The 57,091-nt window shown below is 70.2% G+C and carries 51 protein-coding genes (1 of these 51 cut by a window edge); 41 read left to right on the forward strand and 10 right to left on the reverse strand.

Annotated elements, in window-relative coordinates:
* The first annotated feature begins 284 nt into the window (after positions 1-284).
* Positions 285-6,215, forward strand: a complete 5,931-nt coding sequence (locus tag AC5L3X_RS31830) for an RHS repeat domain-containing protein (protein WP_494861943.1) — start codon at positions 285-287, stop codon at positions 6,213-6,215.
* Between the two features lie 460 nt (positions 6,216-6,675).
* Here the strand turns inward: AC5L3X_RS31830 and AC5L3X_RS31835 are convergent, their stop codons facing one another.
* Positions 6,676-8,133 (reverse strand): MFS transporter, encoded by a 1,458-nt coding sequence (locus AC5L3X_RS31835; RefSeq protein WP_494861945.1) that lies wholly within the window; start codon positions 8,131-8,133, stop codon positions 6,676-6,678.
* A gap of 102 nt (positions 8,134-8,235) precedes the next feature.
* Between AC5L3X_RS31835 and AC5L3X_RS31840 the strand changes: the two genes are divergently transcribed.
* Positions 8,236-9,099: a helix-turn-helix transcriptional regulator gene (locus tag AC5L3X_RS31840; RefSeq protein WP_494861946.1), complete on the forward strand. Its 864-nt coding sequence runs from the start codon at positions 8,236-8,238 to the stop codon at positions 9,097-9,099.
* On the opposite strand, the gene AC5L3X_RS31845 is transcribed toward AC5L3X_RS31840, so the two are convergent.
* Positions 9,100-10,248 carry an MFS transporter gene (locus tag AC5L3X_RS31845; protein WP_494862081.1) on the reverse strand — a complete coding sequence of 383 codons (1,149 nt, stop codon included), beginning with the start codon at positions 10,246-10,248 and terminating at the stop codon, positions 9,100-9,102. It lies immediately after the preceding gene.
* A 677-nt stretch (positions 10,249-10,925) separates the two neighbouring features.
* On the opposite strand from AC5L3X_RS31845, the gene helR reads away from it, so the two are divergent.
* Entirely contained in the window at positions 10,926-13,073 is a 2,148-nt protein-coding gene (gene helR, locus AC5L3X_RS31850) for an RNA polymerase recycling motor ATPase HelR (RefSeq protein WP_494861947.1), read from the forward strand.
* A 79-nt stretch (positions 13,074-13,152) separates the two neighbouring features.
* On the opposite strand, the gene AC5L3X_RS31855 is transcribed toward helR, so the two are convergent.
* Positions 13,153-13,809, reverse strand: a complete 657-nt coding sequence (locus tag AC5L3X_RS31855) for a hypothetical protein (RefSeq protein ID WP_494861948.1) — start codon at positions 13,807-13,809, stop codon at positions 13,153-13,155.
* Positions 13,810-13,942: 133 nt separating this feature from the next.
* Positions 13,943-14,845 (reverse strand): hypothetical protein, encoded by a 903-nt coding sequence (locus tag AC5L3X_RS31860; RefSeq protein ID WP_494861949.1) that lies wholly within the window; start codon positions 14,843-14,845, stop codon positions 13,943-13,945.
* Positions 14,846-14,981: 136 nt separating this feature from the next.
* On the opposite strand from AC5L3X_RS31860, the gene AC5L3X_RS31865 reads away from it, so the two are divergent.
* The 15 genes from AC5L3X_RS31865 (at position 14,982) to AC5L3X_RS31935 (ending at position 31,830) form a co-directional block, all read left to right on the forward strand.
* A complete protein-coding gene (locus tag AC5L3X_RS31865; RefSeq protein WP_225263970.1) occupies positions 14,982-15,485 on the forward strand; it encodes a hypothetical protein in 504 nt (167 codons plus the stop codon).
* On the forward strand, positions 15,485-16,891 hold the full coding sequence (locus AC5L3X_RS31870; protein WP_494861950.1) for a hypothetical protein: 1,407 nt from the start codon (positions 15,485-15,487) through the stop codon (positions 16,889-16,891). Before AC5L3X_RS31865 ends, AC5L3X_RS31870 begins: the two co-directional genes overlap by 1 nt.
* Positions 16,888-18,186 (forward strand): vWA domain-containing protein, encoded by a 1,299-nt coding sequence (locus AC5L3X_RS31875; protein WP_494861951.1) that lies wholly within the window; start codon positions 16,888-16,890, stop codon positions 18,184-18,186. The genes AC5L3X_RS31870 and AC5L3X_RS31875 overlap by 4 nt, the downstream gene beginning before the upstream one ends.
* A 13-nt stretch (positions 18,187-18,199) precedes the next feature.
* Positions 18,200-19,312: an ATP-binding protein gene (locus AC5L3X_RS31880; RefSeq protein ID WP_494861952.1), complete on the forward strand. Its 1,113-nt coding sequence runs from the start codon at positions 18,200-18,202 to the stop codon at positions 19,310-19,312.
* On the forward strand, positions 19,309-22,110 hold the full coding sequence (locus AC5L3X_RS31885; RefSeq protein ID WP_494861953.1) for a DUF5682 family protein: 2,802 nt from the start codon (positions 19,309-19,311) through the stop codon (positions 22,108-22,110). The genes AC5L3X_RS31880 and AC5L3X_RS31885 overlap by 4 nt, the downstream gene beginning before the upstream one ends.
* 273 nt (positions 22,111-22,383) lie before the next feature.
* Positions 22,384-23,115: a PIG-L deacetylase family protein gene (locus AC5L3X_RS31890; RefSeq protein ID WP_494861955.1), complete on the forward strand. Its 732-nt coding sequence runs from the start codon at positions 22,384-22,386 to the stop codon at positions 23,113-23,115.
* A 12-nt stretch (positions 23,116-23,127) separates the two neighbouring features.
* On the forward strand, positions 23,128-23,829 hold the full coding sequence (locus AC5L3X_RS31895) for a 4-carboxy-4-hydroxy-2-oxoadipate aldolase/oxaloacetate decarboxylase (RefSeq protein WP_494861957.1): 702 nt from the start codon (positions 23,128-23,130) through the stop codon (positions 23,827-23,829).
* Between the two features lie 112 nt (positions 23,830-23,941).
* Complete coding sequence (locus AC5L3X_RS31900) at positions 23,942-25,123, forward strand: 4-oxalomesaconate tautomerase (protein WP_494861958.1); 1,182 nt, start codon at positions 23,942-23,944, stop codon at positions 25,121-25,123.
* Positions 25,124-25,282: 159 nt separating this feature from the next.
* A complete protein-coding gene (locus AC5L3X_RS31905; RefSeq protein ID WP_494861960.1) occupies positions 25,283-26,236 on the forward strand; it encodes a VOC family protein in 954 nt (317 codons plus the stop codon).
* Between the two features lie 140 nt (positions 26,237-26,376).
* Positions 26,377-27,048 carry a GntR family transcriptional regulator gene (locus AC5L3X_RS31910; protein WP_494861962.1) on the forward strand — a complete coding sequence of 224 codons (672 nt, stop codon included), beginning with the start codon at positions 26,377-26,379 and terminating at the stop codon, positions 27,046-27,048.
* A 425-nt stretch (positions 27,049-27,473) separates the two neighbouring features.
* Positions 27,474-28,442: an ABC transporter substrate-binding protein gene (locus tag AC5L3X_RS31915; RefSeq protein WP_494861963.1), complete on the forward strand. Its 969-nt coding sequence runs from the start codon at positions 27,474-27,476 to the stop codon at positions 28,440-28,442.
* On the forward strand, positions 28,439-29,269 hold the full coding sequence (locus AC5L3X_RS31920; RefSeq protein WP_494861965.1) for an ABC transporter permease: 831 nt from the start codon (positions 28,439-28,441) through the stop codon (positions 29,267-29,269). Before AC5L3X_RS31915 ends, AC5L3X_RS31920 begins: the two co-directional genes overlap by 4 nt.
* 5 nt (positions 29,270-29,274) lie before the next feature.
* On the forward strand, positions 29,275-30,048 hold the full coding sequence (locus AC5L3X_RS31925; RefSeq protein WP_494862083.1) for an ABC transporter permease: 774 nt from the start codon (positions 29,275-29,277) through the stop codon (positions 30,046-30,048).
* Between the two features lie 52 nt (positions 30,049-30,100).
* A complete protein-coding gene (locus tag AC5L3X_RS31930; RefSeq protein ID WP_225264001.1) occupies positions 30,101-30,883 on the forward strand; it encodes an ABC transporter ATP-binding protein in 783 nt (260 codons plus the stop codon).
* 275 nt (positions 30,884-31,158) lie between these two features.
* The gene (locus AC5L3X_RS31935) at positions 31,159-31,830 is read left to right on the forward strand and encodes a DUF2306 domain-containing protein (protein WP_494861967.1); all 672 of its coding nucleotides are present in this window, start codon (positions 31,159-31,161) and stop codon (positions 31,828-31,830) included.
* Positions 31,831-31,859: 29 nt separating this feature from the next.
* Here the strand turns inward: AC5L3X_RS31935 and AC5L3X_RS31940 are convergent, their stop codons facing one another.
* Positions 31,860-32,522, reverse strand: coding sequence for a response regulator transcription factor (locus AC5L3X_RS31940; RefSeq protein ID WP_494861969.1), 663 nt, complete (start codon positions 32,520-32,522; stop codon positions 31,860-31,862).
* Entirely contained in the window at positions 32,519-33,709 is a 1,191-nt protein-coding gene (locus AC5L3X_RS31945; RefSeq protein WP_494861970.1) for a sensor histidine kinase, read from the reverse strand. The genes AC5L3X_RS31940 and AC5L3X_RS31945 overlap by 4 nt, the downstream gene beginning before the upstream one ends.
* Positions 33,710-33,796: 87 nt before the next feature.
* Here AC5L3X_RS31945 and AC5L3X_RS31950 point away from each other — a divergent pair, with 87 nt between their 5' ends.
* The 4 genes from AC5L3X_RS31950 to AC5L3X_RS31965 all read left to right on the forward strand — a co-directional run bounded on the left by AC5L3X_RS31950 (position 33,797) and on the right by AC5L3X_RS31965 (position 38,148).
* Positions 33,797-34,714, forward strand: a complete 918-nt coding sequence (locus AC5L3X_RS31950; RefSeq protein ID WP_494861971.1) for an ABC transporter ATP-binding protein — start codon at positions 33,797-33,799, stop codon at positions 34,712-34,714.
* Positions 34,711-36,279 (forward strand): DUF1349 domain-containing protein, encoded by a 1,569-nt coding sequence (locus AC5L3X_RS31955; protein ID WP_494861972.1) that lies wholly within the window; start codon positions 34,711-34,713, stop codon positions 36,277-36,279. The genes AC5L3X_RS31950 and AC5L3X_RS31955 overlap by 4 nt, the downstream gene beginning before the upstream one ends.
* Positions 36,280-36,353: 74 nt before the next feature.
* Positions 36,354-37,118 carry an ABC transporter permease gene (locus tag AC5L3X_RS31960; RefSeq protein ID WP_494861974.1) on the forward strand — a complete coding sequence of 255 codons (765 nt, stop codon included), beginning with the start codon at positions 36,354-36,356 and terminating at the stop codon, positions 37,116-37,118.
* A 115-nt stretch (positions 37,119-37,233) separates the two neighbouring features.
* Positions 37,234-38,148, forward strand: coding sequence for an SPFH domain-containing protein (locus tag AC5L3X_RS31965; RefSeq protein ID WP_494861976.1), 915 nt, complete (start codon positions 37,234-37,236; stop codon positions 38,146-38,148).
* 121 nt (positions 38,149-38,269) lie between these two features.
* Here the strand turns inward: AC5L3X_RS31965 and AC5L3X_RS31970 are convergent, their stop codons facing one another.
* Positions 38,270-38,773 (reverse strand): Lrp/AsnC family transcriptional regulator, encoded by a 504-nt coding sequence (locus AC5L3X_RS31970; RefSeq protein WP_189128104.1) that lies wholly within the window; start codon positions 38,771-38,773, stop codon positions 38,270-38,272.
* Between the two features lie 325 nt (positions 38,774-39,098).
* Between AC5L3X_RS31970 and AC5L3X_RS31975 the strand changes: the two genes are divergently transcribed.
* From AC5L3X_RS31975 to AC5L3X_RS32010, 8 genes are all read left to right on the forward strand, one after another.
* Entirely contained in the window at positions 39,099-39,506 is a 408-nt protein-coding gene (locus tag AC5L3X_RS31975) for a nuclear transport factor 2 family protein (RefSeq protein WP_189128103.1), read from the forward strand.
* 21 nt (positions 39,507-39,527) lie between these two features.
* A complete protein-coding gene (locus AC5L3X_RS31980; RefSeq protein WP_494861978.1) occupies positions 39,528-41,081 on the forward strand; it encodes an AMP-binding protein in 1,554 nt (517 codons plus the stop codon).
* Positions 41,074-41,532 (forward strand): hotdog family protein, encoded by a 459-nt coding sequence (locus tag AC5L3X_RS31985; RefSeq protein WP_189128101.1) that lies wholly within the window; start codon positions 41,074-41,076, stop codon positions 41,530-41,532. Before AC5L3X_RS31980 ends, AC5L3X_RS31985 begins: the two co-directional genes overlap by 8 nt.
* Positions 41,532-41,960, forward strand: a complete 429-nt coding sequence (locus AC5L3X_RS31990) for a MaoC family dehydratase (RefSeq protein ID WP_494861980.1) — start codon at positions 41,532-41,534, stop codon at positions 41,958-41,960. The genes AC5L3X_RS31985 and AC5L3X_RS31990 overlap by 1 nt, the downstream gene beginning before the upstream one ends.
* The gene (locus tag AC5L3X_RS31995) at positions 41,957-42,394 is read left to right on the forward strand and encodes an acyl-CoA thioesterase (RefSeq protein ID WP_494861981.1); all 438 of its coding nucleotides are present in this window, start codon (positions 41,957-41,959) and stop codon (positions 42,392-42,394) included. The genes AC5L3X_RS31990 and AC5L3X_RS31995 overlap by 4 nt, the downstream gene beginning before the upstream one ends.
* 23 nt (positions 42,395-42,417) lie before the next feature.
* On the forward strand, positions 42,418-43,014 hold the full coding sequence (locus AC5L3X_RS32000; RefSeq protein WP_494861983.1) for a nuclear transport factor 2 family protein: 597 nt from the start codon (positions 42,418-42,420) through the stop codon (positions 43,012-43,014).
* 88 nt (positions 43,015-43,102) lie between these two features.
* Positions 43,103-43,567, forward strand: a complete 465-nt coding sequence (locus AC5L3X_RS32005; RefSeq protein ID WP_494861984.1) for an AMP-binding protein — start codon at positions 43,103-43,105, stop codon at positions 43,565-43,567.
* Between the two features lie 81 nt (positions 43,568-43,648).
* Positions 43,649-44,413: an enoyl-CoA hydratase/isomerase family protein gene (locus AC5L3X_RS32010; RefSeq protein WP_494861985.1), complete on the forward strand. Its 765-nt coding sequence runs from the start codon at positions 43,649-43,651 to the stop codon at positions 44,411-44,413.
* Between the two features lie 4 nt (positions 44,414-44,417).
* Here the strand turns inward: AC5L3X_RS32010 and AC5L3X_RS32015 are convergent, their stop codons facing one another.
* Positions 44,418-45,179: an SDR family NAD(P)-dependent oxidoreductase gene (locus tag AC5L3X_RS32015; RefSeq protein WP_494861986.1), complete on the reverse strand. Its 762-nt coding sequence runs from the start codon at positions 45,177-45,179 to the stop codon at positions 44,418-44,420.
* 122 nt (positions 45,180-45,301) lie between these two features.
* Here AC5L3X_RS32015 and AC5L3X_RS32020 point away from each other — a divergent pair, with 122 nt between their 5' ends.
* The 9 genes from AC5L3X_RS32020 (at position 45,302) to AC5L3X_RS32060 (ending at position 53,876) form a co-directional block, all read left to right on the forward strand.
* A complete protein-coding gene (locus tag AC5L3X_RS32020) occupies positions 45,302-46,462 on the forward strand; it encodes an acyl-CoA dehydrogenase family protein (RefSeq protein WP_494861987.1) in 1,161 nt (386 codons plus the stop codon).
* The gene (locus tag AC5L3X_RS32025) at positions 46,462-47,259 is read left to right on the forward strand and encodes an amidohydrolase family protein (RefSeq protein WP_189128095.1); all 798 of its coding nucleotides are present in this window, start codon (positions 46,462-46,464) and stop codon (positions 47,257-47,259) included. The genes AC5L3X_RS32020 and AC5L3X_RS32025 overlap by 1 nt, the downstream gene beginning before the upstream one ends.
* Positions 47,260-47,261: 2 nt before the next feature.
* Entirely contained in the window at positions 47,262-48,452 is a 1,191-nt protein-coding gene (locus AC5L3X_RS32030) for an NAD(P)/FAD-dependent oxidoreductase (protein ID WP_494861989.1), read from the forward strand.
* Between the two features lie 93 nt (positions 48,453-48,545).
* Positions 48,546-49,724, forward strand: a complete 1,179-nt coding sequence (locus tag AC5L3X_RS32035; RefSeq protein WP_494861990.1) for an ABC transporter substrate-binding protein — start codon at positions 48,546-48,548, stop codon at positions 49,722-49,724.
* Positions 49,725-49,959: 235 nt separating this feature from the next.
* The gene (locus AC5L3X_RS32040; RefSeq protein WP_494861991.1) at positions 49,960-50,850 is read left to right on the forward strand and encodes a branched-chain amino acid ABC transporter permease; all 891 of its coding nucleotides are present in this window, start codon (positions 49,960-49,962) and stop codon (positions 50,848-50,850) included.
* Entirely contained in the window at positions 50,847-51,761 is a 915-nt protein-coding gene (locus AC5L3X_RS32045) for a branched-chain amino acid ABC transporter permease (protein WP_494861993.1), read from the forward strand. Before AC5L3X_RS32040 ends, AC5L3X_RS32045 begins: the two co-directional genes overlap by 4 nt.
* Entirely contained in the window at positions 51,758-52,537 is a 780-nt protein-coding gene (locus tag AC5L3X_RS32050) for an ABC transporter ATP-binding protein (protein WP_494861994.1), read from the forward strand. The genes AC5L3X_RS32045 and AC5L3X_RS32050 overlap by 4 nt, the downstream gene beginning before the upstream one ends.
* Positions 52,530-53,252, forward strand: coding sequence for an ABC transporter ATP-binding protein (locus tag AC5L3X_RS32055; protein WP_494861996.1), 723 nt, complete (start codon positions 52,530-52,532; stop codon positions 53,250-53,252). The genes AC5L3X_RS32050 and AC5L3X_RS32055 overlap by 8 nt, the downstream gene beginning before the upstream one ends.
* 99 nt (positions 53,253-53,351) lie before the next feature.
* The gene (locus AC5L3X_RS32060) at positions 53,352-53,876 is read left to right on the forward strand and encodes a pyridoxamine 5'-phosphate oxidase family protein (RefSeq protein ID WP_494861998.1); all 525 of its coding nucleotides are present in this window, start codon (positions 53,352-53,354) and stop codon (positions 53,874-53,876) included.
* Between the two features lie 69 nt (positions 53,877-53,945).
* Here AC5L3X_RS32060 and AC5L3X_RS32065 read toward each other — a convergent pair whose 3' ends face one another.
* Complete coding sequence (locus AC5L3X_RS32065; RefSeq protein WP_494862000.1) at positions 53,946-54,794, reverse strand: enoyl-CoA hydratase/isomerase family protein; 849 nt, start codon at positions 54,792-54,794, stop codon at positions 53,946-53,948.
* A 167-nt stretch (positions 54,795-54,961) separates the two neighbouring features.
* Here AC5L3X_RS32065 and AC5L3X_RS32070 point away from each other — a divergent pair, with 167 nt between their 5' ends.
* Positions 54,962-55,702 (forward strand): FadR/GntR family transcriptional regulator, encoded by a 741-nt coding sequence (locus tag AC5L3X_RS32070; RefSeq protein WP_494862002.1) that lies wholly within the window; start codon positions 54,962-54,964, stop codon positions 55,700-55,702.
* A 112-nt stretch (positions 55,703-55,814) separates the two neighbouring features.
* On the opposite strand, the gene AC5L3X_RS32075 is transcribed toward AC5L3X_RS32070, so the two are convergent.
* Positions 55,815-56,123, reverse strand: a complete 309-nt coding sequence (locus tag AC5L3X_RS32075) for a ferredoxin (protein ID WP_494862004.1) — start codon at positions 56,121-56,123, stop codon at positions 55,815-55,817.
* Positions 56,124-56,230: 107 nt separating this feature from the next.
* Between AC5L3X_RS32075 and AC5L3X_RS32080 the strand changes: the two genes are divergently transcribed.
* A protein-coding gene (locus AC5L3X_RS32080; protein ID WP_494862006.1) for a cytochrome P450 crosses the window boundary here: on the forward strand, positions 56,231-57,091 show its 5' portion. Its footprint extends 285 nt past the window's final position; 861 of the gene's 1,146 nt are visible here — the first part of the coding sequence; its start codon is at positions 56,231-56,233; its stop codon lies beyond the right edge, outside the window.

Consider the following 57,091-nt stretch of genomic DNA (forward strand, 5'->3'; position numbering starts at 1 on the left):
CCATTGAGGCGATTGCCTCCTAATAGTCCACCGGATTACAGGTGGCCTTCTCAAACACCATCTCCCTGGGCGCGGCCCTACGTAGCCGCCCCCTCCTGAGGGCGGCGTTCAGCTCTTGGTCGGTTTACCAGCGGCGGCGTTTGACCGGGTCGGCCCGAGCGGCCCGTCGATTGCGCCGGCTGCCTGGACTGCCTGATCGCCCGAAGATCGACCACCTATGACGGACTTATGACGGTGAGCGTTCAGACTGTGCCTGTTTTGACTTCTCACCCCCCGGAGTCATCGTGTTCAGCAGAATCCTCATCGTTCTCACCCTGTTATGGAGCGGCCTGACCTTCACCGCGGTCGAGGCCGCGGCCGCCCGAGCAGAGCCGGAGATGGACTGGCGCACGGCGCTCGAGAAATCGGATGCCCCGCCAACCTCGCCACCGGTCAAAAGGATCCGGTCGGCGCCCGAGGTGGACAGCACCTCGACACCCAAGCCGAAACGCACCCGGATACCCGCAGCCACCTCGGCCGAGGTGAGACTGGACGCGAAACCCCAGCGCGTCGGACCGCTGGAGGTGAGCGGGGCCGCCGGTACGACCGCGCGGGTGGAGGTGCTGGAAGAGCGGGCGAGCCTGCCGGGACTGGGGTTCCGGATCTCGGCGGCCACCAAGGTCTCCGTCGACTTCGGAGGCTTCGCCGAGCGCTACGGCGCGGGATACGCCGACCGGCTCAAGCTCGTCCGGTTCCCGGAGTGCGCCCTGACCGCCGACTGCGCCCGCCAGGGCGCGCCCTCGCTCAAGGACGGCATCGACCGCCAGGTCGTGCCGTCGGTGAAGAACGGCACCAAGTTGAGTGCGGAGGTTCCCGCCGGATTGTTCGTGGTCACGGCCGGCCCCGAAGGCGAGGAGGGCTCGTTCAAGGCGACGCCGCTGACGCTCTCGGGCGACTGGCAGGTCGTCACGGGATCGGGGAACTTCACCTACACCTACGACGTGCCGCTGCAGAAGGCTCCCGCGGGCCCGCCCCCGTCGCTGAGCCTCAGCTACTCCTCCGGCACGGTCGACGGCATGGTGTCGGGCAGGAACACCCAGAGCGGCCCGATCGGGCTGGGCTGGGGAGACTTCGCCGACTCCTTCATCGAGCGTCGCTACAACTCCTGCCGCGCGGACGGCCAGGGCTCCGATGACCTGTGCTGGAAGTCCGACAACGCCACCATCTCGCTCAACGGGCGGTCCGGAGAGCTGGTGCCGCTGCCCGGGACGCCGACGAAGCAATGGCGGCTCAAGGACGATCCGCGATGGCGGATCGAGCAGCTGACCGGTGCGAAGAACGGCGACAACGACGGCGAGCACTGGAAGGTGACGACCCCCGACGGAGTGCAGTACTTCTTCGGCCGCGGCGTCAACCCCGACGTCGTCGGGGTGGAGACCCACTCGGTGTGGACGGTGCCGGTGTTCGGCGACGACGCGGGCGAGCCGTGCAACGCAGAGGCTCCGTTGCCGTGGTGCGTGCAGGCGTGGCGGTGGAACCTGGACCTGGTCATCGACCCGCATGACAACGTGCAGCAGTACGAGTACGTGAAGGAGACCAACCACTATGCCGCGCTGAACGGCTGGCCCGGCTTCGAGCGCACGGAGTACGTGCGCGGCGGCGCCCTGCACCTCCTCAAGTACGGCAAGCGGCGCGCTCCGAACGAGACCGAGCCGTCGGCGCGGGTCACGTTCGATCTCGACTACCGATGCGGCGACCTGGCCGCGGCCTGTCAGGAGCCGACCCCGGCCACGGCCGCGAACTATCCCGACACCCCGGTCGACCTGATGTGCTTCACCGGCGTGTGCACCGAGCACGCCCCGACGTTCTTCACCGCGTTGCGGTACGTATCGCTGACCACGCAGGTCGAGGTGGGCGGCGACGAGTTCGTCGACGTGGACCGGATCACGCTCTCGCACGCCTTCCCGGACCCTGACCCGAACCGGACCGGGGACCAGAAGCTGTATCTGACCGCGATCCAGCGCAAGGGCATGTCCGACGAAGAGCGGATCACCATGCCGCCGGTGACCTTCTGGCCGGTGCTGCTGAACAACCGGGTCGACACGGCGGGCGGATTGTCGGCGATGCCGCACTACCGGGTCGGCGTGGTGACCAACGAGACCGGTGGCCAGGTCATCGTCACGTACGGTCAGCCGCACCCCTGCCCGAGCCCGATTCCCAATCCGCCGAACTGGCATCTGAACACCCGCAACTGCTTCCCGCACTGGCATGCCCCAGATGGCGGGGTCGCCGGGTTCGCGGTGTTCCGCAAGTACGTGGTGTCCCAGGTGGAACAGCGGGACACCGTCGGCGGCAGCCCCGCGATGATCACCTCCTACAAGTACGGTGACCAGGTCCGCGCGGGCTTGCCCAACGGGGCATGGCATCACGACCGGGACGAGTTCGTCTCCAACGCCAACCAGACCTGGTCAGAATGGCGCGGCTACGCCGACATACAGGTCACTCAGGGGGCCAGCCGTACCCAATATCGGCTCTTCCGCGGCATGAACGGCGACAGACTGGCCGGGGACCCGTTCCCGGGACCGGGCTCGCGGGTGGTCAAGACCTCCAGCCTGGACGGCACCGTCACCAACGTCAACGACGAGAACTGGCTGGCCGGGGGAGTGCTCGACCAGCAGGTGCTGCGCAGCGACGGCAGCGTCGAGCACGGCACCGTGACCGGCTACCACGCGCGGCGCACCGTCGATGCCGCCGGGCCCGATCCGCTGGACGACGCCTGGTTCGTCATGCCGGACGACCGGGTGGAGCGGCGGCGCAACCCCGCCGATGGCAGCCTCGTGCGCAGCCGGTCCCAGACCGTCTACAACGCGCTGCTGGGCACGGCGGACAAGGTGATCGAACACGGCTGGCTGGCCTCGACCGGCGATGAACGGTGCACGGCGACCGTGCCCACGGTGAATCCCGACCAGTGGCTGCTGGATCTGCCCGCGTCGGTAACCCGGTACGGCAACGCCACGTGCGACGGGGCCGAGCTGGCCCGGGAGGAGTACGCCTACGACGGTGGAGCGTTCGGCGGGGCGCCGACGCGCGGCGATCGGACCGGTTCCCGAGTCAAGATCACGGCGGCGCCGACCTGGGCGACGACCACCACGACCTACGACAAGCTGGGACGGCCGCTGAAGGTGACCGATCCCAACGGACACGCCACCACGACCGCCCACACGCCGGCGATCAGGTATCCAGCGACCACGACGGTCACCAACCATCTGGGGCACAAGACGACGACGACCTGGTTCCGCCCCCGGCAGGTGCCCGAGGCGACCATCGATGCGCGGGGCAAGAAGACCAGCTTCGCTTATGACGCGCTGGGCCGTACGCGCACCGTGCACCGGCCGACGGAGCAGGGTGGATCCGCGTCGCACGAGTTCGTCTACGAACTCGACCCCGACAAGGCCAAGCCAGGCGTGGTCCGGACCCGCAGGCTCCAGGACACCACCAGGTACGTGGACTCCTGGGTGCTGCACGACAGCTGGCTGCGACCGCGCCAGGCCCACGTGTTGTCCCCGGAATCCGGCAAGGTGATCGTCACCGACACCAGATACGAAGGAAGTGGGCTGGTCGCCGCCACCTCCCAGCCGCAGGCTTTGGCCGGCATGGCCGGAGCCGGCCTGTTCCCCGTCCCGGCAGGCGGTTGGGCGAACGACGAGTCCACCGCCTATGACGAACTCCGCCGCCCCGTCTGGCAGATCTCCTGGACCGCAGGCGCCGCTCGGCGGTCGGTCGTCACCGACTACACCCACGACTCGGTGACGACAACCCCGCATCCCTCGGCAGGGGGAGTCGTCCGTAAGGTCAGCGACGCCCACGGGCGTGTGATCAGGATGGAGGAACGCGACGGCAACGCCTGGCGCCTCACCCGCTACGGCTACGACAAGGCCGACCGGCTCGCCACCATCACCGATCCGGCCGGCAACACCATCACCAACACCTACGACCTCGCCGGGCGAAAGATCGCCATGAACGATCCTGACATGGGCGCCTGGACCTACGGATTCGACGCGGCCGGGAACCAGACCCGGGCGACCGACGCCGCCGGCGCGCAGGTGCACACCGTCTACGACGCGCTGGACCGCCCCAAGGAACGCCGCAAGGATTCCCCGGCAGGTGCCCTGCTCGCCTCATGGGCGTATGACGCGACGGGGGAGACGGGCCTGCTGAACAAGACCACCCGCCTGGAGGGCGCCGGCTCCTACGTGGTCGACGTCACCGGCTACGACGGCCGGGCCCGGCCCACCGGCCAGACCTGGATCTTCCCCGACGCCAGCTACACCGTCGGCTACGGCTATGACGCCGCCGACCACCCGACCCGGATCACCTACCCGGCCATCGGAGGGCTGCCCGCCGAGACCGTGAACACCACCTACAACGACGTCGGTCTCGCGGCCACCATGGTCGGCGGCGCCGAGTACGTCTGGGCCGCCCTGTACGACGACCGGGCCCGCTCGGTGTGGAACCTGTCGGGATCCCGGACCGTGCCCTTCAGCCGGGTGACCGAATACGACGCCGACCAGCGCGTCAAGGCGATCAAGGCGGGCGGCGGCGACACCACACTGCAAGACCTGCAGTTCACCTACGACGACACCTTCGGCAACATCGTCGACCGGCACACGACTCTGAACGGGCAGTCCTGGCGCGAGTGCTTCGACCACGACGACCGCCAACGCCTCACCCGCGCCTTCACCACAACTGGCACCTGTACGGCGGGCACACCCGGCACGGGTGCCAACGCCTACGACCACACCTACACCCTCAGCGTCGACGGCAACCTCACCCGGCGAGTCGAGAGCGGCACGCAGATCAACTACACCTATCCGGCGGCAGGCGGTACGCGTCCACACGCGCCCACCGCGGTCGGCGGCAACACCTACACGTGGAACGCCAACGGCGATCTGGCGAGCCGTACCATCTCAGGCCAGACTGAGACACTCACCTGGAGCCCCGAACGGCTTCTCCTCGCGGCCGGAACCTCCAGCTTCGTCTACGACGCCGACGGCAAACGCCTGCAGCGCAAGACCACCGCGGGCACGACCCGCTATATCGACGGCCACGAGATCACCGGATCGACGGCGGTCCGCACCTATAGCTTCAACGACACACCTATCGCGATCCGCACGACCACCGGCGTGGAATACCTGGCCACCGACAACCAGGGATCGGTTCAGCTCACCGTTCCCACCGCCTCCGTGACACCCAGTCACGCCAGGTCCTATCAGCCGTACGGCAAGCCGCGCGGCACCGACAGGCCCAGCACCGACCGCGGCTGGATCGGTCAGATCGAGGACAGCGCCACCGGGTTGAACTACCTCAACGCCCGCTACTACGACCCATCGATGGGGCGGTTCGTCTCCCCTGACCCACTCTTCGACGTCGCCCGGCCACAGACGATCAACCCCTACGCCTACGGGCTCAACAACCCCACGGCCTTCTCCGACCCCAGCGGCCTGATTCCCGACGCGTGCGCCTTGGGGGAGATCAAGTGCACGTTCAACGGCAAGGGCTGGATCAACGTCCAGCCCGTGCAATCGACCCCCGAGCCGCCCTCGCTATCCCAGGACATCTGCGCTCCGGGCAGTTCCGGGAACACCGATCCCGCATGCGGGCCCAGGGAGCGCGGCACCATCGCCGGCGGTGAAGACCTCACCGTTGACGACCTCGCCGAGCGGGTGATCGACGGCTCCGACACCGCGCTCGACGCCGTCGATCTCGGCCTCGAGTTGTGCACCGATTCCCTCGGCTGCGCCCGGATCACCGGGTTCGTCGAGGCGACCGGCGACATCGGGTTCGCCACCGGCGCCATCGGTGTCGTCATCGACTGCGAGTCACAAGGCTGGACCAGCCAGGCGTGCGTCAAGGGGGCGGTCCTGGAGGGCGGCCAGTTGATTCCGGGGGTGGGGGTCGTCTTCCTCACGCTGGACGTGCTGGACCAGTTCGGACTCGTGGATCCCGTCATCGACTTCCTGCAGGAGATGTTCACCAGCGACGGACGGAGCCCCGTGCGGACGTGTGACTCTGGGTCCAGGCCGGAATACGGGTGCACGCACCTGCCCAGTGGCGGGCAGGGCGAGTACACCGGATCGGCCGGCGTTCCGCCGCCATGCACGGGCTGCGCAGCTCCACAGGCAGGCCCATGCCCGCTGAGGGGGTGCGACCACAACAGTTACAACCTGAATGACTGATCACTGGCTAGGGGGGCGTTCCGACCGGAACGCCCCCCTTTGTCGTGGCGCGTTGATCCCTCAGGTGATCGTTCTCCACGTCGGTATGGGCGCGGGGATCGGACCGGAGGTCGCCACCGCAGCCCCGGGCGTGAGGTACGCGCAGGTCGCCTGAACGGCACGACCACCAATCCCAGCCCCGCTCCTGTCAGCAGCAGGGGACCGGCGATGCCGACCGCATAGCCGGTCGTCGCCGTGATCGGGACGAGCCACGCGACGCCGGTCGCGAGCAACGCCATGCCGATGGGCTAACGGCTTCCAGTGGAGCGCCCACATCGACGAGGGCTTCGCGTGGCCGATCACGTTCGCCGGCCGGGGCCTGCGCGTTGGTTGAGGGGCATCGCGATCAGAGCGACGCTCAAGCGTCGGTGACGCAGGACGCCTTGAGGGCCGCCGCCCCTTCTTGGCCGAACAAGGCCCGTCATCCTTGGGAACCTTCAGGACGACGGGCATCGTGTCCTCCGCGCTTCGGCGCGGTGGGGAGGCGCAGGAAGGTCGCCACCAGGAGAGCTGTGACGATCGCGAGGGCGGCGTTGACGCCGATCGCGAACCGCAGCCCGGGAAGAAGGGACGAGGCGACCTGGCTCATGGCGAGAGCGGACATGACCGGCGTGCCGAGGGTGATACCGACCTGCTGGCTCATGGTGACCAGTCCGGTCGCGAGCCCCTGCTGCTCGCTCGGGACGCCGGCGGTGGCGGTGACGGTGTAACCGACGATCGCGACGAGGTTCGCGACCCCGCCGACAAAGGTGACGACGAGCAGTGCGATGAGCCATCCGCGGTCGTCTCCGACGAAGGCGAGCGGGATCGTCGCGGCTGCCTGAACGACGAAGCCGACGATGATCGCGGTCTTCGACCCGGTTCTGCCGATGACCCTCGGGGCGAGGAGCCCGCCGGCAACGGTTCCCGCGCCGAGGACGGCGAGGATGAGGCCCGCGCCCACGGCGCTGTGACCGAGGATCTCCTGGAGGTAGAGGGTCAGCAGGAACACGAGCGAGGTTTCGGTCGCGAAGGCGAGGAGTCCTGCGATGTTGCCCCACGCGACGTTGCTGCGCCGCAGCAGCGCGGGGGCGACGAGCGGTTCGGACACTCGGGACTCGACGGCCCAGAAGATCGCGAAGAGCACGACGGCGGCGGTGATCGGTCCCCATGAGGCGGGGCTGCGCCAGCCCGCCTCGCCGGCGGTGGCGATGCCGTAGACGAGGGCGACGAGGCCGGACGTGACGGTGATCGCGCCGGGAAGGTCGAGGCGGGGACGCCTCTCGGCCGGCTTCTCGGCCAGGACGAACGGGGCGGTGAGGAGCACCGCGATGGCGACGACGACGTTGATGAAGAACGCCCATCGCCAGCTCACCCCACCGGTGAGGACGCCACCGAGCACCGCGCCGATGGTGAAACCGGCGGCCATGAGAGCACCGTTGAGACCGAGGGCACGCGAGCGTGCCGGACCTTCACCGAACATCGTGGTCAGCAACGACAGGGCGGCGGGGGTGACCATCGCGGTGGCGATGCCCTGGCCGACGCGAGCCGCGAGCAGGACGACGGGCTCTTGGGCCAGGCCACCGGCAAGGGAGGAAACGCCGAGCAGCACGATGCCGAGGAGGAAGAGTCGCTTGCGGCCGAACAGGTCCGCGACGCGACCGAAGAGCAGGGTGAACCCGGCGGCGCAGAGCGCGAACGACGTGACGATCCATTGCAGATCACCGGTGGCGAAACCGAGGTCGCGGCCGATGTGCGGCAGCGCGACGTTGAGGATGGAGAAGTCCACCGCGAGCGTGAAGTTCGCCGTGAGCAGCACGGCCAGCACGACCCGCTGGCGCGAGGACGACCGCTCGGGGAGAGCGGACGATGGTGAGGGAGACGTTTCGATGTCCAGCATGTGACCCACACTCGGCGGCCCCGCCGTGCGCAGCCAGAACCCCCGGTTGCCTACCACTGAGGAGGATAGGCTCCGGCCGTCACGGTCGGCGAGAATGGCGGCATGGCAGTACAGCCCGCGCTCCAGGACCGGCCGGTGACCGAGCTCGGCGAGTTCCTCCGCTCACGCCGCGACCGGCTCACCCCCGAAGACGCCGGTGTGCGCAGCTACGGCCGCCGCCGGGTGCCCGGTCTGCGGCGCGAAGAGCTCGCGCAGCTCGCCGGGGTGTCGGTGACCTATCTGACCCGCCTGGAGCAGGGGCAGTCGCAGAACGCCTCCGACGCGGTCATCGACGCTCTGGCCCGGGCCCTGCGTTTGGACGCGGATGAGCGGGCGCACCTGTTCGCGCTCGCTCATCCGGCTCCGGTCAAACGCCCTCGCCCGCCGAAGCCGGAGAGTGCCAGGCCCGGCGCCGAGCAGCTTCTGCACGCGATGGGTGATGTGCCCGCTGTGCTGCTGGGCCGGTTCAACGACGTCCTCGCCTGGAACCGGACCGGGCACCTCCTGCTGGCCGGACACCTCGACTTCACCGCCCCCGCGAGGCCGGCGGATCGGCCGAACCAGCTCCGCATGCTGTTCCTCGATCCACACACCCGCGACCTCTACCTCGATTGGGCGGCCGAGGCGGCGCTCGCGGTGGCCTCACTGCGCTACATCGCGGCTCAGTTCGCCGGCGACCGGCGCCTGGCCGAACTTGTCGGAGAGCTCAGCCTGAACAGCCCGGAGTTCGCCTCGTTGTGGGCCGGTCACGCCGTGAAGCTGTGCACGAGCGGTTCGAAACGGTTCCGCCATCCCGAGATCGGCGCCCTCACGCTTGACTACGAGGTGCTGCATCTGCCCGAAGGCAACGGTCAGCGCATCCTGACCCACGCCGCCAAACCTGGCAGCACCTCGTACGCGGCCCTGCGGTTGCTGACGTCCCTGTGATCAGCCGCGCACTTCCCCTGGCCGGTGCGGCCGGGTACGGGTAAGCACGATGAGGGTCAGGCCGATCCCGGTGAGGACCGCGCCGGTGACGCCGGGGCTGCGCAGGCCGTAGCCCAGGTCGATGGCGGCTCCGGCGAGACCGACACCCATGGTGTTGCCGAGGTTGAACGCGGCGATGTTCGCCGCCGACGCGAGCGTCGCCGCGCCTTGGGCGTGCCGGAGGACGCGCGCCTGGAGTCCGGGGACGGTGGCGAACCCGACCGCGCCGAGCAGCATCAGCAGGATCGCGCTGGGAAGCGGCATCGACGCGACGGCCCTCAGCGCCAGGATCACGATGGGCAGCGCGATCGCGAGAACGAGAACAGCGGTGTCGGCGTTCTTGTCGGCTGCGCGGCCGCCGAGGATGTTCCCCGCGAACAGGCCGATGCCGAACAGGACGAGCAGCCACGGGATGGCGGACGCCGGGTAGCCGGTGACCTCGCGCAGGAGCGGCTCGATATAGGTGAAGACGCCGAACATACCGCCGAAGACGAGCGCGGTCGTGAGCAGGGACGCGAGCACCTGCGGCCGCGCGAGAGCGCGGAACTGCCGGCCGAGGGGTAGTTGATCCGGCTCCGGCTCTGTCCGGGGTACGAGCGCCACCAGGCCGAGCAGCGCGATGACGCCGATCACGCTGATGATCCAGAACGCCGTCCGCCACCCCACCTGCTGCCCCACGAACGCGCCCGCCGGCACACCGAGCACATTGGCGACGGTGAGACCGGCGAACAACGCCGCGACGGCCGATGCCTGCTTCGAAGGCGAGACCAGCGACCCGGCGAGCACGGCCCCGATTCCGAAGAACCCACCATGAGCGAGGGCGGCGATGATCCGCCCGGCGAACATCACCGTGAAGTCAGGAGACCACGCGGACAGGACGTTGCCGATGATGAAGAACGCCAGCAGCAGTACGAGCGCGTACTTGGGCGGCCGTCTCATCAGTAACGGGGTGACGATGAGCGCGCCGGGAACCACGGCGAGCGCGTAGGCGCCGACGAGGTGGCCCGCTTCGCTGATCGTCACCCCCAGGTCGGTGGACACCTCGGTGAGTAAACCTGCGATGACGAATTCGGTGAGTCCGATGCCGAACCCCCCGAGACTGAGCGCCAAGAGCGCGGGTCCGGCTTTCTGGGAGCCGCCCGTACCTGTGGCCCGCGCGGTCCTGATCGCTGTCGGACCGGGGGTGTCGAACGTCATTGGGGCCTCGCCGTCGTTCTCGGGTCGATCATCGGGCCACACAGGTAGATGTGGCCCGATGCTGGACTTCGAGACTGGAACGAGAGTGCGACGGCAGCCATCTCCCTGGTCTGCCTACCACTGCCAGGGATACTTTCGTTCGCCGTGATGCCCTGACGCGGCCAACGCAGCCCTCGTCGCCGATCAGGCGGACGCGACGAGTGCTCACCAAGCGGTGGCCGACAAGTCGCCGGCTCTGCGACCGGGTGACGACGGCGGTCAGGCATGGGGCAAGGTGTCCGGCCCCAGCGGACGATGAAGGAAAGGGGGACTACTCACCCCTTTCCACTCTCAACGTATAGCGCACCGGGGGGCTTGCGGCAAGACCCGGGTCGTGCCGCAGAATCGTGGGCCGAGGCCAGAACCTGCGGAAACGGGGGACACGAAGTGCGGGTGTTGTTGTTGACGTATGAGTCGCGGAGGGACATCGAACCGCCGGCGGGACTCGCGGCGCGGTCAGCCGGGAAAGGCCGCGTGTCCGCGTGAACCATGCGGGATCGTCGAGCCAGGATGCCAATGATCGCAAGCGCCCTCACACTGGAGCCAAGGACGTGAACCCGCTGACCACCAGCGCGTTTGACCTGCCCGACCACCTTCTCCCCAAGGCCGACCCGAAACTGATCGCCGGTGACGAGCGGCACTTCGTGGCCATCGCGGAAAGCCTTGAGCGGTCGATCGCCGAGCTGTCCGAGCGCCTCGACGCCGAACGCAGGGCGCCCGGCGGCGTCGGACGGGCGGTGCTGGACCGTGACCTGGAGATCCACCGGCTGACGGCTCGGCTGCGCGCCCTGCGCCGCTTCGGCCTGGACCTGTGCCTAGGGCACATGGTCGGCGCGGACGACCCCGAGCCCGTGTACATCGGACGACTCGGCCTTACGGACAGCGCGGGTCGCCGGCTGCTGCTCGACTGGCGCTCACCCGCGGCTGAGCCGTTCTTCGGAGCCACCCACGCCAACCCGATGGGCCTGGCGAGCCGCCGCAGATATCGCTGGACCCGGGGCCGGGTCAGCGACTACTGGGACGAGGTGTTCACCTCCGACGGGTTCGAAGGGCACGCCGCGCTCGACGACCAGTCCGCTTTCATCGCCAGCCTGGGCGGCAACCGGTCGGCCCGGATGCGGGACGTGCTCGCCACCATCCAGGCCGACCAGGACGCCATCATCCGCGCGGGATCCCGCGGCGCTCTCGTCGTCGACGGCGGTCCGGGCACGGGCAAGACCGTCGTCGCCCTGCACCGCTCCGCCTACCTCCTCTACGCGGACCCTCGCCTCGGTCACCACCGGGGTGGCGTGCTGTTCGTCGGTCCGCACCAGCCCTACCTGGCCTACGTCGCGGACGTCCTGCCCAGTCTCGGGGAGGAGGGCGTACAGACCTGCACCCTGCGGGACCTCGTCCCCGAAGGAGCAACGGCGGCGATCGAGGCCGACCCGGACGTGGCCCTGTTGAAGTCGTCCGCGGGCATGGTGAAGGCGATCGAGCCGGCCGTCAGGTTCTACGAGAACCCGCCCACCGAGGGGATGACGGTCACGACGCCCTGGTCTGACGTCTGGCTGAGCGCCGACGACTGGGCCGAGGCGTTCGAGGCGTCAGATCCCGGCACCCCGCACAACGAGGCGCGCGACCAGATCTGGGAGGAACTGCTCACGATCCTGGCAGACAAGTACGAGGAGGACATCTCGGTCGACCTGCTGCGTAGATCGCTGCTGCGGGACAGGGAACTGCTCACGACCTTCAACCGCGCGTGGCCGCTGCTCGAAGCGGCCGACCTCGTCGGAGACCTGTGGTCGGTGCCCGCCTACCTGCGGATGTGCGCCCCCTGGCTCGGCGCCGACGACGTTCGGAAGCTGCAGCGCGCGGACGCCCAGGCTTGGACGGTGTCCGACCTGCCGCTCCTGGACGCGGCACGGCAGCGGCTCGGCGACCCGGAGGCGTCACGACGCAAGCGCCGGCAGGAAGCCGCTCTCGCCGCCCAGCGCGAGCAGATGGCCCAGGTCGTCGACAACCTGATCGAGGCCGATGACGACGGCGAAGGGCTCGTGACGCAGCTGCGCCGAGCGGACCTCCAGCGCAATCTGGTCGACGAGTCCGAGCTGCCCACCCTCGACCCGGACCTGCTCGCCGGCCCGTTCGCGCACATCGTGGTGGACGAGGCTCAGGAACTGACCGACGCGGAGTGGCAGATGCTGCTGCTCAGGTGCCCGTCCCGCAGCTTCACCATCGTCGGGGATCGCGCCCAGGCCCGGCACGGGTTCACGGAGTCGTGGCAGGAACGGCTCAAGCGGATCGGGCTCGACCGGGTCGACCTGGCCTCCCTGAGCGTCAACTACCGGACGCCGGAGGAGATCATGTCGGAAGCCGAGCCGGTCATCCGGGCCGTGCTGCCGGACGCCAACGTGCCGACCTCCATCCGCAAGGGCGGCGTCCCCGTCGTGCGGGGGTCCGCTTCGGAGCTGAGCTCGATCCTCGACACCTGGCTCGCCGCGCACGCCGACGGCATCGCCTGCGTCATCGGCGATCCCACGTTCCGGACGACGTCCCGTGTCCGGTCGCTGACTCCGGAGCTGGCGAAGGGGCTCGAGTTCGACCTGGTCGTCCTCATCGACCCGGAGGCGTTCGGCGACGGCGTCGAGGGAGCGGTCGACCGATATGTCGCGATGACCCGGGCGACCCGGCAACTCGTCATCCTCACGAGCTCCTGACATCGCCGGACGAACGCCCGCGCGGTCAAGGCAGGCAGGCTTGCGTGCGGGCCTGGGGCGTTCGGTGTCATTGAGCGGGTCATGTCCGAGCTGTCCACAGGTGCGTTCTCGCCTCCTCAACCTGGCGCAGGATGGCCTGGGCGCCGCTGGCGTCGGCGATTGAACCCGCCTCCTCGATCAGCGCCCAGGCGTGATCACGGCGGCCTTGTGCAGCTGCGACGTAGGCCAGCCCGACCAAGTTCGCGGCAACACCAGGCAAGAACCCGATCTCTCGTCGAAGCCGCGTCGACTCCTCCAGACGCTCACGCGCAGCGTCCAGCCGGCCGGCGACGTGGTCCGCGTATCCCAGATGTCGAAGCGCGTACGACATCGTGAGCTTGTCGCCGACCTGCGCTGCGAGTTCAGATGACCGTTCGAGAAAGGGAACCGCGGTGTCGTTGTCCCGCATGGACATCTGGTGGTAGGTGCCGACCCAGAACAGTGCCTCGCCTTCGCCTCGTACGTCGCCGAGCCCCTGATAAAGCTCGGTGGCGCGCTGGAACAAGGCCAGTTCGTCGGGGTTCTCGGTTCGCTGCTCATGAGAACGAGCCTGCATGATCCGGCCGCGTGCCACGGCGAGATCGGCCTCGACCATGTTCAGCTCCCGCTCCGCTGTGTCCAGCGCATCGAGATCGCCAACGAAGACGGCCCGTTGGCAGGCCAGCCTGGCCCGTTCGATTCGATCGTCTGTACTCATCGTCTCCTTGTCCACCCATATGCGGCTGCGTGGCCCAATGTCGCACAACGCATCACGCTGAAGGCGTCCCGACCGGGTCAAGCCCGCAGCAAGCCAGCGCCGGTGTGGTCGTGGTTTCCGGCGAGTGGATCGGTCAGGTCTCCGGGTGCGACGGATTCTGAGAGAACAACTGCGTGACAATCGTCGGCGGTTCGGTCTCCCTGGTGTGCAGTGCGAGGCCGCCACCGTTCGCGGGCCGGAACCCCGCTCCAGGGAGTTCGGGAACGTCGATCGCGGTGATCACACGCAGGGCACCGGCCTCGGCCGCCTCGCGGACCGCGTGACGCACCAGCGCCTCGCGTACCTCCGATGGGACGCCGGGCTGGACGTGCGCCAGGTCGAGACGGACGGTGGTGTGCCGCTCGTCCGCCCAGGACGTGGCCGCCTGACCGACGAAGGGTTCCCCGCGGGCGTTGTCGACGTAGGCCTGCAGCCAGCAGGCAAGCCTGCCTTCGACGATCAGCTCCCTCGGAATGGTCACGTCCATCCCCGCCTCGGCCAGCCAGAAGCCGGCATCGGAGGCAAGCGGGGGGACCGGTGCCGACGGCGATCTCGGAAGGGGACGGCCCTCCTCCCGGTCATCCCCTGAGAGGGTGAGCATGCCGTCGTCGAGTGGGACCGAACCGATGAAGAACCCGGCGGGGCAGAGGTCTGGGGCATCGTGGGGGTCCAGCAGGACGTACCCGTCGCGGATCGTCCGGCGGCTTCGGCGCACCAGCCCGGTCGCGAGCTCTTCGGCGAGGCGACCCGCGACGTCCGCGGCCCACTCATACGCCGAGGCCACCGGCAGGCCGGTCCACGGACTCTCGGGCACCGTCGGGAACTCGACCTCGATGGCGTAGGTGTTGGGATCCCGCCGCCAGCGGAAGATCACGAGCATGCGGTCGGGCTCCGCGATGACGTCGACGGCGCAGTAGCCGTCCGTCACAGCGCCCGTACGCAGCAAGCAGGTCCTGACCGCTCCGAGAACCTCTTCACGGGACCATTCGATCGGCACAGGTCCAGACTCCCACACCCTTCCTCCCTCCCATCGGATCGAGCCCGTCACTGAAGATCGCGGATCGCCTCCCTTTGTCGGTGGGCTCCGCTACATTTCCGGTTCGTTGATCAAGAGGCCTGGAGGTCAGAAGATCGTGAACGCGGATCCAACCGCGTGGGAGCGGCGCAGCGTCACCCTCGTGGTGCCGCCCGTCCAGCCGCGCAAGCTGGCGAAGGTGCCCTTCGTCGAGCTGGCCGACGGGCGGCTGCAGGGCGTCGTGTCGAGCGGGTCGGACATCGGGCGGGTGTACGTGTCCTTCATCGCCGCCGGAACCCACGGCTTCAGTTGCAGCACCAACAACAACCGGCCGTGCGGCGGCCTGCACAGCTCGCCCTGCAAGCACCTGCAGGCGCTGGCCGCCGAGGCCATCGTGCAGTACGGCGCCGGGCGGGTCGCCCGCTACCTGCGGGTCGACGGCGCCGACAGCGTCGAATCCGGTCACGATCTGATCGGCCGCCTGAACGGCGGGCCCGAGCAGGGGGCGGCGGCCGTGGTGTTCAGCCGGTTCCTTCGCCACCTGAGCTACCTGGAGCTGCCGGCCACCTCGGCGCCCCTCGCCGAGCTGCACTGGTTCCCCTCGACGGGGGCGGTGCGCTGATGCTCGACGTGCAACTAGGCGCGCTGAACGCCGGCCCGCCGCCGGGCGTCGAGGAGGCCCTCGACCTGGTCGCGGCCTTCGACGACGCGCTCGCGGGCGGCCTGGGACGGCTCGGTGAGCAGGGCGCGCGGGCGGTCACCGGCCTGGCGGCCGCCGTGGCGGCGAGCCCGCTCGGCGACCGGGCCGTCGAGGCGGCGGAGAAGGTCGCCACCGGGTCCGTCGCGGGCGAGCACCTGACGATCCTGGCAGGGGCGCGCGCCGCGCTGCTCGGCGCGGTCGCCGACGCCCTGCTGGCCAGCCTCGACGACGCCCTCGGACGTTCCCGCACCCCGTGGCCGGAACCCACCGCCGGTGCAGCCGCCGCCGTGCCGGAGAACCTGCTCGCCGGGCCCCGGTCATGGCTGCACGAGCTGGCCATCACCGGCTGGCGCGGCGTCGGCCACGACCTCGTCGCCGCCTCCGACCAGGCCGTCGAGGCCATGCTCGCCGAGCCCGCGCTGCGCAGGCCCGCCGTGCTGCTCGACGGGCTGGCCGCCGAGCTGCGCGCCTCCAGCCCGGTGGCCACGATGGAGAAACTGCCGGCCCGTCGCTGGGCCGACCTGTGGACCCGCGCCCTGATGCTCACCCAGCCGGGCCGGCTCGGCGCCGGCGACCCGGGCGTCCCGGTGTCCGGACGGCTGCTCATCCTCGGCGCCGACGTGCACGAGCACGCCACCGCCGTCCAGGTCCAGGTGCACGGCCTGCTGGAGCCGAAGGAGGGCGGCGAGCCCCGGCTGGTGCGCACCGCGATCTCCGCCGCCAAGGTCGACACCATCGTCGGCGCGGCCGTGTGGGGAGTGCTGGGCGACTACCCGGTGCTGCTCGGCGCGCTGGCCAGGCACCTCTCGCTCGACCTCACCGACATGCCGCTGCTGGCCGGTGGCGACCTGCTGTGGGACGAGGGCAAGGCGGTGGCCGGCGAGCTCGCCGCGCCGTTCGCGACCGCCCGCGTCCAGCTCGCCGGCGCCCTCGCGACCGCCGGGCCGCCGCTCGACCGGCACCCGGTGGCCATCGCCGAGCCCGTGCTCGTCGAGGGCTACAAGGCGGCCAAGGTCGACGGCGGCATCGAGTTCCGGCTCGACGGCCAGACCATCACGGTCGCCGCCGACCGGCTGCCCGGCTGCGGCCCGCTCACGCCCCAGCTGCTGGCCACCTCCACGGCCTGCCTCGGCCTGCTGCGCTGGGACGGCCGCTGGCTGCTGCAGCCGCTCGCCGTCCAGTCGACGGTCAAGCGTCAGCCGGTCGCCGCGCACAACGGCGACTGGGCGCTCGGCCCCACCGACCCCAAGGTGGTCAAGTCCCTGGCCAGGTCGGGCGACGCGGTGGCCGTACTCCGCGAACGAGCAGGACGGCTGCTGCGCAGATGACCGACACCCGCGCCGAGGAGAACCGGCGCCAAGTGCTGCTCTGGCGGTTGCTGGCCCGCGTGTTCGACACCGAGGAGCAGCCGGGGCTCGAAGCCGCCAGCGTGGCCGTCGTCGACGCGCTCGGGCTGCCACCCGCGCTGCTCGACCCGTCGGTGTCCGTCGACACCCTGGTGCAGCGCTTTCCCGAGCTGGCGGAGGAGTTCCGCGACCTGATGGCGCCCGGCGACGACGAGCGGCCGCGCGATCGGGCCCGCACCGCCGCCCTGGCCTCCAAGCTGCTGCTCAACCTGTTCGCCACCGGCACCGGCGACGTCACCGCCACCCGGCTGGCCGCCTGGCAGCAGGACGCCGGCTGGTTCGAGCAGGCACTCGGCTGCGAGCCGGGCGGGCTGCGCGCCCAGCCAGGCCAGAACGGCCTCGGCGGCCTGCTCGCCGGGCTCGAAGGCGACCTGGTCAAGCGCATGCGGCTGCGCGAGGTGCTCGCCGACCCCGCGCTGTCGCGGCAGCTCACGCCCAGCATGTCGCTCATCGAGCAGTTGCTGCGCGACAAGGACAACCTGTCGGGCGTCGCGCTGGCCAACGCCAAGGCGCTGATCCGCCGCTACGTCGACGAGGTCGCCCAGGTGCTGCGCACCCAGGTGCAGCAGACCAGCGCCGGCACCGTCGACCGGTCGGTGCCGCCCAAGCGGGTCTTCCGCAACCTCGACATCGAACGCACGATCTGGAAGAACCTCACCAACTGGAGCCCCGAGGACGAGCGGCTCTACGTGGACCGGCTCTTCTACCGGCACACCGCCAAACGCACCGTCCCGGCCCGCATGATCGTGGTCGTCGACCAGTCGGGCTCGATGGTGGACGCGATGGTCAACTGCACCATCCTGGCCTCCATCTTCGCCGGGCTGCCCAAGGTCGACGTGCACCTGATCGCCTACGACACCCGGGCACTCGACCTGACGCCGTGGGTGCACGACCCGTTCGAGGTGCTGCTGCGCACCAAGCTCGGCGGCGGCACCGACGGCATGGTCGCGATGGGCCTGGCCCGCCCCAAGATCATGGACCCGCGCAACACCGCGCTGGTGTGGATCTCCGACTTCTACGACAACCAGGCGGTGCAGACCGAGTTCGAGTCGCTGCACCGCTCGGGCGTGAAGCTGATCCCCGTCGGGTCCGTCAACAGCTCAGGTCACCAGAGCGTGGACCCCTGGTTCAAGCAGAAGCTGAAGGACCTGGGCACGCCGGTGATCTCCGGCCACATCCGCAAGCTCGTGTCCGAGCTCAAGAACTTCCTCACCTAGGAGAATCCCCGCAATGACCGAGATGCTGCGCGCCCCCGCCGAGGTCAAGTACGCCGAAGAGCTCGACTGGCTGGAGTCGGTCGACGACGGCCCCAAGCCGTTCTCCTGGCGGCTCAGCCCCCGCATGGTCCGCCTGTTCGTGCTCGGCTCCGAGCGCTCCGACGGCCTGGACCGGGAGATCCCGCAGAAGTGGTTCGGCGACCGGAGCTTCGTCGAGCGCGCCATCGTCACGCTCGCCTCGGACCGGGGCCTGCTGCTGATCGGCGATCCCGGCACCGGCAAGAGCTGGCTCGCCGAGCTGCTCGCCGCCGCCATCTCCCGCAACTCCACCCTGGTCGTCCAGGGCACCGCGGGCACCACCGAGGACCACATCAAGTACTCGTGGAACGTCTCCATGGTGATCGCCAAGGGGCAGTCGCGCGACTCGATGATCCCCTCGCCCATCATGACGGCGATGGAGCAGGGCGTGATCGGCCGCTTCGAGGAGCTGACCCGCTCCACCAGCGACGTGCAGGACGCGCTCATCTCCATCCTGTCGGAGAAGTACGTGTCCATCCCCGAGCTCGACGACGACAACATCGTCTTCGCTCAGCCCGGGTTCTCCATCATCGCCACCGCCAACAGCCGTGACCGGGGCGTCAACGACCTGTCGTCGGCGCTCAAGCGGCGCTTCAACTTCGTCCGCATCCCCGTCGTGACGAACAAGAAGAGCGAGGCGGAGATCGTCCGATTCCGCACCGTCGAGCTGCTCCGCCGGCACAACATCGACCTGGAGCTGCCGCCCACGCTGCTCGACATCCTGCTGCGGAGCTTCGCCGACCTGCGCGCCGCCGCCGCGTCGGCCCAGAGCGACGACGGCCGGCTGGAGTCCGCGCTGTCCACGGCCGAGCAGATCGGCGTGCTGGAGGACGCGATCCTGCACAGCAACTTCTTCGGCGACCGCACCCTCCAGGCCGAGACGCTGGCCGGTTCGCTGGTCGGCTCGCTGGCCCGGCGCACCCCCGAGGACCTGGCCATCCTCAACAAGTACTGGCACGGGGTCGTCGAGCCGCGCAGCAAGAAGGAGGGCGGCGAGTGGCAGGGCTTCCTCGAAGGCGGTCGCCAGGCGATCGCCACGCTGTCATGAGCACCTTCGGCGCTCTCCGCCGGCAGTTGGACGACGCCGCCGAGACCTTCGCCGGCTCGCCCGGCGCCCTGTCCGAGATCCTCACGGGCATGGTCGACGACGTCGACCGGGCGCTGGGCGAGCGGCTGGAGATCTTCCCGGTGTGTCACCACTCGCCGGCCTCGGCCTTGGCCATGGCCAGGCGGCTGCGCGACAAGCAGCCGCAGGTCATCTACCTGGAGCTGTGCGAGGACCTGCGGCCGCTCCTCGACGAGCTGCGCACCTGCAAGCTGCCGGTGGCGCTGCAGGCGTTCGCCACCGAGCTCGACGGCTTCCCCGAAAGCTGGGGCCCGCTCAGCGTCGTCGCGCCCATCACCGAGGCGTCCGCCGAATACCAGGCCATCGCCTACGCGCTCGACACCCCCGGCGTCGAACTCGTGCTGGTGGACCGCTCCTCCGACCACGTCTTCCAGTGGCACCCGCGGGAGGAGCCCGGCCGGCCCGCCGAGGAGGCCGCCCTGCACGGTGACGCGGTCGGCGTCGAGATCGGCGACCTGCGGCCCCGCTTCGCCGAGCTCGAAGAGCATCTGCTGCACCACGGCAGGGTCCGCCACTGGTCCGAGTGGTGGGACCAGTACGTCGAACAGCCGCTCGCCGGAGCCGACTACGACACCTACCGCCAGGTCATGGTGCTGATCGGCGGCCTGTTCCGGCGGCTGCGCCCGCACGACGCCGCCAAGCTGGACCGCGACGAGGACCGCGAGCGCCACATGTGGACCCGCATGCGTGAGCACCTGGCCGCGACCGGCGCCGACCCCGAGCGCTGCCTGTACGTGTGCGGCGCCTTCCACGCGGCCAGCCGGGTCGAGGAGTTCGGCCTGGACGCGGCGCGCACGGACTTCGAGATCTCCCCGCGCACCGCCACGAACTGGTTGTACGGCCTCATCCCGTCCAGCCACTCGGCCATCGAGGCGCAGTTCGGGCTGGCCCCCGGGTCGGTGTCGATCGCCGCCGCCACGTACGACAAGGCCGTCAGCCGAGGCGGCGTCAAGCCGTACACACTCAAGGGGCAGCAGAAGGGCAAGCGGCCCGGCACGAAGCCGCCCGCCGCGCCGGTGGCGGTGGCCGACCAGCTGTCTGAGTTCCTGTCCAAACCGGCGCAGCGCGACCCGCTCGACGAGGCCGAGCTGCTCGGCTGGTGTGTCGACATCGTCCGGCTGGCCCGGCGCAACGGCTACCTGTCCAGCACCGCGGACGCCATCGCCGTGTACGAGACGTCCATCCTGCTCGCCGGGATGCGCGGCCGGGCCAGGCCGACGCCGTACGACTTCCAGGACGCGGCCGTCACCTGCATCGAGAAGGACACCGTGCCCGGCCGGCGGGACGTGCGGCGGCTGTGCGAGATCATGCTCGGCGGCGACCGGATCGGCGAGGTCGGCTACCAGTCGATGCCGCCGCTGGCCCAGGACGTGTTCGAGCGGCTCGCGCCGCTCGGCTACGACATGACGAAACGGGCCGTGCACCGGGTGCTGCTCGACCTGAACGCCGAGCCGGAGCTGGAGCCGTGCTCGCACCTGCTGTGGGTGCTGCGGCGGCTGATGCCCGAGCACGCCGTACGGCCCATCATGGGCAGCCGGCGGCTGGGCGAGCGGTCCGTCCAGGAGAGCTGGGACGTCGCGCTCGGCCACCACCAGCGGGCGCTCATCGAGCTCGGCTACGAGGGCGTCACCGTCGAGCAGGTGCTGGAGCAGCGGCTGCGGCGCAGCGTGTGGGAGCCGAAGGCGACCGCCGCCGACGCGCTCCAGGCGGTCGAGGAGGCCATCCTGTTCCTGGGCGGCCGGCGCTTCACCGACGAACTCGGGGCTCGGGCCGTTGAGCTGCTGGCCGCCGAGCGGAGCGTGGACGACGCGCCGGACGTGCTGCGGCGCGTCCGGCGGCTGCTGGCCCACTACCGGGCCACCGAGCCGGCGCTGCCCGAGTGGTGCGAACAGTTCGTCACCACCGGTTACGCGCAGTACTGCACGCTGCTGCCCACCGCGTTCGTGGCCGAGGACGTCGGGGTGCGGCAGGTGGCGGCCATGCTCGGGTTCCTGGCGTCCATGGAGAGCCTGGCGCTGTCGCTCGGCTGCGACCGGGCGCAGCTCGAACTGGCCGTGCGGCAGTCGCATCCGGAGACACCGGGCAAGATCGCGCTGCTGTGGGCGGCGCGGTTCCAGCTCGGCGTGCTGACGATCGGCGAGCTGCGGGAGCGGTGCGCCGAGCTGCTGGCCAACCCGCTGGTGGTGCCGTCGTTCCCGCAGTATCTGAGCGGGTTCGTGCAGGCGCTGGAGGCGGCTCCGGTCCTGACGCCGTTCGTGGTGGAGGTGATCTCCGGGGCGTTCGCGCGGCTGCCGGACGAGGTGCTGCTGCCGTGGCTGCCGACGCTCATCCAGACGCTGCGCGAGGAGGCGCCGGAGCTGGTCCCCGTGCTGATCAGGGAGGCCGGCCGCACCTTCCCGGCCACCCTGACGGCGGTGGACGCCTGGGTGCCGCCGTGGACGGCCCCGTCCGGGCCGGGCGGGGCCGAGGTCGCGACCGCCACGGGGGCCGGTGCCGCCGGTGGGCCGGTCGCGGGGCTCCTCGCCGCCCACCCCGCCGCCGCGGACGCCCTGGCGGCGCTCCTCGGCTGCGAGGGCGGCTGGAAAACTCTCACCCCGGCCGGCAGCGCTCCCGGCCACGACGCGTCCGGCGGCTCGCCGGAGGTGGCCGCCCTGGTGGCGCGGCATCCCACCACGGTGGACGCCGTGGCCGCGTTGCTGTGCGGAGGCGCCGCCGTCTGACGGCACGTCCGTTCCTGGGACGGCCCGCCCCAGGAGCGGGCACCCCGCTGTGGTGTCCGGGCGTGGCCTGGCCAGCGGGTGTCCGGGCTGGAAGCGCCCCCGGAAGCCGCTGAATGAGCCGAGGCTCGAGGACGGGTTGTGGGGAGAGGATGGTTGGAGATATTGTCGACAATCTCGTAGATAATCGCTGGCGATCTTAGGTCACCGCTGGGGCCGAGTCGTTCCATGGGACGATCCGGCGGTGTCGTCGCCCCCACCGGAAAAGGATCGGGTATGCCGACCAAGGGACCCCTGCTGGTCATCACCGCTCATCCAGGAGACTTCGTGTGGCGCGCCGGAGGGGCGATCGCGCTGGCGACCCAGAGCGGGCAGCGCGCGGTGATCGCGTGTCTCAGTTTCGGCGAGCGAGGTGAGTCCGCCGGCCTGTGGCGCAAGGGCCACACCTTGGACGAGGTCAAGGCCGTGCGGCGCGAGGAGGGCGAGAAGGCGGCCGCCGCGCTGGGCGCCGAGGCGGTCTTCTTCGACGCCGGTGACTACCCGTTGGTAGAGACGCCGGAGCTGACCCGGTCGCTGGTCGACTTGTACCGGAGCCTGCAGCCGACCGTCGTGCTGACGCACGCGCCGAGTGACCCGTACAACATCGACCATCCCGTCGCCGGTGAGATCGCCCGCAGGACGCGCATCCTCGCCCAGGCGGCGGGCGTGCCGGGAGATGGCGAGGTGATCGGCGCGCCTCCGGTCTTCTGCTTCGAGCCGCACCAGCCGGAGGTGTGCGACTTCAAGCCGGACGTGCTGCTGGACATCACGCCGGTGTGGGAACGGAAGCTCGCGGCGATGCGCAGTCTCGGCGCGCAGGGCCACCTGGTGGAGTACTACACCGACCTGGGCCGCCGTCGCGGGGTGCAGGCCAAGCGCAACAGCGGGCCGAACCTGGGGCTGCCCGTGGACACGTTCGCCGAGGCCTACCAGCGGGTCTACCCGCAGGTCACCTCCGAGCTGGCCTAGGAGGGGCTTCGCATGGCAGGACATCATGTCGTACGGAACGTGAAGCGGCCCGCTCCCGAGGTGGTCAAGGGACTGCGCGACGCCGGGGTGGCCACGGTGCACGAGGCGGCGGGGCGTACGGGGCTGGTGGCCCCGGCCGTCAGGCCACGGCAGGACGGCGCGGTGATCGCGGGGCCCGCGATCACGGTGTCGAGCCATCCCGGCGACAACCTGATGATCCACGCGGCCGTGGAGATGTGCCAGGAGGGCGACGTGCTCGTGGTGACGACGACGTCCCCCTCCACCGACGGCATGTTCGGCGACCTGCTCGCCGCGTCGCTGCTCGCCAGGGGAGTGGTGGGACTCGTGACCGACGCCGGGGTGCGCGACATCGCCGCCCTGCGCGCGATGGGGTTCCCCGTCTGGGCGCGCGCCGTCTCGGCGCAGGGCACCGTCAAGGCCAGCCCCGGCTCCGTCAACGTGCCGGTGGTCTGCGGCGGCCGGCTGGTACGCCCTGGCGACGTCGTGGTCGCCGACGACGACGGGGTCATGTGCGTGCCCGCCCGGTCGGCCGAGGACGTGCTGGAACGGTCACGGGCCCGGATCGCCGCTGAGGAGGACAAGCGGGCGGCGCTGGGCTCCGGAGTGCTCGGCCTCGACATGTACGGCCTGCGCGAGGTGCTCACCCGGCTGGGCGTCACCTACGTGGACGACCTGCCCGAGGAAGGCTCGTGAAGCCGCGCGTCGCCCCGCTCCGGCTCGATCAGGCCGGCTACCCGGCGTCCCGCCGGCTTGGCGCCCGCGCGCGCGTCACCGGCTTCGACCTCGCGTGGACCAGGCGTCCGGCGTGAACACCGTCGAAGAGATCGAGGACGCGGGGATCCGGTGCGCGCTGATGCGCGGCGGCACCTCGAAGGGGGCCTACTTCCTGGCCGAGGACCTGCCCGCCGAGCCGGACCGGCGCGACGACCTGCTGCTGCGGCTGATGGGCTCGCCCGACGCCCGGCAGATCGACGGCATCGGCGGCGGCCACCCGCTGACGAGCAAGGTCGCGGTGGTGTCGCGCTCGGCGGATCCGGAGGCCGACGTCGACTACCTGTTCCTGCAGGTGCAGGTCACCGAGGCCGGTGTCTCGGCGCGGCAGACCTGCGGCAACATCCTGGCCGGCGTCGCGCCGTTCGCCATCGAGCGCGGACTGGTGCCGCCGGCCGGTGACACCACCCGGGTGCGCATCCGCATCGTCAACGGCGGCGGTGTGGCGACCGCCACCGTGGACACCCGTGACGGCCGGGTGAGGTACGCGGGCGGCACGCGCATCTCGGGGGTGCCGTTCCCGGCCGCGCCGGTGACCCTGGACTTCGCCGGCACGGAGGGCGCCACCTGCGGCAGCCTGCTGCCCACCGGCTCGGTTCGCGACGAGATCGCCGGCGTGGAGACGACCTGCGTCGACAACGGCATGCCCGTGGTGCTGATCGCCGCCCGGGCGCTCGGCGTGACGGGGTACGAGTCTCCCGCCGAGTTGGAGGGCGACGAGACGCTCAAGGCGAAGGTCGAGGAGATCCGGCTGCGGGCCGGTGCGCTCATGGGGCTGGGCGACGTGCGCGCGACCACCGTGCCCAAGATGACCCTGGTGGCCGCGCCCCGCGACGGGGGCACGCTCTCGACCCGGACCTTCATCCCGCACCGGGTGCACACCTCCATCGGCGTCCTGGGCGCGGTCTCCGTCGCCACCGCCGTCCTCATCGAGGGCTCGGTCGCCTCCGAGGTCGCCTCTGAGGTCGCCGCCGAGGTCGCCGCCGAGGGGGCCGCAGAGGTGACTCGCGAGGCGGCCGGCGGTGCCGGGAGCGAGGGCGGTGCGGCCGTGACCACGGCACCGGGAGGCACCCTGCGGATCGAGCATCCGACCGGTTTCTTCGACACCGCGATCGAGGTGTCGGGCAGCGGGGCGGACCTGCGCGTCCGCCGTTCGGGAGTGGTGCGGACCGCGCGCAAGCTCTTCGACGGCCGGGTCTGGCCGCGCGAGCGCTGAATCCCGGCCGTTCATCCGAAATGCGGTCCTGTAGTGCCGTCCCAATGCCGTTCATCCGAAGTGCCGTTCACCTGAAGTTCTGAGAACCCAGGCGCCGCGAGCCGTCTCGTCAGAGCGCCACCAGCAGACCAGCAGACCAGCAGACCAAGAGGAGATCCGATGCGGCCAGCAGCGTTCCGTGACATCGCCCATGTGGGCTCGGTCGAGCTTTTCACCTCGGTGCCGGAGGAGACGCGTGACTTCTTCGTCGACCTGATGGCGATGAAGGAGGTCCACCGGGAGGGCGACTCGATCTACGTGCACGCGTGGGACGACTACGAGCGCCACACCGTGAAGATCACCGGCCGGGACCGGGCCGGAGTGGGCCGGACGTTCCTGCGGGCGGCGAGCCCGGAGGCGCTGCGGCGCCGGGTCGCGGCCATCGAGGAGGCCGGGCTCGGCACGGGATGGAGTGACGCGGAGTTCGGCCTTGGACCCGCCTACCTCTTCGCCGACCCCGACGGCCACGAAATGGGCCTGTACTACGAGACGGAGAGGTACGTCGCGACCGAGGAGCATCGGCCGTCGCTGAAGAACCAGGCCTCGGCCTTCCCCGGCAGAGGGGCCAACGTCCGGCGCCTCGACCATGTGAACTTCCTCGCCTCGGACGTGCCGGCCGCCTCCGCCTTCATGTCCGGCACGCTGGGCGCCCGGGCCACCGAGCAGATCGTCACCGACGAGGGCGAGACGGCCGCCATCTGGTATTCGGTCTCCGACAAGTCCTACGACCTCGTCTACACCTCCGACTGGCTCGGCGCGCGGGGACGGCTGCACCATGTGGCGTTCGCGACCGACACCCGCGAGGACATCCTGCGGGCCGCCGACGTGTTCCTGGAGGCGGGCGTCCACATCGAGACCGGCCCCCACAAGCACGCCATCCAGCAGACGTTCTTCCTCTACGTCTGGGAGCCCGGCGGCAACCGCATCGAACTGTGCAACGCCGGCGCCCGGCTGATCCTGGCCCCCGACTGGGAGGTCATCACGTGGACGCAGGCGGAGCGCGCCAAGGGCCAGGCCTGGGGGCTGAAGACCATCGAGTCGTTCCACACGCACGGAACCCCGGTGATCGACTGACGCCCACGCGCCGCCCGCCCGCACCCCCGGCGGCACGCGGGCGGGGGTGCGGGCGTGGAGATCATGGTGTCATTCTCGGCACCTATACTGTTGACACCTTCAGTCGCCGCCCAGCGGCGACCGACACGGGAGGGAAGGTCATGGGAGCGGGCGATCCCCAGGATCTGGTCGTGGTGAAGATTCGCCGCGCGGTGCTGGACGGGCACTTCGCCCCGGGGCAACGTCTCGTCGAATCCGAGCTGTGCGATCTCTACCAGGTCAGCCGGTCCACCGTGCGGCAGGCGCTGCGTGAGCTCGTCGCCGACGGCCTCATCGAGGTGCAGCGCAACAAGGGCGCGCGGGTCCGCACGATCTCGACCGCCGAGGCGGTGGAGATCACCGAGGTGCGGATGGTGCTTGAGGGCCTGCTGGCGGCGAAGGCGGCGGAGCGGGTCACGCCCGCGCAGGCCGAGAGGCTGCTCGGCATCAAGGACGCGATGCGCGAGCGGGTGGCGGCGCACGACCCGCTGGCCTACTCCGATCTCAACGCCTCGCTGCACGCCCTCATCCAGGAGATCGCCGGGCAGGTGACCGCCCGCACCATCCTGGTCCGGCTCCAGGCCCAGCTCGTCCGCCACCAGTTCCGGCTGTCGCTGCAGCCGGGGCGGTCCACCGTCTCCCTCAGCCAGCACGAGAAGATCGTCGACGCCATCGTCGCCCGCGACCCGGCCGGCGCGGAGGCCGCGATGCGTGCGCACCTGCGCGACGTGATCACCCAGATCTCACAGTCCACGACGCCCCTCGCCGGGGCGGCGGTGCCGGCCACGTCCTGATCGATCGGGCCATCCCCGACGCGTCATCCCCAGTCAGTGGCAGGCCGCGGCGTTCGCGCCGTCGGCCCGCTCTGACGTGCCCGGATGCCCTCCCAAGTGTGGCGACAAGTTTGGCGCCTCTCTTGGTTCATAAATCGTTGACAATCGCGTACATAATCAATAGCGTCACCGACGAGCGGTGTCATCAGGTGAGGACAGCCATCGGCCGGCTGCCGTCTCGCGACTGCTCCGCGCGGCCACCGAAAGGGCGCCGCCGTGCGCACCCCGACGTCCGGCCTGCTCTCCGCTGAGGACCGGCAGCGCGACCGGTGTCCGTCCCGCGCCGCTAGGAGGGCGGAGGACGGCACGCCGACCCCCGCCGGGGCCTCGTCCGATCGAGCCCCGACGTCATCTCACCCCCCAGACCGAAGCCCTGGAGAAGCACCGTGACCACAATTCGCGCGGCTCTGGCCGCCGCCGCCGTTCTCCTGCTCGCCGCGTGCGGGAGCGGGCAGAGTCCTTCCTCCGACGCCGGTGACCCGGCCTCGGCCGGTGTCACCCCGGTGAAGGTCAGCGTCATCCCCATCATCGACGTCGCGCCGATCTACCTCGGCGACCAGCAGGGATTCTTCGCCGAGGAGGGGCTGAAGCTGGAGCTGGTGTCCGCCCAGGGCGGCGCCGCGATCGTGCCCGCGGTCGTCAGCGGTCAGGTGGACTTCGGGTTCAGCAACTTCACGTCGCTGATCATCGCCAGGTCCAAGGGCCTGCCCCTCAAGGTCGTCGCGCCCGGAGCCGCCTCGACAGGCGTCCAGGACAAGGACTTCGGCGGCGTGGTCGTCAAGGCCGGCAGCCCGCTGAAGTCGGCCAAGGACCTCGCCGGCAAGCGCGTCGCGGTCAACACGCTGAACAACATCAACGACACCACGGTCCGGGCCGCCATCCGGGCCGACGGTGGCGACCCGAAGAACGTCAACTTCACCGAGCTGGCCTTCCCGGACATGCTCGCCGCCCTGGACAAGGGCAACGTCGACGCGGTCCAGGTCGTCGAGCCCTTCCTCGCGACCGCCAAGAAGAACGGTGACCGCGTCATCGCGTCCAACTACGTGGACACCGCCCCCGGCCTGACCATCGCCGGCTACTTCACCTCCGAGCAGACCGCCACCTCCAAGCCCGACCTGGTGAAGCGCTTCTCCGCCGCGATGCTGAAGTCGCTGAAGTACGCCACCGACAATCCGGACGCGGTGCGCAAGGTCCTGCTGACCTACACGAAGATCGACCCGGCGCTGACCGACTCGCTCACGCTCCCGACGTACCCGTCGGAGATCAACACCAAGTCGCTGGAGACCCTGTCGTCGCTCGCGGTGCAGGACGGTCTGATCGAGAGCGCTCCCGACCTCAGCGGGCTCCTTCCGTGACGGCGGCGGTGACGGCGGGCGCACCGCGACGGGGCCAGGGCGGACGCCGTCACCGCGCTCTGCCCGCCTGGCTCCTCGGTCTGATCGGCCTGGCCGGGCTGGTGGCCGTGGTGGAGCTGGCGCCGAGGGCCGGGCTGGTGGACACGCGCTACCTGCCGCCGTTCAGCCAGATGGTCTCGGCGCTGGCGGAGCAGGCCGCGACGGCCGAGTTCTGGCAGGCGCTGCTGGAGACGCTGCGCGGCTGGGCGATCGGCCTGTCGATCGCCATGGTCGCGGGCGTGGCGCTGGGCATCCTGATCGGCGGCATCCCGCTGGTGCGGGCCGCGCTGAACTCCACGATCGAGTTCCTGCGCCCGATCCCGTCGGTGGCGCTGATCCCGCTGGCCGTGCTGCTGTTCGGCACGGACATGCGCTCGACGCTGCTGCTGGTGGTGTACGCCTCCTTCTGGCAGGTGCTGGTCCAGGTGTTGTACGGCGTGCGGGACGTGGATCCGGTCGCCCGGGAGACCGCGCGCTCGTACCGCTTCCGCCCGCTGACCCAGGTGCGCACGGTGATCTGGCCGACCGCGCTGCCGTACGTGATGACCGGGTTCCGGCTGGGCGCGGCGGTGGCGTTGATCCTGGAGATCACCGGCGAGCTGATCATCGGGTCGCCCGGGCTCGGCAAGCAGATCGCGGTGGCGCAGACCTCGGGCGCGGTGGCCTCGATGTACGCGCTGGTCATCGTGGTCGGTCTGATAGGTGTGGTCGTCAACGTGATCGCGCGCGCCACCGAGCGCCGGGCACTGCGTTGGCACCCTTCGATCCGTAGGGAAGTGTCCTCTTGAGCGCGATGGATGCGGGCCGGAAGATCCTGCTGCTGCTGGCCGTGCCGGTGCTGCTGATCGCGGCCTGGTGGGTGGCGACGGCGGGTAGCACGAACTTCTTCTGGCCGCCGCTGGCCCAGATCGCCGGCACGTTCGGCGAGACGTGGTTCACCGGCCGGTTCACCGCCGACGTGCTGCCCAGCCTGGCCCGGCTGCTGGTGGGTTACCTGGCGGCCGTGGTGCTGGGCGTGGGCCTGGGCACCGCGATCGGTTCGTCGCGCACGCTGCGCGGCCTGCTGGAGCCGGTGCTGGAGTTCTTCCGGGCGATCCCGTCGCCGGTGCTGGTGCCGATCCTCATGCTGTTCGCCGGCATCGGGAACGAGATGAAGGTGCTGGTGATCGTCTCCGGGTGCGTCTGGCCGGTGCTGCTGAACACGGTCGAGGGCGTGCGCGCGCTCGACGAGGTGCTGCGCGACACCGCCCGCTGCTACCGGCTGCGCCGCCGCTCGCGGCTCATCCACCTGGTGCTGCGCGGCGCCAGCCCGCAGATCGCGGCCGGCGCCCGGCAGGCGCTGTCCATCGGGATCATTCTGATGGTGATCAGCGAGATGTTCGCCGCGAGCAACGGCGTGGGCTTCACCATCATCCAGTTCCAGCGCAGCTTCGCGATCCCGCAGATGTGGACCGGGATCATCATGCTCGGCCTGATCGGCATCGTGCTGTCGCTGATCTTCCGGGTGGTGGAGGCCCGGCTGCTGAGCTGGTACACCGGACTGCGCATGTCACAGCGAGAGGGCTGAGATGACCACCACCCCCTTCGGCGCCGCCGCGCGCCCGGAGACCACCACCGTGATGCTGGACGTCCGCGGCCTGAAGAAGGTCTACGAGGGCCGGGGCCGCACCGTCGAGGCGGTCCGCGACCTGACGTTCACCGTCGGCTCCGGCGAGCTCGTCTGCATCGTCGGCCCCTCCGGCGCCGGCAAGACCACCCTGCTGCGGTGCATCGCCGGGCTGCTCGACTGCACCTCCGGCGAGGTGGTTCTGGAAGGCGAGAAGGTGACCGGCCCGCCCCCGGGCATGGCCGTGGTCTTCCAGGAGTACGGCCGCAGCCTGTTCCCCTGGATGACCGTGCGGCAGAACGTCGAGCTGCCGCTGAAGGAGAAGAAGGTTCCCAAGGCCGAACGCCGGCGGCTGGTCCAGGAGGCGCTGGAGGCCGTCGGGCTGTCCGAGGCCCAGGACGCGCACCCCTTCCAGCTGTCCGGAGGCATGCAGCAGCGGGTGGCCATCGCCCGTGCCGTCGCCTACGAGCCGCACCTGCTGCTCATGGACGAGCCGTTCGCCGCCGTCGACGCCCAGACCCGGGCCGATCTCGAGGACCTGGTCAGGTCCCTGTGGAAGCGCCTCGGCGTCACCGTGCTGTTCGTCACCCACGACATCGACGAGGCCGTCTACCTCGGCCGGCGCGTCATCGTCCTGTCCAGCTCGCCGACGGTCGTGCTCGAAGAGGTCACCGTCGACCTGCCGGACGAGCGTGACCAGCTCACCACCCGCTCGCTGCCGCGCTTCGCCGAGCTGCGCGGGCACGTCTACGAGCTGGTCCAGCAGGCCAAGAGCGGCCACCGCCCGGCCTCCTGAGCGCGCCGCCCGCCGGGCGCCCGCCGCGCCCGCGGGCGCGCGCCAGGGCTCATCGGCCGAAAGTACGCCTGGTTGGGTGGACGATCGGCCGGTTCGGATCGGGCCGTTCTCCTGATGAGCCGCGTCGCCTCGATCGTCATGATCGGGGCATGAGCGACGAGAGCACGACAGGACATCTCCCGTTCCCCCGGCCGCCGCGAAGCGACCGCCCGGCAGACGACCGGAACCGAGCGAGGGTTTCCCCGGCCGGTTCCTCCACGCGGGCGGGGTGGCTCGTGCCCGCCGCGCTGATCCTGCTCAGCGCCGTTCCCATGGTCGCGGGCGCCGTGCGCCTCAACGAACTGGCCGGTGGTGCGGCGATCACGCCGGAGAACGCACGGTTCTTCGCGGCCCCCCTGCCCGTGGTGGCGCACATTCTGTGCGTCAGCCTCTACTGCGTTCTGGGGGCCTTCCAGTTCGCCGCGGGTTTCCGCCGGCGCAGGCCCGGCTGGCACCGCGCCGCCGGGCGGCTCCTGATCCCGAGCGGACTGGGCGCGGCGCTCACGGGGCTCTGGATGACCCTGTTCTATCTCAGCCCTCCCGGCGACGGTGAGCTCCTCGCCGGCCTCCGGCTCGTGTTCGGCACGGCCATGGTCGTGGTCATCCTCCTCGGTCTCGCCGCGATCCGGCGGCGGGACATCGCCCGGCACCGCGCATGGATGATCCGCGGTTACGCGATCGGGCAGGGGGCGGGCACACAGGCGCTGACTCTTGCGCTGTGGTTCCTGATCGCCGGCCCCCCCGGAGAGCTTCCCAGGGCGCTGCTCGTGGGCGCCGGGTGGATGATCAACCTCGTGGTGGCCGAGTGGGTCATCCGTAGGCGGCCACGCACCTCGACTCATCCGAGGCGCCGTTCCACTCGGGACACCAGGTGGGGTCAGCCCATCGGCGAGGATCGCACCTTCTGATCGGCTCATGCTTCTCACCCCTCTCCAGATCAGGCGTTCGTGATCCGATACCCCACGCCGGGCGTGGTGGTGATGGCCGGCGGCTCACCGAGTTTGCGGCGCAGCCGGCCGATGGTGACCGTGACGGTGTTGGTCAGGGGGTTCGCGTGCTCGTCCCACACCTGTTCGAGCAGGTCCTCGGCGCTGAGGAAGGCGGGGGCGGCGCGCAGGAGCGCTTCGAGCAGGGCGAACTCCTTGACCGACAGGTCCAGGTGACGGCCGTCGCGGGTGGCGGTGCGGCGCAGCGGATCGAGCTCGAGGCCGGCCGCGCGCAGCGTACGAGGCCGGGAGGAGGGCCGGCGGCGGGCCAGGGCGCGGACGCGCAGCACCAACTCGGGGAAGTGGAAGGGCTTGGCCAGGTAGTCGTCGGCACCCAGGGTCAGGCCGCTGACCCGGTCGACGGGGGAGTCGGCGGCGGTCAGCATCAGGACCATGACCCGGTCGTCCTGTTCGGTGATCATCTGACAGAGCGTGTCGCCGTGGATGCCCGGTAGGTCACGGTCGAGGACGACCACGTCGTAGGCGTTGAGGTCGAGCTTGGCGGCGGCTTCCAGACCGTCGTGGGCCACGTCCACGGCCATGCCCTGATCGCTCAGACCTTCGACGAGCACGGCGGCGAGGGAGCGGGCATCCTCGACCACGAGCACTCTCATGCCGGGACCTCCGCCGGTGCGGCCGACAAGGGCAGCGAGACGGCGACGCAGAGGCCGCCTTCGGGCCGGGCCCGCAGGTCGAGGGCGCCGCCGTGCGCGGCGGCGATGGCCGCGACGATCGACAGGCCGAGCCCGGAGCCGTCGCCGGGGCGGGTCCGGTCGGCGCCGAGCCGCTGGAAGGGCTGGGCCAGCCGATCGACCTGCTCCTGGCCGAGAACGCGGCCGCCGGTCTCGACGACGAGCCGAGCCGTCGTGCCGTCGGCGGAGGCGGCGACTCGGATCCAGCCGCCTTCCTGGTTGTGGGTGACGGCGTTGTCGACGACGTTGTCGATCATGCGGGTGAGGAGCGTGCTGTTTCCCTGCGTCCACGCGTCGTCATCGCCAGCGGTGCCGGGGGAGCGGACGGTGAGCCGCTTGGCGGCGATGTCGGCCGCCCGGGCGTTCAGGGCGTCGGCCGCCAGACGGCCGAGCGGGAGCGTCGTGCGGTCGGACAGGGCGCCGTGCTGGGCGCGCGCCAGGATGAGGAAGCCTTCGAGGAGCCGGTCGACCTGGTCGAGCTCGGCACGGAGCCGGCCGGCCAGCGCGGCGGTCTGCGCCGGCACGGGTTCGGGCTTAGCCAGGGCCACGTCCAGGGACGCGCGCATGGTGGTCAGCGGAGTGCGGAGCTCGTGAGAGGCGTTGGCCACGAACCGGCGCTGCGCGGCGAACGAGCTCTCCAGTCGTTCCAGCAACTCGTCGATGGTGTCGGCGAGGTCCTTGACCTCGTCGGCGGGGCCCTGCGCGGCCAGCCGCTCGTGCAGGTTGTCGGCGGAGATCCGGCGGGTGGCCGTGGTGATCGTCCGCAGCGGGCGCAGCACCCGGCTCGCGATGACCCGGCCCAGAACGACCGAAACCACGCCCATGACCGCCAGCGCCACCGCCGAGCCGATCAGGAGCTGGCGCGACTGGGCCGCGTGCGCGTCCGACAGCTGGGCTTGGAGCCAGTCGATGCGCTCGGTGGCCGCGGCGAGCGTGGCCGGCTCGACCGGCGTGGTCCCGGCGGGCACGGACTGGGTGACCCGGGTCCCTCCGAGGCCCACGAGGTTGGTGATGACCAGCAGTCCGACTCCGGACAGCAGGAACATGACTCCGTACAGGACGGTGAAGCGCCGTCGTGCGGTGCGCGCCGGTCGTCGCCACTTTCTCATGAGGTCCAGGATGCCGGGCCGGACCTAACAGCGATGTGACGGCATCCGTTCGGCCCGTGTTAGGGCCGGGGCCGTACAACCGATCGCATGCGAGCAACCATCGAAGTCAACGGGCTGCGCAAGCGGTTCGGCCGGACCACGGCGCTGGACGGCATGTCGTTCACCGTGCTGCCGGGGCAGGTCACCGGGTTCGTCGGACCCAACGGGTCGGGCAAGTCCACCACGATGCGGGTGATCCTCGGCCTGGACGCGGCCGACGAGGGCCACGCGCTGATCGGCGGGCAGCCGTACCCGAGCCTGCGCGAACCGCTCAGCCACGTCGGTGCGCTGCTGGACGCGTCCGCGCTGCAACCCGGCCGCACCGCGCGCGACCACCTGCTGTGGCTGGCCCACTCCCAGGGCCTTTCCGGCAGGCGGGTCGACGAGGTGCTCGAACAGGTGGGGCTGCGGTCCGCGGCCCGGCGCAAGGCGGGCGGCTTCTCGCTGGGCATGCGGCAGCGGCTCGGCATCGCGGCCGCGCTGCTCGGGGACCCGCCGGTGCTCATGCTGGACGAGCCGGTCAACGGCCTGGACCCCGAGGGCATCGTGTGGATGCGCGGCCTCCTGCGGTCGCTGGCCGGGGAGGGGCGGGCCCTGCTGGTGTCCAGCCATCTGATGAGCGAAGTGGAGGACACCGCCGACCATCTCGTGGTGGTGGGCAAGGGCCGCGTCATCGCCGACACCAGCGTGGCCGACCTCATCGCGGCCGCCTCCCATGGCCGGGTCACCCTGCGCACGCCGGCGCGCTCCGCGGCGATGTCGGCGCTGGGTCAGGCCGGCGCCACGCCGGCCGTCACCGATCGCGACACTCTCGTCGTCTCCGGGCTGCCGGCCGAGCGGATCGTGGCCGTCCTCAACGCGAACGCGGTGCCGTTCTCCGAAGTGGCGGCGCATCGGGTGACGCTGGAGCAGGCCTACCTGGACCTCACCGGTGACGCGGTCGAATACCGGGGAGCGGCCCGATGAGCGCCATCACACAGCGCTCCGAGCCGCGGACCGGGCGCGGGGACTTCGGGCGGCTGCTGCGCGCCGAGTGGACCAAGTTCAGGACGGTACGCGGCTGGGTGGTCACCATGACGGCGGCGGCGCTGGTCACCGTGTTGCTCGGGCTGCTGTCCGCGTCCGGTGAGCACTCCTCGTGCGGCGCCGGGCCGGTCGAGACCGCCTGCCAACCGCCTCCTGTCGGGCCGGACGGCGAAGGGGTGGACGACTCCTTCTTCTTCGTGCACCGGTCATTGGCCGGCGACGGCGGCATCACCGCCCGCCTCACCTCCCTGACCGGCGTGATCCGCAAGCCCGACGTCATCCCGGGGCAACGGAACACGGTCGCCGGGGTCGTGCCGTGGGCGAAGGCCGGAATCATGATCAAGGAAAGTACCAGGCGGGGCTCGCCGTACGCGGCGGTCATGATGACCGGCGAGCACGGGGTGCGGATGCAGCACAACTTCACCCACGACGTGGCCGGCCGGCCGGGCGGCGTCTCCAGGCAGGCGGCGCGCTGGCTGCGGCTGACCCGCTTCGGCGACACCCTCACCGGATACGAGTCCGCCGACGGCGCGAACTGGACCCGCATCGGCACCGCATCCCTGGCCGGGCTGCCGGCGACCGTCCAGGTCGGGCTGTTCGCGGCCTCGCCGGGCGACCTGATGGTCACGCAAGAGGATCTCGGCGGGTCCACCGCGGCGGTCCGCTTCACCGAGGCCACCGGCGAGTTCGACCAGGTCAAGCTGGAGGGCGAGGTGTCCGGTGCCTGGCGCGAGGACGACATCCGCGGCGGCCCTCTCAAGCCTGACGGGTCGGTGCACCACCCGGGCCGTGCCGCCCGGTCCGGCGACACCTTCTCCGTCACCGGCGTCGGCGACATCGCGCCGGTCATCGAGGGCCCGTTCGCCGAACGCCCCCTCGGCAGCGCGACGGCCGGGCTGATCCTGGTGATCGTGGTGGCGGTTCTGTTCATCACGGCTGAATACCGGCACGGCCTGATCCGGGTCACCCTGCTGGCCGGCCCGCGCCGCGGCCGGACGCTGGCGGCCAAGGCCCTGGCGCTCGGCCTGGTCACCTTCGCCGCCGCGCTGCCCGCCGTCGTGATCACGTTCCTGGTCGGCGGGCGGATCCTGCGAGCCAACGGCAACGTCATCCTCCCGGTGCCGGTGCTCACCCAGGTGCGCGTCGTGGCCGGCATGGCGGCGGTCTTCGCACTGGTCGCCGTGCTCGCCCTCGCCCTCGGCGCGCTGCTGCGGCGCGGCGTCGCGGCGGTCATCACCGCCGTCGCGGTGATCGTGGTGCCGCTCGTCCTCGCGACCACCTCGATCCTGCCCGACAGCGCCGCGCGATGGCTGCTGCGCGTCACGCCGGCGGCCGGCTTCGCCGTCCAGCAGAGCATCCCCGAGTACGCGCACGTGCTCAGCCACTACGCGCCCACCGCCGGGTTCTACCCACTGCCGCCGTGGGCCGGCCTCGCCGTGCTGGCCGGATATGCCGCGCTCGCCCTCGGCCTGGCCGTTTTCCGGCTCCGCCGGAGGGACGCATGAGCCGCCCGCACGTCCGCCGGAGTCGGCATGAGACATCACCACCTGTACGACTGCCGGCGTCGCTGGAGGAGCGTATGAGAAAGCACCTGCATGCGGAGTGGACGAAACTCCGCACCCTGACGGACACCGGCCGGCTGCTGCTGACGATCGTGGTGCTGACCGTCGCCGTGAGCGTCGCGGCCTCCGCCGTCGTGTCCTGTTCCTCGGACGGCTGCGGCTACGACCCCGCCAAGATCAGCCTCTTCGGGGTCCAGGTGAGCCAGGCGGCCGTCGCCGTCCTCGCCGTCCTGGCGATCAGCGGCGAATACGGCACCGGCATGATCCGCGTCACCCTGACGGCCATGCCGCACCGGATCGGTCTGCTGGCCGCCAAGGCGATCCTCGTGGCCGGGCTGACCCTGACCGCCGGGAGCGTCGCCGTGCTCGTCTCCCTGCCGGTCGCGCGGCGCATCCTGCTCGGCAACGGCTTCGCCGCCGAGACGCTCAACCTGACCAGCGGCCCCATGCTGCGCGCCGCCGTCGGCTCGGTGCTCTACCTGGTGCTGATCGCCCTGTTCAGCCTGGGGGTCGCCACCGCCGTACGGGACTCCGCGACCGCCATCGGGGTCGTGCTCGGTCTGCTCTACCTCTTTCCCGCCCTCCTCTTGGTGATCGCCGACGAGGACTGGCAGCGGATCGTGTGGCAGATCTCCCCGACGAACGCCGGGCTCGCCGTCCAGGCCACCACCAACCTCGCCGGCCTGCCCCTCAGCCCCTGGGCGGGCCTGGGCGTGCCGGCCGCCTGGGCCGTCGCGGCGCTGCTGGGCGGCGGGCTGCTGCTACGGGTGCGCGACGCGTAGCGCCGGGGTCCGGGCGGCAGCCGGGCCGGCGCCGGGTGATATCGCCTTCTTGACCAGGTCGTGGGGATCGCCTGACCCGGCTCGGACCTAGCCTTGGAGTGGAAGGGATAGGCCGATGATCATCAATATCGTGCTCGGGCTGATCGCCCTCCTCCTCATCTGGACGGCGCTCAGCGGCATCCGAATCGTCAACCAGGTCGAGCGCGGCGTGGTCTTCCGCCTCGGCCAGGCCCAGCGGAAGATCCGCCAGCCAGGTCTCAACCTGATCATTCCGGGTGTGGACCGGATGAAGAAGGTGAACGTGCAGATCGTCACGATGCCGGTGCCCCCGCAGGAGGGCATCACCCGTGACAACGTCTCCGTCCAGGTCGACGCCGTCGCCTACTTCCGCGTCCAGGACCCGCTGCGCGCGGCCGTGCAGGTGCAGAACTACCTGTTCGCCGTGGAGCAGGTGGCGCAGACGTCGCTCCGGTCCATCATCGGCAAGAGCGAGCTGGACGACCTGCTGTCCAACCGCGAGGAGCTGAACAGGGGACTGGCGCTGATGATCGACAGCCCGGCGCTCGGCTGGGGCATCCACATCGACCGGGTGGAGATCAAGGACGTTCATCTGCCGGAGTCCATGAAGCGCTCGGTGGCCAGGCAGGCCGAGGCGGAGCGGGAACGGCGGGCCCGCGTGATCACCGCCGAGGGTGAGTTCCAGGCGTCCCGGAAGCTGGCCGACGCCTCGGCGATCATGTCCGAGACGCCGGGCGCGCTCCAGCTGCGGCTGCTGCAGACCGTGGTGGAGGTCGCGGCGGAGAAGTCGTCCACGCTGGTCATGCCGCTGCCGGTGGAGCTGCTGCGCTTCTTCGACCGCAGCGCGCGCACCGGCGAGCAGGGCGAAACCGCCGAACCCGTCGCCGCGCGGTCACCGGCGGGGGAGGCGCGAGAGCTGCCGGACCCGGCCACGCCCGAGCTGACACCCGCCGACGAGATCGTGCGCAGGACCTTCGCCTACCACGCGGGCGAGGAGGCCGACCGGCGGTAGCCCGGCTCGCGGCGTGCCGCCCGTTGACACCGGCGGCCGGGCGGCCGGTGGATCGGCGCTCATATGCCTGCCGGAGGTGTCAGCGGCCGGTGGACCGGCGCGTGCCTGCCGGTCGGTGGCGTCAGCGGCGCCGGTCGCCGCTGCGGCCACGACCCTGGTCGCTGGTCAGCGTCTCCAGCAGCGGGCCGAGGCGATACTGCACCGGGGTCGTCAGGGCGATCTCGGTGGTCGAGCGGACGACGCCGCGGATGGTCAGGACCTCCTGGATCAGCGACTGGAGCTCGGCGTGGCTGCGGCAGGCGACCCGCGCCATGACGTCGCTGGTGCCGGTGGTGGTGCAGACCTCCAGCACGTGGCTGAGGCGGCCGAGCCCGTCGGTGACCTCCTGCAGCGCGCCCTGCGCGAGCTGCAGGTGCAGGAACGCGGTCACCGGCAGGCCGAGGCGTTCGAGATCGACGCGGGCGCTGAAGCCCGCCAGAATCCCCGACTCGGCGAGCCGCTGGTAGCGGGCCTGCACGGTGTTGCGAGCGACCCCCAGCTTGGCCGCCAGTTCGCTGGTGCCGGCGCGGGGGTCATGGGACAGCGCGATCAGGAGCTCCGCGTCGAGCCGGTCGATGCTGGTCACCGTGATCACCTGTCGTCGGTTGCCGGGGCTATGGGCTGAGCAAGAAGCTCAAGATTATCGCAGAGTGTTGACAATCTGACCATCTGAGTCCGGATCAGCGGACATCGGCGTCAGCTCCGATGAACCCTCAAGCCGCCCCCGTCCCGCGACGGGGCGACGACGGACGTCGCCGACGGCATCGCGGGCGGCCGGGCGGACGGGCCGGACCATCCCGGGATCGGGCCATAGACGGTGCCGCTATTCATGCCTATGATGCGCAAGAGATGCACCAAGGGATCGGCCTTGTTGTGAGGTCGCGCGTGCTCTCATCCGAACGGAGACCCCCATGCCAGATCGTGGAGCGATCGAGAACGTCCTCAACCGGTACTCCCTGGCGTACGACGAGAACGACATGGACGACATGGCCGACTGCTTCGCCGAGGACGCGGTCCTCACCATGAGCATCCAGGGCGGCTCCCTGATCGGCCCCTTCGAGGGACGCGCGGCCATCGTGAAGCTGATGGCGGACTCGCTCGCCTCGCAGAACGATCAGCGCCGTCACCTGGGCACCAACCTGATCGTGCGCGGCGGCGACGAGGACTCGGCCCAGGCCGTCTCGTACCTCACCCTCATCGCGATCCAGGACGACACCCTCAAGGTGCTCTCCACGGGGCGTTACGAGGACGAACTGGTCCGCCAGGACGGTACATGGCGCCTGAGCAAGCGGCACATCGCCCTCGACCTTCCGTACTGACAGACCAGGACAGGTAGCGACATGAATCAGGGACTCATCCCCGCGAAGTGGGCCGCGCTGACCCCCGGCAGGCAGGCGGTCTACGACGCGCCCAACGACCGCCGGCTCTCCTGGCGCGAATTCGACGCCTTGGTGCGCAGGCTGGCCAACGGGCTCCGCGGCCTCGGCCTGCGGCCGGGGGACCGGGTCGCGATGTTGTCACGCAACTGCGCCGAATATCAGGCGCTCTACTACGCCGCCGGCCGTGCCGGGCTGGTGACCCAGCCGCTCAACTGGCGGCTGGCCGCCTCCGAGCTCGCGGCCATCGTGCGGGACGCGACCCCCCAGGTCGTGATCAGCGCTTCGGAGTGGTCGGAGGTGATCGGTGAGCTGCAGCGGCAGGTCGACGTGCCGCACTGGCTGGAGTTCGGCGACGACGGCGACGGCAGCCTCGACCGGCTGATCGGCTCGGCGTCGGACGACGAGCCGGAGTGGGCCTCCAAGATCGCCGACGACGACCCGTTCTTCATCCTCTACACGGGTGGGACGACGGGCAAGTCCAAGGGAGCGCTGCACACGCATCGCAGCGCCGCGGCCGGCATGCTCAACCAGACCGTCGCCGAGCGGATCGTTCCCTCGGACGTCTACATGCTGACCGGGCAGATGTACCACATCCCCATCGTCCTGGCGATGAACTACATGAAGCACGGCTGCCCGCTGGTCCTGGTGAACTTCGAGGCCAAGCAGGCCCTGGAGATCATCGAGGCGGAGCGCGTCTCGGCCTTCCTCGGCATCACCACGATGCTCAACTGGATGATGGCGGTCCCGGGCTTCAGCGGCTACGACATCTCCAGCCTGCGCAACATCCAGTACGGCGGCGGCCCCATGCCGTCCAGCATCGTGCGCCAGGCGCTGAACTCGTTCCCGTGCACCCTCATCCAGGGCTACGGCCAGACCGAGGGCACGACGATGTGCTTCCTGTCGCAGGAGGACCACGCCGCCGCCGTCGCGGGCGTCCACGAGGAGCGGCTGCGGTCCTGCGGACGCGAGGGCTTCGTGACCACCGTGCGCGTGGTGGACCCGCTCGGCAACGAGGTGCCCCGTGACGGCAGGACGCCGGGCCAGATCATCGTCCGGTCCGAGGCGAACATGGTCGGTTACTGGAACCAGCCCCAGCTGACCGCCCAGACGCTGCGGGACGGCTGGATGTGGACGGGCGACATCGCCACCTGGGACGAGGACCGCTACGTCTTCATCGTCGACCGGGCCAAGGACATGATCATCTCCGGTGGTGAGAACATCTTCAGTGTGCAGGTGGAAGAGGCCATCGCCCGTCACCCGGCCGTGCTCGAATGCGCCGTCATCGGGGTGCCGGACGAGGAGTGGGGCGAGTCGGTGAAGGCGGTGGTGGTGCTCAAGCCCGGCCAGCAGGCGACCGAGCACGACATCATCGAGGAGGCGCGCACGCACCTGGCCGGATACCAGAAGCCGCGTTCGGTGGACTTCGTCTCCGAGCTCCCCAAGGCGCCCACGGGCAAGATCCTCAAGCGCGATCTGCGTGCTCCGTACTGGGCGGACCAGGAAAGAAATGTCTGACAGCAGCCTCGGGACCCCGTCGCCGGAGCAGGTGAAGGCGCAGATCGGGCGGCGGTTCCCCGGCGGGACGTTCACCGTGGAGCCGTGGCGCGCCTGGCTGGTCGCGGACGTGGTCCTCGACGAGCCGGGCGACGAGGTGGCACACCCCCTCTTCGTCTGGCTCGCCGCGACCGGCGCCACCGGCCTGACCTGGGACGACCTGTTCGGCTGGTTCGGCGCCCGGGCGAGCGACGGGCCGATGTTCGGCGAGCACGAGACCACGGTGCACCGCCCGCTGAAAGTGGGCGGCGTCTACCAGGTCAGCGGCGAGATCACCTCGGCGGAGCGCAAGGTAGGACGCTCCGCCGGGCCGTTCGACGTGGTCGGCTACCAGCTGGAGCTGTACGACGAGGCCGACGGCGCGCACGTCGCCACCTGCTGGAACTCGATCGTCTTTCCCCGGAGGAGCTGATGGACGTCGCGGTGGGCGCCGAACTACCCGAGTGGCACGTGCCCTCGGTCAGCGCCGAGAAGATGAAGACGACGGCGGCCCTGCTCGCCGACCCCAACCCGATCCACTTCGACGCGGAGGCGGTCCGCGCGCTGGGCATGGGTGACCGGCCCGTCAACCAGGGGCCGCTCAACATGGGCTACGTCATGAACATGCTGGCGGCCTGGAGCGGCGGGCACGACCGGCTGCGCCGGCTCCGCGTCCGTTTCCTCGGCAACGTGTTCGCGGGTGACCACCTGCGCGCCGGCGGCCTCGTGACCGCGGTCCGGGAGGAGAACGGCGACCGGCTGGCCGACTGCGAGGTCTTCCTCGCCGTCGTCGGCGGCGAACCGGTCCTGAAGGGGACGGCGACCGTCGCTCTGGCACCGGCTACCGAGGAGACACGTTGACACAACGGCCCGACCGGCTCACCTTCCAGCTCGCCTACGGCGACTGCGACGTCGTGGGCATCGCCTACTTCGGCATCTACTACCGCTGGATGGAGCGCGCCTACACCACGTGGCTGTACTCGCAGGGCATCAGGAGCGGCGAGATGCAGGAGCAACTGGGGATCCTCACCGTGGGCATCAGCTCCGGAGCCACCTACGTCCAGGCGGTCAAGGTGTTCGACGAGCTGACCTGCCAGGTCGTCCTCGACCGGATCGGCGCCAGCTCGTACGTGGTCGGCTACGAGTTCACCCGGGACGACGAGCTGGTGACCCGGGGGCAGATGACGTACGCCTGCCGCGACCTGGACTGGAAGAAGGCCCCGATCCCGGAGAAGCTGCGGGCCGTCCTGGAGTCGCTGCCCGCTCCCCGCTTCGACGTGCCGAAGGGCGGCTGACCATGGCGGGGCAAAGACCACGCGTGACCGTGGACCTCTCCCGCCTGATCGACGCCCGGACGACGGTCCGTCATCCCCCGGAAGCCGGCCCGGACGCGTGGCAGGCCGAGCTGCGCGACCTGCGGGACCGGGAGGCGATCCGGGACCTGGCGCTGCTCTACACCCGCGCGGTGGACGATCACGACATCGACGCGGTGGTCGGCATGTACACCGAGGACGGCGTCTTCGAACGTCGCGGGGTGAGCGCGGCCGGGCACGCGGCGGTCCGGGCGGCCTACGCGGAGGCGATGGGCCTCTACCGGCTGACCCTGCACACGCTCGACGCCCACGTCGTCGAGCTCACTCCCGGCCGGACGGCCGTGGGCTGGGCCGCCGGGCACGCGGAGCTGGTGACGAGGAAGACGGCCGTCATGGCGGCCTACCGCTACGACGACGAATACCGCTGCGTCGGCGATCGCTGGCTGTTCGCGCACCGGTCGATCACCTTCATGTACGCCGTGCCGATGGAGGAGATGAGCAGGGGCCTGACCGCGCCCGACCGGATGCGCTGGCCCGGAGCGCCGCCCGGACGAGCCGACTACCCCGAGTCCCTGCCCACCTGGACGACCTACCGCGACTGAGCCGGCACCGGCCGCGGGTCGAACTGAGAGGACCGGTCGTGAGAGAGCTGCGCGGATCTGCGGCGCTGACCACCTGGCCCGGCACACCGTGAACCTGCTCGGTTACACCTCACAGGACCGGCTCTACAGCGTGTTCCCGCTGTTCCACAGCAACGCCAGGTACTGCAGCGCGATGGCGGCGATGGAAGCCGGCGCCGACCTGGTGATGGACCGCACGTTCTCGGCGAGCCGGTTCTGGGACATCTGCCGGAGTCACGGCGTGACCGTGTTCAATTACCAGGGCGCGATGCTGAGCATCCTGCACAAGCGGCCCCCGCGCCCCGACGACGCCGACAACCCGGTACGGCTGGCCTTCGGCGCGCCCTGCCCACCCGAGATCTTCGCCGACTTCGAGCGGCGCTTCGGCCTGCGGCTCACCGAGATCTACGGCAGCACCGAAGTGGCGATCGTCACGGACATGCCGCCGTCGGACCGCAGGATCGGAACGGCGGGGAACGCCTCGGTCAACTACGAGTACCACGTTATGTGCGGGTCATGGCGGAGCTGCCGATGACGCCCAGCCAGCGCGTGGAGAAGTACAAGCTGCGTGCCGAAGGTGTCACTGCGGACACCTGGGACCGGGAGGGCACCGAACATGTCACGTGAGATGCTGCGCTTCACCCTGACCGAGCCCGCCGCCGGGGTCCTCCTGATCACCATGGCCCGGCCGGAGAAGCTGAACGCCATGGACCAGACATGGTTCCACGAGCTGCGCGAGCTGATGGAGGGGCTGGGCCACGACGACGGGGTGCGCGCGGCGGTGCTCACCGGCGCCGGACGGGCGTTCTCCGCCGGCGGGGACATCGACATGTTCCACGACCTCGACGGCCAGGTGAGCAAGGTGCGGCCGCACCTGCGGCTGGTCTACGACGCCTTCCACTCGGTCGAGCGGTGCGCCGTGCCCGTCGTCGCCGCGGTCAACGGGCTCGCCTTCGGCGGGGGCACGGAGTTGGCCCTGGCGTGTGACATCGTGCTGGCCGGATGCTCCGCGCGGTTCGCGTTCAAGGAGCCCACCGTGGGGCTGACGCCCGGCTACGGCGTCGTCCGCGGGCCCCAGGTGATGGGCAGGCACTGGACCCGCTATCTGGCGCTGACCGGCCGCGCCATCGACGCCGACCGCGCCCGGAGCGCTGGGCTGGTGCAGGAGGTGCACCCCGACGAGTCGTTGCTCGACGAGGCCGTCGCGCTGGCCGCGGAGATCGCCGGCAACCCGCCGCTCGCCGTCCAGGTCGGCAAGGCGTTCATCAACCGCGACACCGGAGGCGGGTTCAACGAGTCCGTGGAGGCCACGGCCCTGTTGTTCGGGACCGGCGAACACCACGACGCGGTGGCCGCGTTCCGGGCGGAACGCGGCCGCTGACCGGTCAGGGCTGCCCGCCGTCGACCGGCAGGATCGCCCCGGTCGTGTAGCTCGACGCGTCGCTGGCGAGGTAGAGGGCGGCGCCGACGATCTCGCTCGGCTCCCCGCCGCGCCTGAGGGCGAACCGCTGCGCGCGGGCGTCGAACGTCTCGCGGTCCCACGACTTGCTGACGTCGGTGAAGAACGTGCCGGCCATGATGGCGTTGCATCGCACGCGGGGCCCGAAGGTGTGCGCGAAGCCCGCGGTGAGCGCGTTGAGGCCGGCCTTGGCCGCCGCGTAGGGCAGCAGTTCGGGGCGCGGCCGGGTGGAGGCTGCGCTGCTGATGTTGATGATCGAGCCGCCGGCGCCGCTCGCCATCCGCGAGCCGACGAGCGCCGTCAGCCGGAACGCTCCCTTGAGGTTGACCCCGATGACCTTGTCGAACAGGGTCTCGGTGACCTCGGTGACGTCGTCGTACCGGGGCGACATGCCGGCGTTGTTGACCAGGACGTCGACGTGGCCGAACTCCTCGTACGCCGCCTCGACGAGGCCGTCCAGCTCGTCCCAGTGCCCGACGTGCACGGCGTAGGGCAGGGCGCGGCGGCCGGTGCTCTCGGTTATCTCCCGCGCGTACGCGGCGCAGCTCGCGCCGTCGCGGCTGGCGATCACGACGTCCGCTCCCGCGGCGGCGAACCCGGCCACCATGGCGCGGCCCAGCCCTCTGCTGCCTCCGGTGACCAGGGCGACCTTGCCGGAGAGGTCGAATGAGGGGGTCTCGGGTCCCATGGGCGCGGCTCCTTCTGCGGGGGACTGGGGGGGGTGCCCGACGTGGGCGTGCGGGCTTTCAGCCTAGTCTATTTATCGCTATGGTTAGCATAAATAGCCCCTGCTGATCGAGTGAGTGATCGATGAACGCTGCAGACCATGGCCTGTTCGAGCTTCCGGCGCGGTACCGATCCTTGCGTGACGAGGCGAGACGGCTGGCCGACTCGGTGGCCGATCGGGCCGCGGTCGCCGACGAGGCCGACCACGTCGACCCCGTGATGCGGAAGGCGCTGGCCGCCAGCGGCCTGGTGGAGACCGTGGTGGCGCGGGAGTTCGGCGGCCGTTTCGACCAGGTCGACTCCCTGGCGGTGACCGTGGTGCGCGAGGCCCTCGCCGGCGTGAGCGGGCACCTGGACTCGCTCTACGCGATGCAGGGCATCGGCGGCTACGCGCTGTGGGCGGCCGGAGACGACCAGCTGCGCGCGCGGTGGCTGCCCAGGATGGCGAAGTGCGAGGCGATCGGCGCCCTGGCGCTCACCGAACCCCAGGCGGGCTCCGACCTCAAGTCGATCAGCACGACGATCGTCCGCGACGGCGGCGAGCTCGTGGTCAACGGGCACAAGTCGTTCATCACCAACGCCGGCGACGCCGACTTCTATTGCGTGTTCGGCCGGGAGGGCGACGGCTACTCCATGGTGCTCGTCCCCGCCGACGCCCCGGGTGTCGTCGTCGACCATCCGCACCAGATCATCGCTCCGCACGTGCTCGGCGACGTGGTGCTCGACGACGTGCGGGTGCCGGCCGATCACCGGATCGGCGAGCCGGGCAAGGCGTTCACGATCGCGCTGGCCACGCTCGCCACGTTCCGGGTCTCCGTGGCCGGCGCGGCGGTCGGCCTCGCCCAGGCCGCGCTGGACGAGGCGGTGCGGCACACGACCGGCCGGGAGCAGTTCGGCGTGCCCCTGGCCAGGCTCGGCCCGGTCCCCAACGCGCTGGCCCTGTCCTGGGTGGAGATCGAGATGGCGCGCTCACTGACCTACCGCGCGGCGGCGGCCTCCGCCCGCGACCCGCTGGCCAACCTGCACCTGTCCTCCATGGCGAAGGTCGGTGCGACGGAGATCGCCGGCCGGGTGGCCGACCGCTGCGTCCAGGTCATGGGCAGGTTCGGGCTGGTCCGCGGCAGCGTGATCGAGCGGCTTTACCGCGAGGCCAGGCCGATGCGGGTCTACGAGGGGGCCACCGAGGTCGTGCTCGACTCCCTGGCCAAGCAGCTGGTCAAGCCGTACCTGCGAAAGGACGCCTGATGATCATCGATGCGCACTGCCACGTGTGGCCCGACCACATCGCGGCGAAGGTGCTCGCCGACCGCCCCGCCGGTCTCGACGCGGTGCACGACGGCACCCTCGACGGCCTGCGCCGGACGATGGACAACGCCGGGATCGACCTGGCCATGTGCCTGGGCGTGGCGACCGTGGCCCGAACCGTCGAACGCACCAACGAGTTCATCGGGTCCATCGACCGCTCCAGGTTCATCCCGTTCGGCACGGTGCACCCCGACCTGAGCGTCGAGGAGAACCTGGCGTCGCTGAGCCGCCACGGCATCGGCGGAGTGAAGCTGCACCCGCTCTTCCAGGAGGTGTCGCTCGCCGATCCGCGCGTGGTCGAACTGCTGGCGGGCCTGGCCGAGGCGGGGATCGTCGTCATCACGCACGCGGGCGCGGGCAGCGACGAGGCGTCCAACGAGCGGGGGGCGCCCCGCCATCTGCGTGCCCTGCTGGACGCCGTGCCCGGCCTGACGCTCATCGCCTGCCACTACGGCGGATACCACCGGCTGGACGAGGCCGAGGAACTGATCATCGGTTCGCGTGCCGTCCTGGAGACCTCCTGGCCGCCCCGCCTCGCCGACCTGGACCCCGACCGGCTCAGGGGCATCATCGCCGCCCACGGCGCCGGACGCATGGTGTACGGCTCCGACTGGCCCATGGCCGACCCCGCCGCGGAGATCGCGGCCATCCGGGCACTCGGTCTCGACCCCGAGGACGAGGCCGCGATCCTCGGCGGCACCCTCGCCGGCCTGCTCGGCATCGCGAAGGCCGGCTGAGCGTGGACGTGGTCGTCGTCGGCGCGTCCCTCGCGGGGGTCCGCACCGTCCAGGCGCTGCGCCGCAAAGGACTCGAAGGACGCGTCACCCTGGTGGGAAGCGAGCCTCACCTGCCCTACGACCGGCCTCCTCTGTCGAAGGCCTTCCTGCTCGGCGAGATCGACGACTCCTCCGTCGCCCTGCTCACCGCCGAGCAGGCCAAGGAACTGGAGGTCGAGCTGCGCCTGGGCGCGCCCGCGACGCGAGTCGACCGCGCCGGCCGGGCCGTCCAGCTGGAGGACGGCGGACGCCTGCCGTTCGACGTCCTGATCGCCGCCACGGGCGCCACGCCGCGGACCGTGCCGGACCGGCACCCGCCTCCCGGGGTGCACACGTTGCGCACCCTCGACGACGCCGTCGCCGTCCGGGACGCGCTCGCGGGCGGGCCCCGGGTGGCGGTCGTCGGCGGCGGCTTCATCGGAGCGGAGGTAGCCTGCGCCGCCAGGACTCTCGGCCTGGACGTGACCGTCGTCGACCCGGCGCCCACCCTGATGACCCGGGGGCTGGGACCGGTGCTCGGTGACGTGATGGCGGCGAGACACCGCTCCATGGGCGTCTCGCTGCGGACGGGCCGGAGCGTCTCGCGATGGCGCGGGAGCTCGCGGGTGGAGGCACTCCTCCTGGACGACGGGTCCGTCGTGGCGGCGGACCTGGTCGTGGTGGGCGTCGGCGCGAGCCCCGCCGTCGGCTGGCTCCACGGAAGCGGTCTGGACATCTCGGACGGCGTCGGTTGCGACGCCACGCTGCGCGCCACGGGAACGGACGACGTCTACGCGGTCGGCGACGTCGCCCGCTGGCACTCCACGAGATACGGGGGAGCCCTGCGGCTGGAGCACTGGACGAGCGCCGGAGAACAGGCCATGGCGGTGGCCGCCACGGTGACCGGGACGCCCACGGTGTTCGACTCGCTCCCTTACGTCTGGTCCGACCAGACGGGTGGCCGCCTTCAGATCTTCGGCCGCGTCCTGCCCGGCGACGAGGTCGTCTTCGTCACGGGCGGCCCCGGCGAGGAGCGCTTCGCGGCGATCACGGGAGGTCAGGGCGCGCTGCACGCCGTGGTGGCGTTCAACGCCCTGCCCGACGCCATGCGCTACCGGAAGCTGCTCCTGCAGGGGGCCGAATGGGTCGCCGGTCGTGGAGTCGTCCAGTCGTAGTCCGTCAGCCCTGGACAAGCCGTCCCGGCTCCCTCTAGCGTGAGCGATGGTAATCATAGGCATGATTACCATGCATATTTCCAGGAGGATCGGATGCGTGGAATTCTGCTCGCCTCGTTAGGGCGAGGCATCCCCGTCACGCTCGCCATGGCCGGCCTGCTCGCCGTCACCGCCTGTGGCTCCGGCGGTGAAGCGGCGGTGAGCGCCGAAGGCGGGCTGCCCGCGGAGATCAAGATCATGACGATCAAGGACCGGACGGGACCGGTGGCGTTCACCGGCCTGTCCACGATCAAGGGCATCGAGCTGGCGGTCGAACAGATCAACGCCGAGAAGTTCCTGGGGGAAACCAAGATCGTCCTTGAGTCCAAGGATCCGGCGGGCAAGGCGCAGACGGCGGCGAGCCAGATGACGGCCGCGATCCAGGACAAGAGCTATGCCGCCGTCTTCGGTCCGGTGGCGAGCGACCAGGCGGCGGCGACCTCGCCCCTGGCCGAGCGCGGGAAGATGCCCATCATCTACAGCCAGGCGGGCAGCGAGGGCGTGGTCATCGGCAAGTACACCTTCCGGGCCACCCCGCCGATGACGAGCTACTACCGCGTCATCGGGGACCACATCAAGTCCAAGAGCGTCAAGACCCTCGGCGTCGTCTACAACACGACCCTGCCCACCCTCAAGGAGGTCGCCGAGAAGGTGCTGCCCGAGATGGGCGCCGAGCTCGGGTTCTCGGTCGTGTCGAGCGCCGCCGTGCAGATGACCACGCAGGACTTCGCCGCGCCGATCTCCAAGGTGGTCAAGGAGAAGCCGGACGCCATCGCGCTGCTGCTGGTCGGAGGGCAGAATCCCACGGCCATGCGGCAACTGCGGCAGGCCGGATTCGATGGGCTCGTGCTCGGCAACACCGCCGCCGGTGCCGGCAACCTCAAGCCCGCCGGTCAGGACGGCGCCGGAATGACGTGGCCGTCCGACTTCCACCCCGACCAGCCGGGTGAGTCGACCAAGAAGTTCGTCGACCTCTACCAGGCCAAGTTCAACGAGCGGCCGCTGAACTACGCGGCCGAGGGCTACGACTCGGCCTGGTGGCTGGCCCGGGCCGTCAAGCAGGCCGGAGGCGCCTCGCGTGACGACATCCAGCGCGGCCTGGACGTCGTAGCGGCCGAAGGGTTCGAGGGGGCGATGGGCAAGCTCGCCTTCGAGAACCGGGACATGCGGCTGACCGGTGTGATCGTCCAGTGGAACGGCACGGAAGAGGTGCTGGTCGGGAGCGACTCCTGAGCCCGGCGTCACCGGTGGACGGCGTCCGCCGGTGACGCGCCCAGCGCGGTGACGGCCCTCGGCGCCGACGGGGCTCACCCAGGAGCTGACCCGCTCCCCGAGGTCGTCACCGGCTCTGGACAAGGCGCCTGACGCCCTTTACTGTTCTGGAACCAACTATGAGAATGATGCTCATATATTGTCTCTCAGGGGGTCCGATGGGCCGACAACGTACCCCGAAATGGAGTGAGTCCCGATGCTCCAGGATCTGATCAACGCGCTCTCGCTCGGATCGATCTATCTGCTCTTCGCCCTCGGCATGAGCCTGGTCTGGGGCACCGTCGGCATCCTGAACTTCGCCCATGGCGCGATCTTCATGTTCGCGGCCTTCGTGTCCTCCGTCATCACCGACCAGGTGCGGCTGCCGCTGCCCGCGCTGATCGTGATCGGCGCGGCGGTGGGGGCGCTGCTCTCCGTGGCCGTCCAGATGCTGGCGTTCCAGCCCATCATGCGAAGGGCCAAGGACCATCGCAGCGGTGAGATGCAGATCCTCATCGGCGGCATCGGCGTGGCGGCCATCCCGCTGGCCATCGCCGAGGAGGTGACCGGCAGCAACCCGTTCGGCTTCGCCGGCTCCAGCTACGTGACGTCCACCTTTTCGCTGCTGGGCGTCCGTGTCACCAGCACCCAGCTCATGGTCGTCGCCGCGGCACTGGTCATCGGCATCGGGGTCATCGTCTGGCTGCGCTTCTCGCGCTCCGGCCTCGCGCTGCGCTCGATCGGCGTCGACCCCGAGACGGCTTCCCTGATGGGCGTCAACCGGCGCGTGCTCAGCCTGAGCACCATGGCCGTCGCCGGTGGCCTCGCCGGACTGGCCGGCGTGCTGCTCACCTACAACCTCGGCGCGATCACGCCCGAAAGCGGAGACGTCCTGCTGATCAAGGCGTTCGCCGCCGTCATCCTCGGCGGCGTCGGAAGCATGGCCGGCGTGATCGTCGGCGCCTACGTGCTGGCCGTGGCCGAGACGATCGTGCTGACCCAAACCTCCGGCCTGTGGGTGGACGCGGTCTCCTTCGGCTTCATCTTCGCCGTACTCCTGTTCAAGAGCGAGGGACTCTTCGGCCGTAGAGAGGTGCGCCGGACATGATCGCCTGGTACGACACCAACATCATCCTGATCCAGTCCACCTTCGTCGGACTGCTCATGGCGCTGAGCCTGCAGGTGCCCATCCGCTTCGGCGTGTTCTCCTTCGCGGGGATCGGCTGTTACGGCATCGGCGCCTACGTCGCCGCCATCATGACCATCCGGTACGAGTGGCCGGCGGTGGCCGCCATCGGCGCGGGCATGCTGATCGCCGGAGTGGTGGGCTACCTGCTCGCTCTGACGGTTCGCCGGCTGGGCGGCCTCTACCTGGGCATGGCCACGATCGCGTTCGACCTCATCGTCGGCGTGCTCGCCGTCAACGGCGGCGACCTGACCGGTGGCCCGAGCGGGCTGTTCGGCGCGCTGGCCGACGTCACCACCCTGCACCTGGTGCTGATCTCGGCGGTGGTGATCGGGCTGCTCGCCTACAGTGAGCGCGGAGCCATCGGCCGCCGGGTGGAGGCGGTCAGGGAGGATCCCGAACTCGCCGCCTCGATGGGCATCGACGTGCGGCGGCATCGGCAGGCGGCGTTCGTGATCAGCGCGCTGCTCGGTGCCTGCGCCGGCGGGCTCAACGTGCTGCTGCGCACCACGATCGCCCCCACCGACATCGGCTTCTCCCTGGTGGTGCTGGCCCTGACGATGATCATCGTCGGCGGCTCGCGATCCTGGGCGGGCGCCCTGATCGGCGCGATGATCTTCACCTGGCTGCCGAGCTTCCTGGAGTTCTCCGGTCAATGGCAGAAGGTGATCTACGGCGTCATCGTCGCGCTCGCGGCGATCTGGGTGCCGGGAGGCCTGCTCGGGATGATGACCGACGCCTACCGATCCTGGCAACGCTCCCGGCGCGACGCCGGATCCGGAGACGGTGACCGGACCCCACTCGGGTCGCGAGCAGAGGGGACACCCGCTTGAGCGGCATTCAAGACCAGAGCACCCCGCTCCTTCAGGTGAAGGACGCCGCCGTGCACTTCGGCGGAGTCAAGGCGGTGGACGGCCTGTCGATCGACCTCACCGAGGGAAGCATCTTCGGCGTCCTCGGTCCCAACGGCTCCGGCAAGAGCACACTGCTGGCCGCGCTCACCCGGTTCGTCGACCTGACCGCGGGCTCGCTCCTCCTGGACGGCGAGGAGTACCACCGGATACCCGCCGCGACGTTCGCCCGGCGTGGCGTGGCGCGCACCTTCCAGACCGTACGGCTGCTGTCCGGCCTGACCGTGGAGGAGAACGTCAGGCTGGGCGCCGACCGGATCCGGGGGAGGGGTATCCGAGAGAGGGGTATCCGAGGGCGGGGCAAAGGTGACGACGGCGTGGCCGAGGCGATCGGGCGGACCGGTCTGCGCGGCCTGGAACGGCATCGGCCGGGCGAGCTCTCCTACGGGGCGCAGCGGCGGGTGGAGATCGCCCGCGCGATCGTCGCGAAGCCCAGGCTGCTGCTCCTCGACGAGCCCACGGCCGGCATGAACCAGTCGGAGCGGCAGGAGATCTCGGCCCTACTCCGCGAACTGCGAGAAGAGGGGCTGACCCAGGTGCTCGTGGAACACGACGTCCAGATGATGGTCGACACGTGCGACCACCTCTTCGCGATGAACTTCGGCAAGCTCATCGCGGACGGCGTCCCGGCCTCCGTCGTACGTGAGCCGGCGGTGCGTGAGGCGTACCTGGGGAAGCGGTGGAGCGAGCATGTTTGAGATCAGGGATCTGCACGTCAGCTACGGCAAGGTCACCGCGGTGCGGGGCGTGACCCTGACGGCCCGGCCGGGCACGGTCACCCTGGTCCTCGGCGCCAACGGCGCGGGCAAGACGACCACGCTCAGATCGGCCGCCGGGCTGCACAAGCCCGACTCGGGCGAAGTCGTGCTCGACGGCACGGCCATCACCGGCCGGCCCGCGCACTGGATCGTCAGGCGGGGGCTGGTGCTCGTCCCGGAGGGACGCCGCGTCTTCGCTCCGCTGACGGTGCTGGAGAACCTGCGGATGGGCGGCTACACCACCGCCCGCGGCGAGGTGGCGGGCATCCTCGACCGCGTCTTCGAGATGTTCCCGGTGCTCAGGGAGCGGCAGGACGGCCCGGCGGGGCTGCTGTCCGGCGGCGAGCAGCAGATGCTGGCCTTCGGGCGGGCGCTGATGGCCCAGCCGAAGATCATGATGCTGGACGAGCCGTCCATGGGGCTGGCGCCGACGATGGTCGAGACCGTCCTGGGCAGCATCCGCGCCATGGCCGACTCCGGGATCGGGGTCCTGATGGTGGAGCAGAACGCCGAGGCGGGGCTGGAGGTCGCGGACGACGTGGCCGTCGTGTCCCGGGGTGAGGTCGTCTTCAGCGGGACGGCCAAGGAGGCCGCTTCCCACTCGTCGGTGCTGCGGGCCTTCCTCGGTGATGCCGCCCTGGTCACCGAGAACTGATACCGGCCGCGTGGGACCGGGAGGCGTGGTGACATCGTCGGCCGTCGCCCCGCGAGCCCCGCGAGCCCCGCGAGCCCCGCGAGCAAGGAGGAGAACCCCATGGGCAGGACGGGAATCGACGACCTTGAGGATCTGCGCCCCCTGCGGCTCGACGCCGATGCCCGGCGCGAGCTGCTGGCCGTTCAGACCGAGTGCACCTTCACCTTCACCACCCCCGACGGCTGGGCGGCCGGAGTGGTCATGAGCTTCCTCTACGAGGAGGACCGCTTCTGGCTGACCGCCGTGCGCGACCGCGCGCACGCGAAGGCCGTCGGGATCGACCCCCGGGTGACCATTGTCGTCTCGAACGCGGGAACCTCCCTGCCCGGCCGCCGCATGCTGGCGGTCCGTGGGGTGGCTCTGACGAGTCACGACGAGGACACCAGGAGGTGGTTTCTGCCGCGGCTCGCGGCCAAACTCGCGCCCGAGGATCCCGGCGAGATGGTGCGGCTGCTCGACAGCCCCGGGCGGGTGGTCCTGGAGGTGCGCCCGGTGCGGATCGCGGTCAGCCACGACTCCCGCAAGCTGCCCGGCGACGGCCGCGGCGGCTCGCCGCACGCGGCCCGTGACACGACGGGCAGGTAGCGGGCCCCGCCCATCGGGCTCGGGCGACGGACGCGGGGTCGGTCACCCGCGGGGCCGACCGGACGGACGCTATTGGGGGTCGGCGAACCGCGGCCTGCGCTTCTCGAGGAAGGCGGTGGCTCCCTCGATCATGTCCTCGCTGCCGATCGCCTGGACCAGCATGCCGATGCCCGAACTGAAGGAGTCACGCGCCGCGTTCCACCAGATGTTCGAGCTGATCTTGGCGATCTCCAGGTAGCGGGGGCTGAGGGCGGCGAGTTCGTCGCACCACGCCCGTACGGTGGCCTCGACCTGGTCGTCGTCCACCACCTCGTTGACCAGCCCCATGGCGAGGGCCTGCTCCGCGGAGTACCTGCGGCACAGGAACGACAGCTCCTTGGCGCGCTTCTCGCCGATCTGGACGCCCATGACGTTCGTCGCCCCGGTCACCGGCGCGCTGCCCACCCGCGGACCCGTCTGCCCGAACGTGGCCGAGCGTCCGGCGATCGCCAGGTCGCACGCCACGACCAGCTCGTTGCCGCCTCCGGCCGCCGGGCCGTTCACGGCCGCGATGACGGGTCTCGGACAGTTCCTGATCGCGTCGAACAGCCGTAGCGACGCGCTGTACAGCCGCCGCATGTCACCGCTCGTCGGCTGCCGGAGGCTTCCCAGAGCCCCGCCGGCGCAAAAGCCGCCGCCGTTTCCGGTCAGCACCACGGTCCGGTAGGAAGCGGTATCCTCAAGGATCTCGCTTATCTGTTGTGCCATAGCCTCGTCGTACGCATTCCTGCGTTCCGGCCTGTTCAAGCGAATCCAGAGCGTGGAGTCAACCACCTCTGTTAGGACACTCGTCACTGAAACAACCTTCCAGGAATGGCGGGGCCGTCGTGATGACAGTCGCTTCATCAGCGACGACATCGTGGGGAGGGCAGCTGTCATGACGCCCGCGCCCTGAGGCTCCGGCTCGCACCGCCTGTAAATCCATGCTAATGTTGCTCATAATCACAGGCCGAGTCAATGTTGCGTGCGTCACATATGCGGGCACCACAGTGGTTCTGTGGGGTGGCAAGATCTAAGTGGCAAACTCGACGTCGAAGGGCACAGCCATGGTGAACAACTCGCCGCGTCCGCAGAAAGCGGCGATGCTCATTGCCCAGCGCATCATCAATGACGCCATCAAGCAGGGGCTCGGCCCAGGTGACCTGCTATCCGCCGAGAAGTCGATGCTGGAGACCTACGGCACCGGCAGGGGCACCCTTCGTGAGGCGCTGCGACTGCTGGAGGTCCAGGGGGTCATTTCCCTGAAGCCAGGGCCCAAGGGAGGGCCTGTCCTGCAAACGCCGGACGCGTCGCATCTGTCCAGCACGGTCATCCTGCTGATGCAGTTGAAAGAAGCGCCATTCCGGAGCATTGTCGAAGTGCGCTCCGCCATGGAGCCCATGATCAGCCGCCTGGCCGCCGAACGCATATCCAACGAGTCATTGGACGAGCTGGGCGCCACGATTCAGCTCATGAGCGACGACATGGACGACCAGGATACGTTCCTGGAAGCCAATAAGCGCTTTCACGACGTCATCGCCTGGTCGTCGGGCAATCCATTGTTCGGATATCTGGTCGAGTCGTTGCTGGGCATCATGGACGGCACCGTCATAGGCATCGACTATCCGCCCATCCGGCGCAAGGCCATACTCAAGGCCCATGGGGAGATCTTCAAGGCGCTGACCTCACGTGATCCCAAGCAGTCGGAGGAGCGCATGCGCGAGCACATCCAGGAGTACGTGACGTACGCGGAACGAAAGTTCCCCAATGTGCTGGGCCAGGTCATCCGCTGGGGTTCCATCAAGTAAAACCTCTTTCTCGCGTGAGCGGCCGGCTCCTCGAGGTCGCTCCGTGTCCCTCCTTCTGATGTGACCTTTCTGACGTGACCGTTTCGGGGCCGGTGTTCGGGCGCCGCAGCGGTCACTCCACGGTGATGGCCCGTTCGGGGCAGCTCTGCTGTGCGAGTACGGCCGCGTCCTCGTGCTCGCGAGGGAGCTCGCCGCTGATGACGACGTGCGCCTGGCCGTCTTCCTCTCGTGGCTCGAAGATCTCCGGTGTCGTCATGTAGCAGACACCGTGACCTTGGCAAACGTTGAGATCAACGGACACCCGCATGCTTTCCTCCTTGACGCCCCGGCCGTGGTTGCCTCGGGCTCGATGTTGACACCGCTCGAATCTAGTATAACCATGAATATAGTATCGTCGAGGTCTCCTGAGAGGAAGGTGCATCGATGTCGTCCCCGGACCGGTGCCCTGTTGTTCACTTCGATCACCACTCCCCGGAGCATGCCGCGGATCCGGTCGGCGCCTATCGGAAACTGAGGGCGGAGCATCCCGTGGCCTGGACCGAAGCCCATGGGGGTTACTGGGTGCTGTCGGACTACGAGAGCGTCTTCGAGGCCGCGCGGGACGACTACACGTTCTCGTCCGCTCGCACGTCCTATGGCGGCGAGGGACTTTCGGTGACCATCCCCAAGACCCCGATGCACCTGCACATCCCCATCGAGATCGACCCGCCCGACTTCAGGAAATATCGGAAGCTGGTCAACCTGATCACGGCTCCGGCCGCCGTCGAGCGGATGCTGGACATGATCTCCCATTACACGACCTGGTTCATCGACCGGGTGATCGAGGCCGGCGAGGCCGACTTCGCGGAGATCATCGGGGTGCCCTCGATCGTGACGATCGACTGGCTCGGGCTGCCGGTCGAGGAGTGGTCACGTTACTCTTCGGCGCACCGGGCCACCCTGTCGGCCGTGGCGGACAGCCCGGAGTTCCGGCAGGCGGTCGAAGTGGACCTGCCCTACCTGTCCAAGCAGATGTGGGAGGTCATCGCCGAACGGCGCCTCAACCCGGTCGACGACGTGATCAGCTTCCTGGTCCAGCAGCAGGTCGACGACAGGCCGCTGACCGACGAGGAGGTCTTCGCCATTGTCGACCTGCTGATCTCCGGCGGCGTCGGCACGACCGCCTCGCTCGTCGGGCAGACTCTCGTGTGGCTCTACCAGAACCCGGACGTGCGCCTGCGCATCAAGGACGACCCCAGCCTCCTCGACCGGGCGATCGAGGAGTTCCTGCGCTACTTCTCGCCCACCCAGGCGCTGGCCCGCACCGTCACCAGGGACGTCGAGTTCCGGGGCTGCCCGATGCGGACCGGCGACCGCGTCCTGCTGGCCTGGGGGTCGGCCAACCGTGAC

The sequence above is a fragment of the Nonomuraea sp. CX421 genome, from assembly GCF_059358955.1.

Excerpts from the sequence above, each read along its gene's own strand:
- AC5L3X_RS31835 (WP_494861945.1), bottom strand. The coding sequence starts at position 8,133 with ATGCTGGACATCGAAACGTCTCCCTCACCATCGTCCGCTCTCCCCGAG.
- AC5L3X_RS31840 (WP_494861946.1), top strand. The coding sequence starts at position 8,236 with ATGGCAGTACAGCCCGCGCTCCAGGACCGGCCGGTGACCGAGCTCGGC.
- AC5L3X_RS31855 (WP_494861948.1), bottom strand. The coding sequence starts at position 13,809 with ATGAGTACAGACGATCGAATCGAACGGGCCAGGCTGGCCTGCCAACGG.
- AC5L3X_RS31870 (WP_494861950.1), top strand. The coding sequence starts at position 15,485 with ATGCTCGACGTGCAACTAGGCGCGCTGAACGCCGGCCCGCCGCCGGGC.
- AC5L3X_RS31875 (WP_494861951.1), top strand. The coding sequence starts at position 16,888 with ATGACCGACACCCGCGCCGAGGAGAACCGGCGCCAAGTGCTGCTCTGG.
- AC5L3X_RS31880 (WP_494861952.1), top strand. The coding sequence starts at position 18,200 with ATGACCGAGATGCTGCGCGCCCCCGCCGAGGTCAAGTACGCCGAAGAG.
- AC5L3X_RS31885 (WP_494861953.1), top strand. The coding sequence starts at position 19,309 with ATGAGCACCTTCGGCGCTCTCCGCCGGCAGTTGGACGACGCCGCCGAG.
- AC5L3X_RS31890 (WP_494861955.1), top strand. The coding sequence starts at position 22,384 with ATGCCGACCAAGGGACCCCTGCTGGTCATCACCGCTCATCCAGGAGAC.
- AC5L3X_RS31895 (WP_494861957.1), top strand. The coding sequence starts at position 23,128 with ATGGCAGGACATCATGTCGTACGGAACGTGAAGCGGCCCGCTCCCGAG.
- AC5L3X_RS31905 (WP_494861960.1), top strand. The coding sequence starts at position 25,283 with ATGCGGCCAGCAGCGTTCCGTGACATCGCCCATGTGGGCTCGGTCGAG.
- AC5L3X_RS31910 (WP_494861962.1), top strand. The coding sequence starts at position 26,377 with ATGGGAGCGGGCGATCCCCAGGATCTGGTCGTGGTGAAGATTCGCCGC.
- AC5L3X_RS31925 (WP_494862083.1), top strand. The coding sequence starts at position 29,275 with ATGGATGCGGGCCGGAAGATCCTGCTGCTGCTGGCCGTGCCGGTGCTG.
- AC5L3X_RS31930 (WP_225264001.1), top strand. The coding sequence starts at position 30,101 with ATGCTGGACGTCCGCGGCCTGAAGAAGGTCTACGAGGGCCGGGGCCGC.
- AC5L3X_RS31940 (WP_494861969.1), bottom strand. The coding sequence starts at position 32,522 with ATGAGAGTGCTCGTGGTCGAGGATGCCCGCTCCCTCGCCGCCGTGCTC.
- AC5L3X_RS31945 (WP_494861970.1), bottom strand. The coding sequence starts at position 33,709 with ATGAGAAAGTGGCGACGACCGGCGCGCACCGCACGACGGCGCTTCACC.
- AC5L3X_RS31950 (WP_494861971.1), top strand. The coding sequence starts at position 33,797 with ATGCGAGCAACCATCGAAGTCAACGGGCTGCGCAAGCGGTTCGGCCGG.
- AC5L3X_RS31955 (WP_494861972.1), top strand. The coding sequence starts at position 34,711 with ATGAGCGCCATCACACAGCGCTCCGAGCCGCGGACCGGGCGCGGGGAC.
- AC5L3X_RS31960 (WP_494861974.1), top strand. The coding sequence starts at position 36,354 with ATGAGAAAGCACCTGCATGCGGAGTGGACGAAACTCCGCACCCTGACG.
- AC5L3X_RS31965 (WP_494861976.1), top strand. The coding sequence starts at position 37,234 with ATGATCATCAATATCGTGCTCGGGCTGATCGCCCTCCTCCTCATCTGG.
- AC5L3X_RS31975 (WP_189128103.1), top strand. The coding sequence starts at position 39,099 with ATGCCAGATCGTGGAGCGATCGAGAACGTCCTCAACCGGTACTCCCTG.
- AC5L3X_RS31980 (WP_494861978.1), top strand. The coding sequence starts at position 39,528 with ATGAATCAGGGACTCATCCCCGCGAAGTGGGCCGCGCTGACCCCCGGC.
- AC5L3X_RS31985 (WP_189128101.1), top strand. The coding sequence starts at position 41,074 with ATGTCTGACAGCAGCCTCGGGACCCCGTCGCCGGAGCAGGTGAAGGCG.
- AC5L3X_RS31990 (WP_494861980.1), top strand. The coding sequence starts at position 41,532 with ATGGACGTCGCGGTGGGCGCCGAACTACCCGAGTGGCACGTGCCCTCG.
- AC5L3X_RS32010 (WP_494861985.1), top strand. The coding sequence starts at position 43,649 with ATGTCACGTGAGATGCTGCGCTTCACCCTGACCGAGCCCGCCGCCGGG.
- AC5L3X_RS32015 (WP_494861986.1), bottom strand. The coding sequence starts at position 45,179 with ATGGGACCCGAGACCCCCTCATTCGACCTCTCCGGCAAGGTCGCCCTG.
- AC5L3X_RS32020 (WP_494861987.1), top strand. The coding sequence starts at position 45,302 with ATGAACGCTGCAGACCATGGCCTGTTCGAGCTTCCGGCGCGGTACCGA.
- AC5L3X_RS32025 (WP_189128095.1), top strand. The coding sequence starts at position 46,462 with ATGATCATCGATGCGCACTGCCACGTGTGGCCCGACCACATCGCGGCG.
- AC5L3X_RS32035 (WP_494861990.1), top strand. The coding sequence starts at position 48,546 with ATGCGTGGAATTCTGCTCGCCTCGTTAGGGCGAGGCATCCCCGTCACG.
- AC5L3X_RS32040 (WP_494861991.1), top strand. The coding sequence starts at position 49,960 with ATGCTCCAGGATCTGATCAACGCGCTCTCGCTCGGATCGATCTATCTG.
- AC5L3X_RS32045 (WP_494861993.1), top strand. The coding sequence starts at position 50,847 with ATGATCGCCTGGTACGACACCAACATCATCCTGATCCAGTCCACCTTC.
- AC5L3X_RS32055 (WP_494861996.1), top strand. The coding sequence starts at position 52,530 with ATGTTTGAGATCAGGGATCTGCACGTCAGCTACGGCAAGGTCACCGCG.
- AC5L3X_RS32060 (WP_494861998.1), top strand. The coding sequence starts at position 53,352 with ATGGGCAGGACGGGAATCGACGACCTTGAGGATCTGCGCCCCCTGCGG.
- AC5L3X_RS32065 (WP_494862000.1), bottom strand. The coding sequence starts at position 54,794 with ATGACAGCTGCCCTCCCCACGATGTCGTCGCTGATGAAGCGACTGTCA.
- AC5L3X_RS32070 (WP_494862002.1), top strand. The coding sequence starts at position 54,962 with ATGGTGAACAACTCGCCGCGTCCGCAGAAAGCGGCGATGCTCATTGCC.
- AC5L3X_RS32075 (WP_494862004.1), bottom strand. The coding sequence starts at position 56,123 with ATGCACCTTCCTCTCAGGAGACCTCGACGATACTATATTCATGGTTAT.